Origin of the sequence: Chryseobacterium hagamense, from assembly GCF_007991455.1 — a bacterium.
GTDB lineage: Bacteria > Bacteroidota > Bacteroidia > Flavobacteriales > Weeksellaceae > Chryseobacterium > Chryseobacterium hagamense.
Genome location: NZ_BJYJ01000005.1, coordinates 173,014 through 230,684, shown reverse-complemented (window position 1 = coordinate 230,684; position 57,671 = coordinate 173,014). Strand labels below are relative to the sequence as shown.

52 protein-coding genes and 1 pseudogene (2 of these 53 only partly in view) are annotated in these 57,671 nt (G+C 42.1%); 29 read left to right on the top strand and 24 right to left on the bottom strand.

What is annotated here, in order from left to right:
* The 14 genes from bamA to CHA01nite_RS08245 all read right to left on the bottom strand — a co-directional run.
* Positions 1-2,109 carry the 5' portion of an outer membrane protein assembly factor BamA gene (gene bamA, locus CHA01nite_RS08310; RefSeq protein ID WP_146940849.1) on the bottom strand. It extends 429 nt beyond the left edge of the window, so 2,109 of the gene's 2,538 nt are visible here — the first part of the coding sequence; its start codon is at positions 2,107-2,109; its stop codon lies off the left edge, out of view.
* A 28-nt stretch (positions 2,110-2,137) separates the two neighbouring features.
* A complete protein-coding gene (uppS, locus tag CHA01nite_RS08305) occupies positions 2,138-2,887 on the bottom strand; it encodes an undecaprenyl pyrophosphate synthase (RefSeq protein WP_146940848.1) in 750 nt (249 codons plus the stop codon).
* A gap of 1 nt (position 2,888) precedes the next feature.
* Positions 2,889-3,782 carry a type IX secretion system protein PorG gene (porG, locus tag CHA01nite_RS08300; protein ID WP_146940847.1) on the bottom strand — a complete coding sequence of 298 codons (894 nt, stop codon included), beginning with the start codon at positions 3,780-3,782 and terminating at the stop codon, positions 2,889-2,891.
* A 212-nt stretch (positions 3,783-3,994) separates the two neighbouring features.
* Positions 3,995-6,490: an exopolysaccharide transport family protein gene (locus CHA01nite_RS08295; RefSeq protein WP_146940846.1), complete on the bottom strand. Its 2,496-nt coding sequence runs from the start codon at positions 6,488-6,490 to the stop codon at positions 3,995-3,997.
* 4 nt (positions 6,491-6,494) lie between these two features.
* Positions 6,495-7,361 carry a polysaccharide biosynthesis/export family protein gene (locus tag CHA01nite_RS08290; RefSeq protein ID WP_170234703.1) on the bottom strand — a complete coding sequence of 289 codons (867 nt, stop codon included), beginning with the start codon at positions 7,359-7,361 and terminating at the stop codon, positions 6,495-6,497.
* Between the two features lie 32 nt (positions 7,362-7,393).
* Positions 7,394-8,521: a glycosyltransferase family 4 protein gene (locus CHA01nite_RS08285; RefSeq protein WP_146940844.1), complete on the bottom strand. Its 1,128-nt coding sequence runs from the start codon at positions 8,519-8,521 to the stop codon at positions 7,394-7,396.
* Positions 8,522-8,630: 109 nt separating this feature from the next.
* On the bottom strand, positions 8,631-9,632 hold the full coding sequence (locus tag CHA01nite_RS08280) for a glycosyltransferase family 2 protein (protein ID WP_146940843.1): 1,002 nt from the start codon (positions 9,630-9,632) through the stop codon (positions 8,631-8,633).
* A 3-nt stretch (positions 9,633-9,635) separates the two neighbouring features.
* A complete protein-coding gene (locus CHA01nite_RS08275; protein WP_146940842.1) occupies positions 9,636-10,706 on the bottom strand; it encodes a formimidoylglutamase in 1,071 nt (356 codons plus the stop codon).
* Positions 10,707-10,821: 115 nt separating this feature from the next.
* The gene (gene topA, locus CHA01nite_RS08270) at positions 10,822-13,404 is read right to left on the bottom strand and encodes a type I DNA topoisomerase (protein ID WP_146940841.1); all 2,583 of its coding nucleotides are present in this window, start codon (positions 13,402-13,404) and stop codon (positions 10,822-10,824) included.
* A 50-nt stretch (positions 13,405-13,454) separates the two neighbouring features.
* Positions 13,455-14,603 carry a hypothetical protein gene (locus CHA01nite_RS08265; RefSeq protein ID WP_146940840.1) on the bottom strand — a complete coding sequence of 383 codons (1,149 nt, stop codon included), beginning with the start codon at positions 14,601-14,603 and terminating at the stop codon, positions 13,455-13,457.
* Between the two features lie 137 nt (positions 14,604-14,740).
* Complete coding sequence (locus CHA01nite_RS08260; RefSeq protein WP_146940839.1) at positions 14,741-18,253, bottom strand: T9SS type A sorting domain-containing protein; 3,513 nt, start codon at positions 18,251-18,253, stop codon at positions 14,741-14,743.
* Positions 18,254-18,654: 401 nt separating this feature from the next.
* Complete coding sequence (locus tag CHA01nite_RS08255; protein WP_146940838.1) at positions 18,655-19,704, bottom strand: acyltransferase family protein; 1,050 nt, start codon at positions 19,702-19,704, stop codon at positions 18,655-18,657.
* A gap of 10 nt (positions 19,705-19,714) precedes the next feature.
* Positions 19,715-20,854 carry an EpsG family protein gene (locus tag CHA01nite_RS08250; protein WP_146940837.1) on the bottom strand — a complete coding sequence of 380 codons (1,140 nt, stop codon included), beginning with the start codon at positions 20,852-20,854 and terminating at the stop codon, positions 19,715-19,717.
* A gap of 2 nt (positions 20,855-20,856) precedes the next feature.
* Positions 20,857-21,858, bottom strand: coding sequence for a hypothetical protein (locus tag CHA01nite_RS08245; RefSeq protein WP_146940836.1), 1,002 nt, complete (start codon positions 21,856-21,858; stop codon positions 20,857-20,859).
* Between the two features lie 190 nt (positions 21,859-22,048).
* Here CHA01nite_RS08245 and CHA01nite_RS08240 point away from each other — a divergent pair, with 190 nt between their 5' ends.
* The 27 genes and pseudogenes from CHA01nite_RS08240 to CHA01nite_RS08110 all read left to right on the top strand — a co-directional run bounded on the left by CHA01nite_RS08240 (position 22,049) and on the right by CHA01nite_RS08110 (position 43,985).
* The gene (locus CHA01nite_RS08240) at positions 22,049-25,702 is read left to right on the top strand and encodes an MMPL family transporter (protein WP_146940835.1); all 3,654 of its coding nucleotides are present in this window, start codon (positions 22,049-22,051) and stop codon (positions 25,700-25,702) included.
* A gap of 42 nt (positions 25,703-25,744) precedes the next feature.
* A complete protein-coding gene (locus CHA01nite_RS08235; RefSeq protein ID WP_146940834.1) occupies positions 25,745-26,659 on the top strand; it encodes a dialkylrecorsinol condensing enzyme DarA in 915 nt (304 codons plus the stop codon).
* A 1-nt stretch (position 26,660) separates the two neighbouring features.
* A complete protein-coding gene (gene darB, locus CHA01nite_RS08230; RefSeq protein ID WP_146940833.1) occupies positions 26,661-27,800 on the top strand; it encodes a dialkylresorcinol biosynthesis protein DarB in 1,140 nt (379 codons plus the stop codon).
* Positions 27,800-28,231, top strand: a complete 432-nt coding sequence (locus tag CHA01nite_RS08225; RefSeq protein WP_146940832.1) for a hotdog family protein — start codon at positions 27,800-27,802, stop codon at positions 28,229-28,231. The genes darB and CHA01nite_RS08225 overlap by 1 nt, the downstream gene beginning before the upstream one ends.
* 4 nt (positions 28,232-28,235) lie before the next feature.
* Complete coding sequence (locus CHA01nite_RS08220; protein WP_146940831.1) at positions 28,236-28,679, top strand: hotdog family protein; 444 nt, start codon at positions 28,236-28,238, stop codon at positions 28,677-28,679.
* A 105-nt stretch (positions 28,680-28,784) separates the two neighbouring features.
* Positions 28,785-29,354: a hypothetical protein gene (locus CHA01nite_RS08215; RefSeq protein WP_146940830.1), complete on the top strand. Its 570-nt coding sequence runs from the start codon at positions 28,785-28,787 to the stop codon at positions 29,352-29,354.
* Positions 29,342-29,539 carry a hypothetical protein gene (locus tag CHA01nite_RS08210; RefSeq protein WP_146940829.1) on the top strand — a complete coding sequence of 66 codons (198 nt, stop codon included), beginning with the start codon at positions 29,342-29,344 and terminating at the stop codon, positions 29,537-29,539. Before CHA01nite_RS08215 ends, CHA01nite_RS08210 begins: the two co-directional genes overlap by 13 nt.
* Before the next feature lie 135 nt (positions 29,540-29,674).
* Positions 29,675-30,079: a flexirubin biosynthesis protein DarG gene (gene DarG / locus CHA01nite_RS08205; RefSeq protein WP_146940828.1), complete on the top strand. Its 405-nt coding sequence runs from the start codon at positions 29,675-29,677 to the stop codon at positions 30,077-30,079.
* 36 nt (positions 30,080-30,115) lie between these two features.
* A complete protein-coding gene (gene darH / locus CHA01nite_RS08200; RefSeq protein ID WP_146940827.1) occupies positions 30,116-31,111 on the top strand; it encodes a BtrH-related acyltransferase DarH in 996 nt (331 codons plus the stop codon).
* 1 nt (position 31,112) lies between these two features.
* Positions 31,113-31,868, top strand: coding sequence for an ABC transporter ATP-binding protein (locus tag CHA01nite_RS08195; protein WP_146940826.1), 756 nt, complete (start codon positions 31,113-31,115; stop codon positions 31,866-31,868).
* Positions 31,855-33,123 (top strand): ABC transporter permease, encoded by a 1,269-nt coding sequence (locus tag CHA01nite_RS08190; RefSeq protein WP_146940825.1) that lies wholly within the window; start codon positions 31,855-31,857, stop codon positions 33,121-33,123. Before CHA01nite_RS08195 ends, CHA01nite_RS08190 begins: the two co-directional genes overlap by 14 nt.
* Before the next feature lie 151 nt (positions 33,124-33,274).
* Positions 33,275-33,598 (top strand): annotated as a pseudogene (locus CHA01nite_RS08185) (GxxExxY protein); the annotation flags it as partial.
* 65 nt (positions 33,599-33,663) lie between these two features.
* Positions 33,664-34,092 carry an acyl-CoA thioesterase gene (locus CHA01nite_RS08180; RefSeq protein ID WP_146940824.1) on the top strand — a complete coding sequence of 143 codons (429 nt, stop codon included), beginning with the start codon at positions 33,664-33,666 and terminating at the stop codon, positions 34,090-34,092.
* Positions 34,089-35,231, top strand: coding sequence for a beta-ketoacyl synthase N-terminal-like domain-containing protein (locus tag CHA01nite_RS08175; RefSeq protein WP_307725984.1), 1,143 nt, complete (start codon positions 34,089-34,091; stop codon positions 35,229-35,231). Before CHA01nite_RS08180 ends, CHA01nite_RS08175 begins: the two co-directional genes overlap by 4 nt.
* Before the next feature lie 37 nt (positions 35,232-35,268).
* The gene (locus tag CHA01nite_RS08170) at positions 35,269-35,508 is read left to right on the top strand and encodes an addiction module protein (RefSeq protein WP_146940822.1); all 240 of its coding nucleotides are present in this window, start codon (positions 35,269-35,271) and stop codon (positions 35,506-35,508) included.
* Entirely contained in the window at positions 35,505-35,792 is a 288-nt protein-coding gene (locus CHA01nite_RS08165; RefSeq protein ID WP_146940821.1) for a type II toxin-antitoxin system RelE/ParE family toxin, read from the top strand. Before CHA01nite_RS08170 ends, CHA01nite_RS08165 begins: the two co-directional genes overlap by 4 nt.
* A gap of 20 nt (positions 35,793-35,812) precedes the next feature.
* Entirely contained in the window at positions 35,813-36,352 is a 540-nt protein-coding gene (locus CHA01nite_RS08160) for a beta-ketoacyl-[acyl-carrier-protein] synthase family protein (protein ID WP_146940820.1), read from the top strand.
* A gap of 95 nt (positions 36,353-36,447) precedes the next feature.
* On the top strand, positions 36,448-36,705 hold the full coding sequence (locus CHA01nite_RS08155; protein WP_146940819.1) for a phosphopantetheine-binding protein: 258 nt from the start codon (positions 36,448-36,450) through the stop codon (positions 36,703-36,705).
* 82 nt (positions 36,706-36,787) lie between these two features.
* Positions 36,788-37,987, top strand: a complete 1,200-nt coding sequence (locus CHA01nite_RS08150) for a beta-ketoacyl-[acyl-carrier-protein] synthase family protein (RefSeq protein WP_146940818.1) — start codon at positions 36,788-36,790, stop codon at positions 37,985-37,987.
* Positions 37,984-39,045, top strand: a complete 1,062-nt coding sequence (locus tag CHA01nite_RS08145) for a beta-ketoacyl synthase N-terminal-like domain-containing protein (RefSeq protein WP_146940817.1) — start codon at positions 37,984-37,986, stop codon at positions 39,043-39,045. Before CHA01nite_RS08150 ends, CHA01nite_RS08145 begins: the two co-directional genes overlap by 4 nt.
* Before the next feature lie 150 nt (positions 39,046-39,195).
* Entirely contained in the window at positions 39,196-39,924 is a 729-nt protein-coding gene (locus CHA01nite_RS08140; protein WP_146940816.1) for a polysaccharide deacetylase family protein, read from the top strand.
* Between the two features lie 183 nt (positions 39,925-40,107).
* Positions 40,108-40,734, top strand: a complete 627-nt coding sequence (lolA2, locus tag CHA01nite_RS08135) for a flexirubin biosynthesis/transport protein LolA2 (protein WP_146940815.1) — start codon at positions 40,108-40,110, stop codon at positions 40,732-40,734.
* The gene (gene lolB2 / locus CHA01nite_RS08130) at positions 40,700-41,335 is read left to right on the top strand and encodes a flexirubin biosynthesis protein LolB2 (protein WP_146940814.1); all 636 of its coding nucleotides are present in this window, start codon (positions 40,700-40,702) and stop codon (positions 41,333-41,335) included. Before lolA2 ends, lolB2 begins: the two co-directional genes overlap by 35 nt.
* 6 nt (positions 41,336-41,341) lie before the next feature.
* A complete protein-coding gene (locus tag CHA01nite_RS08125; protein WP_146940813.1) occupies positions 41,342-41,944 on the top strand; it encodes a porin family protein in 603 nt (200 codons plus the stop codon).
* Between the two features lie 4 nt (positions 41,945-41,948).
* Complete coding sequence (locus CHA01nite_RS08120) at positions 41,949-42,329, top strand: ApeI family dehydratase (RefSeq protein WP_146940812.1); 381 nt, start codon at positions 41,949-41,951, stop codon at positions 42,327-42,329.
* The gene (locus tag CHA01nite_RS08115; RefSeq protein WP_146940811.1) at positions 42,326-42,802 is read left to right on the top strand and encodes a hypothetical protein; all 477 of its coding nucleotides are present in this window, start codon (positions 42,326-42,328) and stop codon (positions 42,800-42,802) included. The genes CHA01nite_RS08120 and CHA01nite_RS08115 overlap by 4 nt, the downstream gene beginning before the upstream one ends.
* Before the next feature lie 4 nt (positions 42,803-42,806).
* The gene (locus CHA01nite_RS08110; RefSeq protein WP_146940810.1) at positions 42,807-43,985 is read left to right on the top strand and encodes a DUF2062 domain-containing protein; all 1,179 of its coding nucleotides are present in this window, start codon (positions 42,807-42,809) and stop codon (positions 43,983-43,985) included.
* Between the two features lie 583 nt (positions 43,986-44,568).
* Here the strand turns inward: CHA01nite_RS08110 and CHA01nite_RS08105 are convergent.
* The 7 genes from CHA01nite_RS08105 to flxA all read right to left on the bottom strand — a co-directional run bounded on the left by CHA01nite_RS08105 (position 44,569) and on the right by flxA (position 52,898).
* A complete protein-coding gene (locus CHA01nite_RS08105; RefSeq protein WP_146940809.1) occupies positions 44,569-46,287 on the bottom strand; it encodes a C45 family autoproteolytic acyltransferase/hydrolase in 1,719 nt (572 codons plus the stop codon).
* Entirely contained in the window at positions 46,271-47,830 is a 1,560-nt protein-coding gene (locus CHA01nite_RS08100) for a phytoene desaturase family protein (RefSeq protein ID WP_228458369.1), read from the bottom strand. The genes CHA01nite_RS08105 and CHA01nite_RS08100 overlap by 17 nt, the downstream gene beginning before the upstream one ends.
* Positions 47,831-47,999: 169 nt before the next feature.
* Complete coding sequence (locus tag CHA01nite_RS08095; RefSeq protein WP_146940808.1) at positions 48,000-48,884, bottom strand: lysophospholipid acyltransferase family protein; 885 nt, start codon at positions 48,882-48,884, stop codon at positions 48,000-48,002.
* A gap of 104 nt (positions 48,885-48,988) precedes the next feature.
* Positions 48,989-49,243: an acyl carrier protein gene (locus CHA01nite_RS08090; protein WP_146940807.1), complete on the bottom strand. Its 255-nt coding sequence runs from the start codon at positions 49,241-49,243 to the stop codon at positions 48,989-48,991.
* Positions 49,244-49,247: 4 nt separating this feature from the next.
* Positions 49,248-50,468 carry a beta-ketoacyl-[acyl-carrier-protein] synthase family protein gene (locus CHA01nite_RS08085; protein ID WP_146940806.1) on the bottom strand — a complete coding sequence of 407 codons (1,221 nt, stop codon included), beginning with the start codon at positions 50,466-50,468 and terminating at the stop codon, positions 49,248-49,250.
* Between the two features lie 114 nt (positions 50,469-50,582).
* Positions 50,583-51,314, bottom strand: coding sequence for a flexirubin biosynthesis SDR family reductase FlxB (gene flxB, locus CHA01nite_RS08080; RefSeq protein ID WP_146940805.1), 732 nt, complete (start codon positions 51,312-51,314; stop codon positions 50,583-50,585).
* A 63-nt stretch (positions 51,315-51,377) separates the two neighbouring features.
* Positions 51,378-52,898: a flexirubin biosynthesis tyrosine ammonia-lyase FlxA gene (flxA, locus tag CHA01nite_RS08075; RefSeq protein ID WP_146940804.1), complete on the bottom strand. Its 1,521-nt coding sequence runs from the start codon at positions 52,896-52,898 to the stop codon at positions 51,378-51,380.
* Positions 52,899-52,996: 98 nt separating this feature from the next.
* On the opposite strand from flxA, the gene CHA01nite_RS08070 reads away from it, so the two are divergent.
* Positions 52,997-54,241, top strand: a complete 1,245-nt coding sequence (locus tag CHA01nite_RS08070) for an NAD(P)/FAD-dependent oxidoreductase (RefSeq protein WP_146940803.1) — start codon at positions 52,997-52,999, stop codon at positions 54,239-54,241.
* A gap of 46 nt (positions 54,242-54,287) precedes the next feature.
* Here the strand turns inward: CHA01nite_RS08070 and CHA01nite_RS08065 are convergent, their stop codons facing one another.
* From CHA01nite_RS08065 to flxY, 3 genes are read right to left on the bottom strand one after another with little or no spacing between them, the layout of a single operon-like run.
* The gene (locus CHA01nite_RS08065; RefSeq protein WP_146940802.1) at positions 54,288-54,530 is read right to left on the bottom strand and encodes a hypothetical protein; all 243 of its coding nucleotides are present in this window, start codon (positions 54,528-54,530) and stop codon (positions 54,288-54,290) included.
* Positions 54,531-54,551: 21 nt separating this feature from the next.
* Entirely contained in the window at positions 54,552-54,887 is a 336-nt protein-coding gene (locus tag CHA01nite_RS08060; protein ID WP_146940801.1) for a hypothetical protein, read from the bottom strand.
* A gap of 24 nt (positions 54,888-54,911) precedes the next feature.
* Positions 54,912-56,207: a flexirubin biosynthesis putative acyl-CoA ligase FlxY gene (gene flxY / locus CHA01nite_RS08055; protein WP_146940800.1), complete on the bottom strand. Its 1,296-nt coding sequence runs from the start codon at positions 56,205-56,207 to the stop codon at positions 54,912-54,914.
* Between the two features lie 258 nt (positions 56,208-56,465).
* Here flxY and CHA01nite_RS08050 point away from each other — a divergent pair, with 258 nt between their 5' ends.
* Positions 56,466-57,671, top strand: partial view of a hypothetical protein gene (locus CHA01nite_RS08050; RefSeq protein WP_146940799.1) — the 5' portion only. It continues 1,428 nt past the right edge of the window; only the first 1,206 of its 2,634 coding nucleotides appear in the window; its start codon is at positions 56,466-56,468; its stop codon lies beyond the right edge, outside the window.

The window sequence follows — 57,671 nt, the reverse complement described above, 5'->3', positions numbered from 1 at the left end:
TCCGAGCTTGGAGTTGTACCCGTCCATAAAGCCCATTTCGGCAGAAGATCTCAGGACCAGCTTGCCAATGATCTCGTTATAAACATCAGCCTTGAACTTTACTTTATAGAATTCCATCCACTTGTATTTTTCCGTAGGACTCAGTGTGGAATAATCTTTGTTGTTGAACGCAGAGTAAGGCAGCGTGAATTTAAGCGAAAGGTCTAAGTTAGATCCTGACGTCGGGAAAATAGGGTCGATCCCGGCCGAGTTTCTGCTCAGTCCCAAATTGATGCTTAAGTTGTTGGCAGAGCCATAATATTCGGTTGTATTACCAAACTGGAACGGATAATTCTGGAAGTCATACTTCTGGTACTGTAGCCCTGTGTATAACGAGAAATAATCATCCGGCCATCTTAATAATCTGTTTAAACCTACCGAAGCGGAGAAGATGTTCAATTTCTGGGAATTCCCGGAAATATCGGAATATTTTACTCTTGAATTATTTAAACTTACTGAAAGCGCAGTCGGCTTTGTTCCAAACAACCACGGTTCCGTGAATGAAACACCGTAGTTCTGGAAATATTGTCCGGCCTGTGCCTGAAGCGATAAGGTCTGCCCGTCCCCCTGAGGAACCGGCTTGAAGTCTTTAAACTTCAGGAAGTTTTTCAGTGAGAAGTTGTTGAAGGTAAGTCCCAGGGTTCCGATGAAGCTGTTTCCTCCGTAACCTGCCTGCAACTGTACCTGTGAAGATCCTTTTTCTACCAGTTTCCAATTGATGTCCACCGTGTTATCCTGCTGGTTAGGCTGGATGTCCTGACCTACCTGCTGCGGATCGAAGAACTGCATTCCTGCCAGGTCAAAGTAAGTTCTTTTAATATCGCTCTTTGCAAAGAGATTACCCGGCTTCGTTCTTAAAGCTCTTAAAATTACATGGTCATGGGTGGTGGTATTCCCTTGCCATGTTACTTTATTCCAGGTTGCCTTTTCACCTTCATTGATTCTGATTTCAAGATTGATCCGGTCTCCGTCCACCGATTTTTCAACAGGGGTGACATTGGAGAAGAGATAACCGTTGTTCATATAAGCGGACTTGATATCGGAATCATCTTCCTTACCGCCATCTTCCCCAACCTTCTTGTTGAATCCTACGGCATCGTAAATATCCCCTTTCTTATAGCCCAGCAGCCTTTGCAGATAATCTGTAGAATACACGGTATTCCCGGTAAAGGTAACATCACCGATATAGTATTGTTTACCTTCATTCAGCTTAACATTGATTTCGTAATTGTTTCTTTTGTTTCTCCATACGGAATCTGAAACAATAGTCGCATCCCTGTACCCCAAAGAATTATAGTAGTTGATCAGGTTCTGCTTGTCTTCCTGATATTTGTCTTCGATAAATTTCGAAGATTTTAAAATACCACCGATCCCGAATCTTTTCTGCTTCGTTTCTTTGAAAGCTTTTTTTCTAAGCTTCCGATCGGTCACCATTTTATTTCCTTCAAATTCGATATGATCGATTTTGATTCTCTTGCCTTTGTCTACATTAATGGTCCAGTCTACCAGATTAGGATCTCCGGCATTTACTTTTTCCTGAATGGTGATTTTGGCATCGGCATATCCTTTTTTTACAAAGTCTTTAGGGACATTTGTTTTAAGGCTGGAAATGAGATTCTGCGTAATTTTAGTACCCGGCTTCAGATTGTTGTCTTTAGCCATTTTTTCGTTTTTGGATTTTCCGATCCCTTTTCCGGTGAACTTTACTTCTCCGAGATCTTTCAAGTCCTGGAGGTGAAACCTCAGGATGATCGTTTCGCCTTCAACACTCTCCACGTACACTTCAACCTCAGAAAAAGATTGGGTATCCCAGAGCTTTTTTACAGCGTTACTGATTTTCTGCCCCGGAATGTCTACGGTTTCCCCTTTTGACAAACCTGTAAATCTCAGGATCTGAGCCGGCGTATATTTTTTAACCCCATCTACAACGATGTCTTTCAATGTGTATGTTCCTGCCTGGTTTTCTGCATGCACCGCATTATTTACTCCGGTGCTGTCTTGTGGCGTAACCTGTCCATAAAAATGTGCAGAAGCAACAAACATAATGATGGGTAATAGTCTAAACTTCATTTTATCGTAGTCTTTCTTTTCTTAATTTTTACTGAATTTTTATCTGTTCGCCGGTCATCCCGAATCTTCTTTCTTTGTTTTGATAATTTACAATACACTGAAAGAAAATGTCTTTTGTAAAGTCCGGCCAGAGAACATCTAAAAACTGCAGCTCTGCATAAGCGATCTGCCAAAGGAGGAAATTACTGATTCTGATTTCGCCGCTAGTCCGGATCAGGAGATCCACCGGCGGAAGATCTTTTGTATACAGGTAGCTTTCAAAAAGCTTTTCATCGATATTTCCGGCATCGATTTTTCCTTCTTTCACCTCGTTGCTGATGCTTTTTACGGCATTGAGGATTTCATGCTGCGATCCATAGCTGATCGCCAGTACCAAATTGCCCTTTGTGTTTTCTTTTGTAAGCTCCACCACACGCAAAAGCTGATCTTTCACAAGCGGAGGAAGTTTTTCCAGATTCCCGATTACATGCATCTTCAGCCCTTTACTGAAAATTTCCTCTGCTTCCAGCAACAGGGTTTCCACCAGTAAATTCATCAGTGTATTTACTTCTTCTGCAGGCCGGTTCCAGTTTTCCGAGGAAAAGGTATAAAGGGTTAGATACGGAATATGTATTTCATTACATGCATTAATGGCATTCCTTACTGCATCAATGGCATTTCTGTGGCCGAAGGTTCTTTCCTCACCACGGGTTTTTGCCCACCTTCCATTACCATCCATAATGATTGCCACATGTTGCGGCAAATTTTCAGGATCTATTTTATCTTTTATCAATGACATATTAATCACAATAACATGGAGGTCTCCCGAACGAATAAGTAAGTCCTAAACTCACGGTATTCATCCAATCTTTGGATCGGGTATCTCCAATATTTCTTTGTCCAATAAGGGCAGCCTCTCTTTCTTTAGATACAACGTAATAAGCATCGGTCTGAAGAAGGGACCCTCCTGTAACAGGGCTCAGGATATCTCCGTTATACGTAGCTACGACATCTTTGTTCAAGATTTTATTGTAATCCAGCTGATCCGTAAGCGTATATCTGAAGGTAGCTTCTGCAAAAATAGCCCAGTTATAATTAAATTTATATTTCAAACCCACTCCGAAAGGGAGGTGTGCCGTTGTCTTTTTACCGGTAGAATACGTAGCCGTGGTAGTAAAATCAAGTTCATTGATCGGTGCCTGCGCCACTCCATCAGCATCTCTTCTGAAGTCATTGACAACCGTAGCTTTGGGAGCATCGAACATCAAGGCCCCGATTCCACCGAAAATATAAGGACTCACCATCCCTTTCTGCTCGTTGTTCACCGGGAAGAAATTGTATTCGAAAACCAGACTCGCTTCATAGACATCATTTTTCCCGAACGAATTTCTATTTCTCCTGTAGTCTTCTTTTGCCACCTTATCATTGAACTGAATCTGGTTATATCCAAGATCCAGTCGTACAGTCTGATAAGGATTAAAATTAAATCTGTATAAAATCCCACCATAAAACGGAACTCCCCAATCCGATGCTCTGCTTAAATCCAATGGCTTTTGTAAAAGATAATTCGATCTCCCTATATCCCCAACTAGGTTACTCATACCTAGACGAACTCCCAGTTCGTTTCTTTGTGCTTTAACACTTACCACAGTTCCTAGAGCGGCAAGGAAGCTAAACAATAATTTTCTATTCATAAAAGAATATGGATTTATGGTTATTTTAAAATTTAATTTTTGCAAATATAAAACATTTTTATATTAATGATAATCTTAATGTTTAGTTAAAAATAAACAAAAAAACATAATTTGTTATAAAGTAAACGACAAACTCGCTAAATTATTCTTTTTTTAATAGAATCAAAATTATCAGCTACAGTAAACCCCCATTAAATGAGGGCTTAAATGTATTATTTTTTATTGAATATAGACTGTACTTTGTTCCTAATTCTTATCAGTAACGGTTCTTTATAGTTTTTATCTTCATCGAAATATCCATATCCGTAGCCATACCCGTAGCCATACCCGTAGCCGTAACCGTACCCCTGTTTGGTATTGTAATCATTGTAGACAAGTCCCAAGTGATCGATTTCGCCGTTATGATACCTTTCCGTGATCATTTTCAGCATATATTTTTCAGTATACTCGTGACGTACCACGTAGATATTGGCATCGGAGTGTTTCATCAGTTCATAAGAATCGGCCACCAGACCTACCGGCGGAGAATCTATAATAATGAAGTCGTATAGATTTTTAAGATCCTCGATAAACTGGATATTCCTTTCGCTCATCAGAAGCTCTGACGGATTAGGAGGAATAGGTCCTGAAGTTGCCACATCAAGATTTGGAATTCTTGTTTTGTTGATGATCTGATCCATTCCCACTTCGCCGGTAAGGTAATTGGAAATCCCGTATTTGTTATCGATCTGGAAATCCCCGAAAATCTTCGGTTTTCTTAAATCCATTCCCAGAAGGATGGTCTTCTTATCACTCAGTCCGAGCACCGAGGCCAGATTGATTGAGACGTATGTTTTTCCTTCCCCCCCGATGGAAGAAGTTATCAGGATTACTTTACTGCCGTTGTTTTCACCGGAAAGGAATCTTACATTCGCCCTGATTCCGCGGAATGCTTCAGAAACGGAAGATTTCGGCTGATCCATAACGGTAAGCATATTATCATTGCTGTTGTTCCCGATAACTCCCAGTAACGGAATCTTGGTAGCACTCAGCAACTCTCTGATATTTCTGATTTTGCTGTCCAGTAATTCCCCGATAAGAATAAACAGGAGCGGCAATACCAGAAACCCGCCGATGACCGCCGCTTTTGTAGCTTTCACATTCGGTCCTATCGGTGGCTGTCCTACATTTTTAGCCGGGTCAATAACTGTAATATCAGATTGGTTGGCAGCCATTCTCATCTGGGTTTCATTCTGTCTTCCCAGCAGGCTGTTGTACGTCGCTTCAATCATGTTATACCCTCTTTCCGCATCCAGGTACCTTCTCTGCTTTTCAGGATAAGTAGAAAGGTCAGAATTGGCCTGGGCAACTTTCTGATTAATTTTACCGATTTCATTATAATAACCGGAGTAATAATTTCTCAGAGCTGTATTGGATGTCATTTTAGCATCATCAATAAGCCGGTTGATCTCCTTCATGGGTTCGGAACCCGGCTTATAAATCAGTGCCAGTTCGCGTCTTTTCAGGTAAAGGGCTTTCAGCTCGGCTACAGAGGCACTGAAGAGGCCGTCCTGAAAGCCTGCTGCCGTCGTACTGATCATCTTTTCAAAATTCTGAGCATCAAGGCTTCTTTTAATTTCATTGAGAGAGGCAATCTTACTGTCGATGTCCGCTTTCCTGGCCTCAAGCTCTTTAATGGCACCCAATGACTTTTCATCCCTGTCTTTAATGTCATAGAGTTTTTCTGTAGTTTTCATGTAATTCAGGACATTGGCACTTGAATCCAGTTTTTTCCTGATATTGGCGAGATTTTCCTGCAGATAGACATCGGTGTTCTTATCAACCGTTATTTTATCGGCCAGCCTTTTCTTTTGCAGCTGATTCACCGACATATTAAGAAAATTTACGGTGCTGTTGAGATTAAAACCTGTTTTGGTAATGATCATAATGCTGTTGATTTCCTTATCGAAATCGATACCGATGGTAGAAACAATCCCGTTTACGGATTGATTGACTGTACTCAGCTCAACAATAATCTTTTCCAGTTTTATCTTAGGAACTACAGGATTACGGACCAGCCTGAACCTTAAATTCGGGGACGTGTACCATTCGCCTATTTTTATGGTTTTATTCGCCGGCCTCTCATAAGGATTAATGGCTGAATAACCTTCCGACTCATAGCTGTACAGACTTGTGGACTGCCCTTCCTCCGGAAGAACAACTTCGTAAGTATTTATTCCTTTGGGCACCAGTGTCACCGGATAGCCCATCTGCTGCAGGTGTTTCTTATCGACCTGAAAAATCACCGGACAGTCGTCTTTATCCAGATAGGTGGATTTGATAAGCCCCTTTGTAGAATAATTGACAAAAAGGTCCAGCTCCTTTACCAAAAACTCATTGTGGGTCCTGGATAAAAGCATTTTCTTCAGATATACTCCGTCCTGGTTTCCTCCTTGTCCCCAAATGAAATTGATAGACTGGTTAGGCGTAAAATAACTGGACGTATTGTTTGAAACACTCAGTGATAGATTGGAAGCATAAATATTCTGCGCATAGTATTTGCTGTAGACCCATGCGATGCTGTATCCTATCAGCAGCATTAAAACAAACCAGTACCAGTTTTTCAGTACTCTTCTTAAAAAATGTTCGATGTCGAACAGGGCAAAGGAACCGTGCTTTTCCTTCTGGGCCTCCACCTTATCTACCGTGGCGTCTTTTCCTGGAATCATGATATTAAAGGTTTTTTAGAAGTAGATAAATGGATAATGCCGTTGTAATTACCGATACTCCTGTCGTTAACGTCTGGATCGGATCCTTTCCAAGACCATTCAAACTTTTCGATCTCGTATTTAGATAGATTTCATCGCCGTTCTGTACATAATAATAGGGAGAATTCATTACATCTTCCCGGGTAAGGTCGATGCGTGCGGTCTTAATTCCTTCAGGCAATTTTCTGTGGATCATAATATTTCTCCGGTCAACCGTCCGGTTCAGGCCGCCGCTCATAGCGAGAGCTTCGGTAATTGTGAGTGTATTTTTATGGACTACCTTTTCACCGGTAACTCCCGTTGTTTCGATATCTCCTAAAACGTAAAAAGTAATTCCATTGGTATTCAGACGTACCTCTGATTTTCCTTCCTGGAAATTTTCGTTTACTTTATCCTGAATCTCTTTACTGACTTCTTCAATAGTCCGTCCTTCAACTTTGATGAATCCAATGCCGAAAACATTAATATCCCCGTTGGCATCTACTTTTAACCCGTTAAAATAAAAATTCGCATTTCCTCCTCCGGAAGCTGCTCCTGACCCTACACCGCCGATGGCCATATTTGACATGCCAGTACTGCCTCCGGATCCGCCGGAAGTGTTGAGCGCAGAGTAAAACTGTGCGGCATCCCCTTTGGGTGTCGTAACAATATTCAATGTTAAAATATCATTTTTAGTAATCCTATAAACCGGAACATTGTAAGGAACAAGACCTTCTTCATTAATGACAAGGCTTTCGCTGGGCTGCATATACTGTACATCTTTCGTTGTGATGCAGGATGTCATTATCAAAAGCGGTAATGTTAAAAGTAATATATATTTACAATTCTTCATCATATTTTTCAATTGTTTGCAAAAGTAAAGATTTAATTGATAGCCTTCTTATTATTCTTTAAAAGATAGATAATATCCGGCAAATAAGCTCCCAGAAAGCCCAGGAAAAGTATAATGAGTAACAAAAGGTTAATATCAATATGCCTGTAATAATAGGCCACTGAAACAATAAAGAGGTAATAGACAATAATATAAAAACTGGATCTCCTGTGGGTGAGATTAAGTTTCAGCAGTTTATGATGGATATGGTTTTTATCAGCATCGAAAGGGGATTTTTTATTAATGATCCTGATAATAATCACATTCATCGTATCGACAATCGGAAGGATAAGGATGGCGACAGCCACCACCGGTGCCGACTGCAGATGGTATCTCGGAACCCCTGCAATTTCACGATCGATAAAAATATCAATAAAGCAGATAGACGTGAAGGCAAGCAAAAATCCAAGAAGCATCGAACCGGTATCTCCCATAAAGATCTTATTGGTTCTGTAGTTGGACAGATTGTAATACAGAAAGGCCAGAACGGCACCGATAATAATTACCGAAAGGACTACCAGCGGATAATTATACTCTCCCAGTCTGTAATAACTTACTCCGAAAAGAGCACTGCAGATCACGGAATACCCTCCGGCGAGACCATCAATCCCGTCAATCAGGTTAAATGCATTGATAAGAATGATAAAAGTAAGGACACTAAAAATAACACTGATAAAATAGCTCATTTCATAAATTCCGAAAATCCCGAAAAGACTCCGGATCCGGATGTCCGATCCTATAACGATCAATCCGGACACCATGATCTGAGCGACCAGTTTTTTGTAGGCCCTCATCACCACAATATCATCCATTACCCCTACATAGAGAAGAATAATAAGCGATGCAAAAAGAAATTTGTAAAGATCGAAAAGTTCATACGCAAAGATCGAGGTACAGATTCCTATGGAATAAAAAATGGCAATACCTCCGAGATTGGGAATTTTCCTGAGATGGGAACTTCTTACTCCAGGTTCATCCATCAAATTTTTTCTTCTGGAAATTTTTATGATGGTAGGAACAGAGTAATACGTAATAAGAAACGAGAACAAAAAACCCAGCCCTATCTTTATATAGAAAATAGGAACGCCGGACTGAGACAAGAACAATTCAAAATTCTCCATTTTTTTCCTGATCTGGCACTTGATTTCTTTCAATAAAAAAGAAAAGTTTCAACGACTTTAAAAAACTATTAACCAGATTTTTACCGAAACTCAAGCACTTACATTTGTGTTAAATTAATTTTCTTATCAGTTTTTTCTGACCTGCAAAAAACAACAGATAAAATATCTTTTTTTTCAGGGGCAAAGATAACAGATAATTTTGATCAAAACGACTATACCTCAATATATCTTTTAATTTTATTTTCCGGTGGTTCATAAAATGCTCTAGTTGCTGGGCCATCATTGTGAAAGTTTCTGCATTTTTTACAAAAGCCAGGTAAGCCAGATAGGAATATACCCCCTCAAAGATCTGAAAGTTTTTCAGTTCATCCAGCCGGTCTGCATACTCTGATTTCTTAAAAACTTCCTCTACATCTTCTATTGCTTTCAGAATATCCAGCCCTCTTTCCGTATGGGTTTTCGTAATGGAATCGGTACGTTCGAGATACTGATAATGAAAATTCTGGGTCTGGGCAATAGATTTACATTCCAGCAAAAGCTGCGGAATCAATTGAATATCTTCAAAGTGAGCTTGCTTTTTAAAGCGTTTTTCCTGAAAAAGCTCTTTTTTAAACAATTTATTGCAGGCAAAATAACTCAGATCCGAAAAGACAGAGAAGTTTTTCTCAAGATCAATTTTTTCAGGCATATTGGGAATCTGCGTCAGTTTCTGAACCACTCTGCCATACTGATCTACTTTCTGGATATTGCAGATTACCATTTTTACCTGATGTTTTTCTGCCAGGCCTGCCAGTTCCTCAAACATAGAAGGATCTACATAATCATCACTGTCTACAAAGCCCAGATAATCCCCTGTAGCCCTGTCGATTCCAAAATTACGGGCATCACTCAGTCCACCGTTCTTTTTGCTGAAAGGTTTGATTTTACCCGGATATTTCCGGGCATATTTCCGGATAATCTCTTCCGAACCATCCGTACTCCCGTCATTTACAACAAGGATCTCAATCTCCTGATGCGTCTGATGTATTAACGAATCGAGACATTGGGCAAGATACTTTTCAACATTGTATACCGGGACAATTACGGAAACTTTCGGGAGCACGTCTGCCATATCTTATATTTTCGTCAGCCGGGCATTCAGCCAGCCTTTTTTAGCTTCATCGAAATCCCTTCTGGAACACGGAATGCAGTTCTCTATATTTTCGTCGTCCCCGAAGTACCAGAGGTTGCTGAAAGTATCCCGTTTGAAAGCATACTCCCGGTCGTCCACCAGTACGTAAAATACTTCGTACTGCCTTTCTTTGGGATGGGACCGCTGAATGTTGATTCCTTCGATAAGATACCAGAGCATCTGGGCAAGAAGCTGATGGTTCAGCTGATTTTCAGCATAAATATTATAATTGAAAATGCCGACGGATTTCAGGTTTTCGCTTAACCCGATTTCTTTCATATAAGCACAGACTTCCCTCCTGTTCAGGCCGTTAACCTGCGGATTTATAGAAAACGGTTCGCCGAAGCTTTCAATGGCATCACAGTTTACCGTTACCAGATCGGCTTTCCGGAAAAAAGGCTCCGTCTTTTCCGTAGCGTTCATCATCTCTGCGAGGCGGATGATATCAAACTCCACTTCCTTGATCAGCCTTACGGAATCCGCCTCATTCAGATGCTTCTGATAGCCTAAATGATGGTAATTTTTAATGGAAAAATCCTTCGCTCCGAAAATTTTGCTCAAAAAAGTGAATTCATTAATGGCCTCACCCTGCTTTAATGAAATGATATTGCTGATCTGGGTATAATTGATGCTTTTCGTAAATAAGTTCAATGCTGAAAAAAGCGAAAACGAAAAATCATTGGATCCGCCTACGATGACCGGAATCGATCTTTTATGATGACAGGCCGATAAGACTTCCTGAAGAACATAATGTGAATCCTGAACCGACTTTCCTGAGACCAGGTCACCAAGATCGATAACCGGAATTTCAAAATCCAGCTGCGATAACTTATAAAATTCATTCCTGATTCCTGTAAAATCCTGTACTTCTGCATCACCGTTCGCCCCTCTGTAATCCGAAACGAAAAGAAGGACAATGCTGTCTTCCTTAATTTCCTTGGTGATCCCGGCACCCATCTGCCAGCTTTCCGTCCTGAAATTCCTCGGGGGTATGATAAAGTCTTCAAAATTCATGTATGCTTCGCGTTATTTCCGCAAACTTACAAAAAGTTATTAAATGCAGTCTCTTTTACGCTAAAGTAAAAGCACAAACCTCAGTTTGTGCTTTTTTTATTTAATTTATAAAAACTTATTTTTTCTTTACAGCAGTCACCTTTTTAGTCGTAGTTGTTTTCTTGGCAGCAACGGCTTTTTTAGGAGCAGCCGCTTTCTTGGCGGCCGGCTTTTTCTTTTCGGCAAATGCTTTCGGGTCCTGGTCGGTGATCCATTTTTTTACTTCTTCCAGGGAAACTTCCCTCAGTTCGTCGGCTTCATATTTGTTTTCATCCGCTTTTCTCGGAATTTTAAACATAGCTTTCCCGAATTTTACGAAGGGACCCCATCTCCCGTTTTCGATGGAAATTTTTTCCTTTTCCCACTGCTGGATATAGCGGTTGGCTTCTTTCTCCAGCTTGGCATCAATCAGTTCGTTGATGTCGCTTTGGGAAAGATTTTCAAAGTCATACCGCTTCGGTACATTAATGAAAATATCTTTGTATTTGATGAACGGTCCGAATCTTCCGCTTCCTTTGGTTACAGGCTCTCCTTTGTAAGTGGCAATCGGTGCATCGGCAATTTTCTTTTCATTGATGATCTCTTCCGCACGCTTCTGGTCTACCGAAAGCGGATCTTCTCCTTTCGGAATACTGATGAAAGTCTCTCCCCATTTTACATAAGGACCGAATCTTCCGACCCCTACAGAAACCGGCTGGCCGTCCACCTCTTTCAGATCAAAAGGAAGCCTGAACAACTCCATCGCTTCTTCAAAAGTAATGGTCGCAATATTCTGGCCCGTCATCAAAGAAGCGAAAATAGGCTTTTCTTCATCTTCCGTCTCACCGATCTGGATCATGGCTCCGAATCTTCCGATTCTGGCATGAACATTTTTTCCGGTTTTCGGATCCACCCCTAATAGACGGTCCCCGGTCGCGCGGTCCGCATTCTCTTCCACATCTTCAATCCTAGGATGGAATTTGGAGTAGAAATCCGTCATCATCTGTTTCCACTTCTGGTCTCCGTTGGCAATTTCGTCAAAGCTTTCTTCCACTCTTGCCGTAAAACCGTAATCCAGGATTTCCTTAAAATTATCAGTCAGGAAGTCACTTACCACCTCACCGGTGTCCGTAGGAACAAATTTATTTTTATCCCCTCCGAACTTCTCTTCCAGGATTTCCTTTTTAATCGTGTCTTTGGCCAGGGAAATTTTCACCACTTCTCTCGTCTGCGGTTCGATTTCTCTTTTATCAACATATTCACGGTTCTGGATCGTCTGGATGGTCGGGGCATACGTAGAAGGACGCCCGATGCCCAGTTCTTCCAGCTTTTTTACCAGTCCGGCTTCCGTGTATCTCGCACTCGGCCTCGTGAATTTTTCGGTTGCCGTGATCTTCTTATAATCCAGGATTTCTCCGACTTTTACTTTCGGAAGCAGTTTTTCGTTATTTTCGTCATCTTCGTCTTCAGCTTTTACAATACCGTATGCTTTCAGGAAGCCATCGAAGATAATGACTTCTCCCTGTGCTTCAAAATGCTGGACGAGCTTCGGATTTCCGATTTCAATAACGGTTTTTTCTATTTTGGCATTGGCCATCTGTGAAGCTAATGTTCTTCTGTAGATTAACTGGTACAACCTGTTCAGCTGGGCATCACCGATACTTTTTACGGCAAAATCCGTTGGACGGATGGCTTCGTGGGCCTCCTGAGCAGATGCAGATTTCGTTGTATAATTTCTCGGAGCTGAATATTCTGCGCCATATTCTGAAACGATCTGTTTTTTTGCCCCTTCAATAGCTTCCTGGGATAGGTTTACCGAGTCGGTCCTCATATAAGTAATGTATCCTTCTTCATACAGCCTCTGGGCAAGACGCATGGTATTGGTTACGTTATATCCTAATCTGGAAGAAGCTTCCTGCTGTAAGGTGGAAGTGGTAAACGGCGCAGATGCCGAACGGGTTCCCGGTCTGGTATCAACATTTAAAACTTTGAATTCGGCAGTTCTGGACTGTTCCAGGAATTTCTCAGCTTCTTCTTCCTTATTGAAATCTTTCTTCAGCTTTGCAGAAATTTCCTGTCCGGCTTTGTTTAAGAAGATACCGTCGAGTTTGAAACTGGCTTTCGGCACAAACTCCCGGATTTCCTTTTCCCTTTCAACAATTAACCGTACGGCTACCGATTGTACCCTGCCCGCAGATAACCCCGGCTTTACTTTTTTCCAGAGCACCGGAGACATTTCGAAACCTACGATGCGGTCCAGCACCCTCCTCGCCTGTTGGGCATTCACCAGGTTCTGATCAATATCCCTTGGGTTTTCTATTGATTTTAGAATGGCATTTTTGGTAATCTCATGGAATACAATTCTTTTTCTGTTTTCCGGCTTGAGTTTCAGTTCCTCCGCAAGATGCCAGGCAATGGCTTCTCCTTCACGGTCTTCATCGGAAGCCAGCCATACCATATCGGCCTTTTTTACAGCAGCTTTCAGCTCTGTCACCAGCTTCTTTTTGTCGGCAGAAACCTCGTAATCCGGATTAAAGTTCGACAGATCAATCCCCATTCCTTTTTTAGGCAGATCCCGGATATGACCGAAGCTGGATTTCACATCGAAATCCTTCCCTAAATACTTCTGAATAGTTTTTGCTTTTGCCGGTGACTCAACGATTACTAAATTTTTCGACATTCTGAAATTTTTGCAAAAGTAAAGTTTTTTTATCAGATAGCTTTTTCGAATCACATTTTATTTAGCAATTCTACCGGGGCAACAAAGACCCTGTAGAGAATTCCCTCGAAAGTAAAGCCCTTTCCCGACATTTCCACTCTGTACAACAAAGAGAAAATAATGATGAGTGAAGCAATATAGAATTTCCGGTTTACCGTGATTTTTGCAAAGCTAAGAACCGACTGCCCGTTCCTTATTGGAAGGGCGAATAGCACGATCATGAGCATCATGTGGATGTACATCCAGCGGCCCCAGTCGATAGCCAGATAAAACAGCGGCAGGGAAAATAAAAAGGCACCGGCCAACATTATAGATAAAACCTTTCTGTTATTTAGAAATTTTAAATAATAAGCTATATGGAGGATACTAATCGCCAGACTGATCAAATAGAGGATATATTCGCGGCTATGTTGCCTTATATAATCCCGTTCATTGATATTCCAGTAAAAAATTCCGTAAACCGGATGAACGCCCCGTTTTGCCAGGATCTGCAGCGACATCCCTTCATTCACATTTTTTCCGAATAACAGGATCAGAGCGGTAGGAATACCTACTGCAATAAAATATTTAATATACCTCTTGTATTCCAGTACACCGGTTTTCAGATACAGCGCGATCGCGAAATACGGGATATAAAACAAAACGACTTCATGAAGAAAAGTGGTAATAAAAAGCGCCAGACAAAAAAGATATTCCTTTTTCTCTGAAAGCTTATCCTGATCTAAAAGATACGCAAACCCGGTAAAAAGCAGAAAGACGATAAATTCTTTTTTACCTACATAGGTTACGGTGTTAAGTAATCCGACAAAACCAATGGCTGATAAAAGAAGAGACAGGTAAAGAAGATCCGTTATCTTATATCGGATCAGCCGGCTGTAAAGCCAGAAAAAACCGGAAATAACGGCAAACTGGACACTGTATACCAGATAATTCAGCCGGAGCCCGGTAAGATCCTGCGCGAGAAAGAAAAAGCTTCCGGATAAGCCGCGCCGTTTGAACCCGCCGTCCTGGTAATTGATCAGCCAGTCGGCAAGGATATATCCGTCATCTTTAAAATTGTAGTAATAAGTGAAAGCAAGCGTATAAACAGCCGTTACTGCAATTAAAAAATAAATAAGAATTTTAATGTTAAAATACTGCAGAACGTTATTTAGTCTCATAATGTGTTTTGAAAATTGGAACAAAAAAAAAGAGAAACAAAACAGCTTTTGTCTTGGTCATCATTTTTAAGATTCAAAAATAATGAATTTAACTTAATGCTGTTTTATTTCTCTTCAGAGATCTTTTGATTTTTTACCTATTCTTTGATAATTTTTACAATTTCTTTCGAATCATTAATTCTTAAAAGATAGGCTCCGGCGGTTAAACCGGAAAGGTCTGTCTTTTTGTTTTCAAATTTTCCTGATTTCACCAGCTGTCCGGACATATTATATACCTGATAATAATACCCTTCGCGATTGTCAGGCGTCTGGATATACAGTTCACTTTTTACCGGATTCGGAAAAAAAGAAATCTTATCCTTTTTAATAACCTGGATATCCTCCGGCTTTAAACGTGCTACCGGTGCAGTCGCCGGCAGAGCGGTAATCTGAAGTCTTGGGATTACCCCTTCCTCATTACCGTCGGCATCATACTTAATTTTCACACAACGGCAGTTCATCCCGAAATACGGGTCATTGTTGTCGTGGAATGCAATCATCCGGTTGGCTGAAGCCGCAGCATCAAATAGAACATTGATCGGTCTTCCGATGTAATTTGAATTAAGCGCAGCCGTCCAGATTGCCGGGTACTGATAGTTGATGAGGTTGTAAGTGCCCGCTGCCGACTGATTGGTCGTTACACTTCTTGACCCCCGGGATCCAGAATTCGGGTAATTCCCGATAGGGTATGAAGAATTACTGAAGGTATAACCGATGGTATAGCTTGCAGAAGAGCTCCTTCTTACCCGTACTCCTGAATAATCACTGATAACACTGTATGCAGTGGTTACCACTTTATCTTTTTTATACCATGGCGTAAATCCGAAATCCTGTCCGCCCGGTGCCACCCCCGTAAGATCAGGAATTCTCCAGCCTGCAGGACAGGGATCAAACGGCGATTTTTTACCGCCTCTTCCCCAACGGTCGGGTGCCAGGTTAGGCTCGTTGGCCAGCCAGTCGGTTCCGTTTGTATAAACGGGTGTGGTGCTGTTATACGGTGCAAAGGTGCTTGGAACCATATACACCAGAGGATTCTGTACGGAATACGACAGAACTTTTGCTACCTTATCCGAAACTTTATCTGAAGATGAAACATTGGCATTTGCAGCATTGGTGTATGTATCATAAGGCACAATGTAACTTCCGGATAAATTGTTGTAAGCCGCATTGGTAAGGGTGGTATAGCTTAATGTTCCGGCTGCTGTAGCCACTCCTAAATAAACGGAATAAGCGGCACGGTCATCTGCATACTGGAAAACCGGAAGCGGATCTTTCCGGCCCCATTGATAATGAAGCCCGGTGGAAGCCTTTATTTTTGCAAGCTCTGCAACAGTAGGCGTCAACGGATCGGCAACAACGGGAAAAGCATCTGTGGCGCCCAGGTTACGGTCCATAAATTCAGTTTGAAAGACATTATCTCCTTTCGGAATATAGTTGACGTAATTCGTTACAGAAGATACCGGCAGTTCTGTGGTATAATTATAAGATCCTACGGCAGTATCCGTAACCCATAGATGCCAAGACCAGTAAACCGGGTTTGAAATACTTCCGTTATGGAGGGTAACTACTGCATTCCCGCTCTGATTGGGGTTAACCGTTACAAAGATTTTTGATGCTGCAAGGGCATCCAGTGAGCCCGGGGAAGGATTAACAACGGTCACATTATTGACAAGGTCTGCATTGGTAGTCCACAGGACATTGGCTTTAAGATCATTAAAGCTGGCTGTGTTCAGGATATCTTTGTTGTTTAAAAGCTGGCTTTGCACTGAAAATGCCTTGCTTACAGGAATTTCTACCGTAAATTCAGCCGTATTTTTTACTACCTGATACGTATTCGGATTATCCAGCCCAACGGTATAATTTGTTTCAGAAACCATATATTCTGTCGGGAAATCATAGCTGTTTACCACGTAGAGCGGATCTTTGATACACCGGCAGGCGTTGGCATTCGAAGTATTCGCTGTAGCCAAAGGAAAATACCAATACCTCCCTTTAACGTTGGGTTGGTTCGGATCCGGGACATCATTCTGCTGACGATCAGGAATCATAAAAAGGGATCTGGCACTGATGGCAGGAGTGGCATCGAAAAACTTCGGCATCGTAGCCGTCCACAGCGCCACCTGATGCTGATCGCTGTACTGTCCCTGATGTGCCAGGAGAGATATCCCTCCTGTTCCGGGGAACATTCCCATGTTTTGTCCTCCCGCGTTGGAAAGGTCAAAGCCAAAGTTCGGATACAGTTTAAAATTCGTCATAAAAGACGGCACGCCAGAATCCGTAGGCTTTATAATATGGTAGGTATTTGATTCAAAAACATTTTTAGGGGTATTCGTGCGTACGCCGAACGGTGAATAATCAACGCGTATATCATCCACATAACCTCCGGAAGCCAGATTGGCGACCAGAACCGAAGGAATCCTCCATCCGTTCGGACACGGGTCATAAGCAGATTTATTGCGGTAAGGGGCCGCTGCTGCATCGGTATTATAATTCGTGCTGATTCTTCCCTGAGCATTGTCGGACCATAAATTAAGTTCAGTTAATTTACTGTCACTCAGACCCGGCATCTTTCCAAACCAATTGACCATCAGATTGGCGTTATTGTTATAATAAGCCGGTCCGGAATTGTCATCTTTATTTACGTAGATCAAGCTCAACGGATTTCTTACGGAAAGCTGGATGTTGTTGGCGATGGTGGCATTTGAAAGCAGAACGTACCTTCTGAGGTTATCAAAACTGGTGGCCCCGGTAAAGTTCTTGGCACCCCGGTGACGGACCCGCCCAACGGAACCGGAAACCTCATAAAAATCATTTCCCCGGTACACGAGCGGCGGAATAGGATCCTTTCTCCCCCACTGATAAAGCAGACCTCCGTTTCTGTTCCAGTCGTCGGCAGTGATGGACGCGCTTACGGCGCCAAGATTACGGTCCATCCACCCCCAGTCTGAATCCGGAATGGTTTCAACGGTTCCGTCAGCACGCTGCCGCTTTACGTTGGGATAGCTTTTGTAGGCAGATCCGTTGGAAGGATCTTCCGTTACCCAGATATGCCACGACCAGTAAATCTGGCCATCCACCCGGAAAACAACTACGGCATTTCCTTTTTTAGCTTTGTTAACCGGAATTTTAATTTTAGCATTCTGGCCGGTATCCACGACTTCCAGGGTATATTCTGCACCGGATCTTATCAATCCGTGAACATCTTCCCATAAAACATCAGCGGTAAGTTTTCCGTTGGGAATTGCCGATCCGCTGATCAGCTTATCCTGTTCCCACATTGCATAAGCCTTTCTTACGGGAATATAAAGGCCGTCAGCATTCCGGGTAGGATCGAAAATATAGCTGTTGGGCGCTTTGGTCCAGTCTACAACCGCTTTTGCAGCATCGGTAATAAATTTCGATTCATTAGAAACAATAGATTTTTTTCCACCATCAATTTGTTTTTTTTCTGAAATTAAAGGTTTAAGTAGTGAATCCGTTTTTTTGAAATACATGCTTCGCGACGTTTCAAAACAGCCGGATTTTTTTTCTCCTACGCCTCCCTTTGCGTAGATGCCATGCGTTGCCAGGCAGCATAAAATTGCTGCCACACTTTTAATTGATTTCTCCATTTCTTTAAACTTTGTGTGTGTCTGTATGTTAATACAACATTTAAACCCTTGTCAAAAAAAATCAATTTATTTTATAAATAATTAATACATAAAGCCATTAGAACATTAGGCGCATCAAAAGTATTCAATTATCAATGAAGAAATTATTTTTTTAACTCAAGCATTACGAAAATACATCATTTTTCAATATGATTTTGAATTACCAAAAATATTTTACGAAATATTAATACCGTAAAATCAATAGACACCGTGAATACCAATCAATAATACAATACCTTTAAATACATCCGGATATCACTCCACAAGGAATAACATGCTGATAATTACGGACAATCAATCATCCATACGCTTTAAATACCGGATCTGAAATTTCAAATCCGGGGACAAGATCCGGTAAAATGCTAAATAATTTTTTTTAATATTTTCTGGGAAGCAGGCTCCAGAACATAGGCAACCACACTTGCGAGCCCGCCGATAAGAATAAATGAAATAACAGGCAGCAACAGATAAGGAATCTGGGAAAAGGTATGGTGAATCTTAATAATCAGGGCAACCAGCATATTCTCATGCAGTAAATACAGCGGATAGCTTATAAAACCGACAAATTTAAAAAAACGGGTTGAAAAAACAGCTCCGAAGCTTTTCAGAAAAAGTGCTGAATAAAAAATAAGGCACAGTACAACCAGATACACCAGCATAACCGGATCCTGGAATTTAAGAACATACAGAAGAGCGCAGAGCATGGTGAAAATAAGCATCCACAGGTATTTCTTTTCCCTTTGATAAAAATAAATATATGCCACCGCACCGGCTGCAAACCACCCGAAATGAATAAAAGAACCGATGTAAATTTTCATCCATGATGTTTCATGCAGAATACCTCCCAAGACCAGGAGCTGCAGGGCCAGTGCCGAAAGATAAATTAAAAAAATCCCGCCCAATGCAATATTCCTGTTGAATAAAAAATAAAGTGCCCCGAAAATAATATAAAATTTCACCTCGACAAACAACGACCAGAAAGACAGTTCCAGTACGGGGAAATCGGTACCGAAAGCCTTTTCCAGAACACTGTTGTTGATAAAGGTAATCCCGGGAAGAATCGATTTCAACGGAGGTATCCCAAACGGTCTTTCATGGAAAAAATGCGCGGTTGCGTAGATAATCAGGCTACAGATCAACATGCTCGGAAAAAGCCGGACCCATCTGTTTTTAAGGAATTTCAGGTAGCGGTCCGTTCTCTCTACCGACATTAAAATCACAAAACCTGAGATCAAGAAAAATAGCTGAACGCCAAGACTTCCATATTTAAACAGAATATTATCACCATAAAGCTTTTTATAAGGATAATAATCGGACCAGATATAGTACCCGTGAAAAAGCAGGACCAGCAGGATAGCCAGCCCTCTCAGACCGTCCAGTACCAGAATCCGCTCTTTCTTTGGTGCATTCATAAGTTAATGGTTAAGGCAATAAGTGGTTTTTATACTGTTCAGCGGTAAATCTTCCTGACGTAATATTCCTGAAACTTGAAAAGACGATGAAGTTGAATATGACGAAAGAAAAGATAAAGAGGTAAATCATCCGCCGGGTATTTTCGGAAACCACGTACATGGTATTCGGAATAATGATATACCCGAATCCTACAAACGTCCCGGCAAGGCGGGAAGCGAAAATCGGGTTGTTCCTGAAAATGAAAAAGAAGCATATTCCGATAACTGCATAGATCCTGTGATACTCATAATAGGGATATTTTTCCACCATCTTGGTATCAAAGGCAAACAGGAAAAACGTAAGAATCGCCATCAATGCTTCGGGAATACCGAATCCACCGTTCAGCCGCTCCACACTTTCATCTACATAACCATTAAAACCTACGGAGATGGCATTATCTGCCGAAATATTACTCAGGAATCCGCCGAAGGACCGGTACACCTCAAAAGGTGATAAAAATATCGAAGTGATAATCAGAATCAGCATCAGCGTTTTGTTCATCGGGAAGCGTACCAGCCAATACATAGGTAAAAACAGATAACATACCGTATGGATACCTCCGGCCAGGTAAATACACAGCAGATAGGCCCATAATTTTCTTTCTTTAATATACCGAATGGCAAAATATACGATGAAAGATCCCAGGTTCTGCCGGATCTGCCCGCTTTCCCCGATAAAGAACCCCGGAATGAAGAGCATCGCCATTACAGTAAACGGATAGAATGAATTATCATCGATGTATTTTATTTTAAAAAAGACAGCAATAGCAGCCACAACAAGCGTCAGCATATAAAACGGAGCATCGAAAACATTAAGCAGAATTTTATTGATGAGTACGAACAGCCACTCGACCTCCATCGGTTGGGGAGGCTCCAGGTGAAGCGCCGTAAATACAAAAGTGATGTAATCTTTGGTATCCGAATAAATATAGATTCCCTTGTAGCTTCCGTAGTCCGGCCCCACATTGTCACGGAGTCCTGCAATGACAATCAGGTATACTCCCAGAAACCAAAGCATTCTTTTATCGACCTTGCCACGGAAAACTTCCTGATAGCTGAAAACCAGCATGATGACAAGGGCAATAATGTAATATGGATGTAATAAATGCATTCCTAGATATAATGTTTTTTAAACTGATAAGATGCTGCCACGAATCCTGTAACAGTCAATGGCATAAACAACCTTGTTTCCCAGAAAAGCCCTACAAAAGTAATCATGATAAGGTAGGGTGAGGAAAAAAACAGGTATTTCCTGATGATTGCCCTTCCGTCGTCTCCTGAAAAGCTATAGCCACAATAGAGGCTTATTATTCCGAACAGGAGCCCTGCCAGGTTATAGGGACTGATAAAATTCTTAATCACATATATTCCTTCTACAAAAGAAGCATTCTGCTGAATGATCAATCTTAATCCCATATAAGGCAGAACGAAAGCAACGGCCAGCAACAGGCACGCTCTCACGGAAACAAAATTTCCCTTTTTAAGCTCCCCCGGCTGAATAAAAACGGCTGCAAAAAAGGCAATGTTCAGGCAGGCCGTCTCTCTGACCAAGGTAGAAATAAAAATAATACCGCTCAGTAAGATAAGATCGGCCGGTTTTCGGTTTTCAGAATATTTCAGGGTGAAAAATAACCCAAGGACATAAAAAAACAGGGCGATACAATCGCAGTTGGTCGGTACATACTGCATGATCACAATAAAAAAGACGGCGATCAGGTGTACCATGTGCCTTACCTTATCATTTAAAAGAAGCCCGGCGGGCCGCATCCGTAAAATTTTGTGCAGCACCAAAGAGGTGAGCAGGAAAAAGAAAACGTTGATCAGGAAAGTACTGTGATAAAAAAAGGATCCCTGTTTAAGGATAAAGGCCTTTGCAGAAGAAAAATTGTTGTTTACGGCATAAGCCAGAGCCTCTGTTACATGCACGCTCAGGTAATTCGGAATAACGCGGTATGCATATACTGATGAAAACATGAAATCAGGTACTTTTTCCCAGGATTTGATGCCTGCCACATAAGAAGTCTCAAATCCGTAATAGGATATGAAAAACAGCAGGAAAGGAAGAACGATTGTAAATAAAAAACCGTTTATTTTTTCATCAAATATTTTAAACATATTAAATCTAAGCTTATTACTTAGCTATTTTGTCTTAAAATGTATTTCATCAGTCGGGAACTTTTGCAAAAGTAGATTTTTTTTTCATTTCGACTAAATATTTTATTGATTTTCAAGCAAAACTTATTGTTAAAACATTTTGAACTAATCGTGAAAAAATTAAATTTGCAAACTTGATTTTTACAATGCCATGCATCGGTTTTTTATCTTTTTATATTATCTGATCTCCAGAAACAGGTTTTTATCCGTGCTTTTTGCCGTCGGAATTGCCGTTGTGTGCGGATTTTTCGCTTCAAAAATTAATTTTGAAGAAGACATCAACCAGATTATTCCCAAAAGTGAAAAGTCGGATCTTACCGCAAAAGTCCTGAAGCAGCTTAACTTTTCAGACAAGATCATCGTTATCATCGAAAACAGATCCAAAGAAGAAGATTTCCAGCTTTCGGAAACGGCAGACGTTTTCTTGAAAGATATCGAACCTTTACATAAATACATCGGCTCCGTTCAGGGAAAAGTAAACGACAGCGAAATTTCGGAAACTTTTGATTTTGTCAATCAGAACCTCCCTCTATTTTTAAATGAAAGCGATTACCGCGAAATTGAAAGGAAAATTCAAAAAGACAGCATTGCCCGGCAGGTGGAAAATAATTATGTCTCCCTGGCCTCCCCCACCAGCCTGGTGACGAAAGAATTCATCAAAAAAGATCCGCTCGGCATTACTTTTTTAGGAATCAAAAAACTGAATGCCTTAAACATCAGCAAAGATTTCAGGCTGGAAGACAACTACATCGTTACCAAAGACGGCAAAAACCTGCTCCTGTTTATCGATCCAAAAAACAAAAGCAACGACACCAAAAACAATGAAAACTTTATCAATCAGCTTAATGAAATAAAGGATCACCTCAACACCCGGTTGCAAGGGAAAACGGAAATCAGCTATTTCGGCTCACCGGTAATTGCCGTGGCCAATGCACAGCAGATCAAAAAAGACATCCGGAATACGGTGATGATTTCCATGACGGTGCTCCTGGTCCTGCTCATGTATTACTTCAGGAATTTCTTCACCCCGATCATCGTATTTCTGCCGACGGTTTTTTCGGTACTCCTGGCATTGCTGATCCTGTATTTTATCAAGGATAAGCTTTCAGCCATTTCATTAAGTGTGGGAGCCATCCTGATCGGGATTACCATTGATTATGCCCTGCATATTCTCACCCATTACAAGCATAATAATAATATCGAAGAACTTTATAAGGAAATTACACAGCCGATCATTTTAAGCAGCGCCACCACAGCCGTTTCCTTTCTGTGCCTGATCTTTGTACGTTCGGAAGCCCTGAAGGACCTGGGGCTCTTTGCTGCACTTACCGTTATTCTCTCTTCGGTTACCGCCCTGATAATTGTTCCCCAGCTTTATAAGCCGAAGGAAAAAGGCGGACACGTTAATACCAATTTTATCGACAGGATCGGATCTTATCCCTACGAGAAAAATAAACCTCTTATTATTATCTGTTCCGTTATCATCATTGCCTGTATTTTCGGTTTCAGGAAAGTAGGTTTCAATGAAGATATCGGCGACCTCAATTATATTCCGAAAGACCTGAAGATCAGTGAAGCTAAGCTCCAGAAACTATCGGATATCACTTCAAAATCCATCTACACCATTTCTTACGGGAATTCCGAAAACGAAGCCCTGACCAGAAATTCCGGGCTGAACCGGTTTCTGGAAAAAGAAAAAAAAGAAGGCAAGATCCTCAGCTACAATTCCATCGGAAACGTAGTCCTCTCGGAGCAGGACCAGCAGAAAAGGATTATCGCCTGGAAGGAATTCTGGACGCCGGATAAAAAAAAGCAGACGGTTTCGGAACTGGTGAGAAACGGAAACGGGTTTGGGTTCAACAGCTCCGCATTCGATCAGTTTAATGAAAATTTAAATAAAAATTACACCACCCTCAGTTTAAAAGATTACGAAAGGGTCAAAGCTTTGCAGCTCCCGGAATTCCTGAGCCAGGAAAATGGGTTCTACACCGTTTCCAACGTGGTAAAGGTGGATGAAGATAAAAGAAACGCCTTCATTAAGGATATTGAAAAGAAACATGAGGCCCTGGCTATTGACCGGCAGCAGATGAATGAAAACTTTCTGGGGCTGTTGAAAAGAGACTTCAATACCCTGATCAATTATTCCCTTTTAGCAATCATCTTAACGATCATTGTCTTTTTCAGGAATTTTGAACTGACGGTACTTACCATGTTCCCGATTGTTTTAACGGGAGTCGTAACCGCCGGAATCCTTTATTTCCTGGGATTGGAATTAAATATTTTCAGCACGGTGGTCTGTACCCTCGTTTTCGGAGTCGGTGACGATTTCAGCATCTTCCTTACCCAGGCCATGCAGAAGGAACACACCACCGGAAAAAATGAGCTGCCTACCTACAGGACATCCATTATCCTGGCTGTCTTTACGACCATCCTTTCTATCGGTTCCCTGATTTTCGCAAAACATCCGGCCCTGCATTCGCTGGCACTGGTCGCTCTGATCGGGATGTTTTCCGTAATTATCATCACCTCTACCTTATATCCTTTCTGGTTCCGGCTGCTTATTACGAACCGGACGAAAAAAGGACTTTCCCCGATTACCTTCAGGCTGTTTCTGAATTCCGTTCTTTCGTTTATTTATTACGGATTGGGCGGATTGTTTTTTTCCCTTATCGGAAGCATTTTTGTGAAGAGGTCCAAAGGCCGGAAATTAAATTTAATCAAATTAATCATCGCCCGCTTTTTAACTTCTGTCCTTTATACGAATCCATTTGTAAAGAAGAAGTTCATTAAAAATCCGGATGAGGATTTCGGCAGGCCTGCGGTACTGATTGCCAATCACACGTCTTTCCTGGATACCCTGACGATGGCGATGACCACGCACAAGATTATTTTCCTGGTGAACGACTGGGTTTACAACTCCCCTGTTTTCGGAAAAATCGTGAGGGCATTGGGCTTTTATCCGGTTTCCCAGGGTATCGAAAACGGGATACAACAGCTGAAGGAGAAAGTTGGCCAGGGCTATTCACTGGTGGTATTTCCTGAAGCGGAACGCTCTTATACCAATGATATCAAAAGGTTTCATAAAGGCGCCTTCTATCTCGCAGAACAATTGGGGCTGGATATCGTTCCGGTATATATCCACGGGAATTCCGAAGTGCAGCCGAAAGGAGATTTCATTATCTACGACGGGGCTATTACCGTAAAGGTGGGTGACCGGATTCGTAAGGAAGATGAAAGCTTCGGGAAAAGTTACTCCGAAAGAACGAAGAAGATCAATGCTTTTTTCAGGGAACGGTTTGCTGAGTTAAGAAATGAGCTGGAAGATGAAAACTATTTTAGGAAAAAATTATTTTTAGCCTATTTGTACAAAGACAATGAGGTAGTACAGGCCGTAAAACAGGATTTTAACCGGAACAAATCCGTTTATTATGAGTTGAACAAACACATCCCGAAAGATGCCAACATTTTACACCTGGCAGATGATTTCGGACAGAAAGATATCCTGCTGGCCCTACAACAGGCCGGCCGTAGAATTTTCAGCTTGATAGAGGATGAAGAAAAAAGGAGAATTGCAGAACAGACCTATCTGGTAAAAAGAAGAAAGATCCATTACCTGAAAAGCATCGAAGACATCAATAAAAAAATTGACGTCCTTTTGATTTCCGATAAGGACTTTGACCTCAGCACCCTGCCGGAGCTTCCGGAAACAATTATCTGTATGAATGGAAAAAACAATACATTTAGCACCGCAAATTACAGCCTAAAGTTTGGTTCTGAGACATTACAGGTCTTTAGATCTCAATAATAAACAGGAAAAGCATATTTTTGTAACCTGAAAAATAGAATTATGAAGAAAAATATACTCGTTATTTATTACACTCAGTCGGGACAGCTGGAGGATATCATGAAAAACGTCGCCCGTCCGTTTGAAGATAAGAACGAAGAATATGAAGTAACCTATTACCATATACAACTGAAGAAGGACTTCCCTTTTCCGTGGAGCAGTGATGTATTTTTCAATACGTTTCCGGAGTCTTATCTTCAGATCCCCAGCGAAATCCTTCCCCCGCCGGAAGAAGTGCTGAATAAAAAATACGACCTGGTGCTTTTCGGATATCAGGTATGGTATCTAACCCCCTCCATCCCGGTAATTTCGTTCCTTAAAAGCGGATATGCCGAAGGCCTCCTGAAAAACACTCCGGTAGTCACTATTTCAGGCACAAGGAATATGTGGATGCTTTCCCAGGAAAAGCTGAAAGTTTATCTGAAGAAGCTGGATGCTAAACTGGTCGGGAACATTGCCCTGGTAGACCGTCACGATAATTACACCAGCGTCCTCACGATTCTCCGCTGGATGACCACCGGAAAGAAAGAAAAGTCGGGAATACTCCCGGCAGCCGGCGTATCGGATCAGGAAATCAAAGGTGCCGGAAAATACGGAACCATTATCGAAAAACATTTTTCGGAAAACACCATGGAAACCCTGCAGCCCGACCTGGTGAAAAACGGGGCCGTGGAAATCCGGGCATTCCTGGTACGGGTGGAAAAAGTGGGAAACAAAATTTTCACCGTCTGGTCGAACCTTATCATCAGGAAAAAAGAAAAACGACCATTGCTCATTAAATTCTTTAAGGTATATTTGATGGCTGCAATATGGATTATTTCACCTGTTGTGTTGGTTTTGCATTTGCTGACGACCCCCATCTTCTGGTTCAAAAGAAAAAAACAAAGAGAATATTTACAAGGAATTAATTTAAAATAGAATGAACGACGTATTTATAACAAAAGCATTTACCTATCTACCTAATGAACCGGTTTCTAATGATGAAATGGAAACGTATCTCGGTTATATAAACGGCGCTCCTTCCAAAGCTAAGGCAATTATCCTGAGAAACAACAAGATCACAACAAGATATTATGCTTTGGACAAAGAAGGAAATCCTACCCATACCAATGCGCAGATTGCAGCAAATGCGGTAAAGGGCCTTTTTGATGATAAATTCAGGAAAGAGGATATGGAGCTGCTTTCAGTAGGAACTTCTTCTCCCGACCAGATCCAGCCTTCCCATGCTTCCATGATTCACGGGGAACTTGACATGAACAAATCTTTAGCCATCAACACGGCATCCGGCCTCTGCAACTCCGGAATGAATGCCCTGAACTACGGTTTTCTTTCCGTAAAGGCAGGCGTTCATAAAAATGCAGTCTGTGTAGGTTCGGAGCGAATGTCTGCGTGGATGACAGCCGATAAATTCAATCATGAGGCAGAAAACCTGGCTCTACTGGAAGAAAGACCGATCATCGCATTCAAAAGAGAATTCTTAAGATGGATGCTTTCGGACGGTGCCGGCGCTTTCCTTCTGGAGGGGCAGCCGAGAGAAGATGAGGTGTCTCTGAAAGTAGAATTTATTGATTTCTATTCTTATGCCCATGAAATCGAAGCCTGCATGTATGCAGGAACCGAAAAGCAGGAAGACGGAAGCCTGAAATCCTGGGCAGACTATCCTTCCGACGAATGGCTGAAACAATCGATCTTCGCATTAAAGCAGGATACTAAGATTTTAGATAAATATATTCTGGTAAAAGGGGCGGAAAGCTTAAGGACCTCTTTCGACAAGCACAACCTGGATCCAGATACCGTAGACCATGTACTGGCCCATGTTTCTTCCGGCTACTTCAAAGAAGGCCTGAAAGAAGAATTTGCCAATGTAGGCCTGGATTTCCCCTGGGAAAAATGGTTCTATAACCTTTCTGAAGTCGGCAACATCGGGGCAGGATCTATTTTCATCGCCCTTGAACAGCTGATGAACTCCGGACGATTGAAAAAGGGGGAAAAAGTATTGCTTTGTGTACCGGAAAGCGGAAGATTCTCTTATTCCTGTGCCCTGTTAACGGTTTGCTAATGGAAAACAGACTGCCTACCTCCGATCCGCAATTCGTTGAAAGCTTAATCCCTCAGCGCTTCCCTTTCGTTATGGTAAGCAGCATTGCCGAATATTCTGAATCCCATCTGGTATCCGGTTTCGAAATCAGGGAAGAAAACCTTTTTGTCGTGGACGGAATTTTTCAGGCTTCAGGCCTGGTAGAGCACCAGGCACAGAGTGTCGCCCTGCATACCGGCTATAAATTTTACCTGCTTGGCAAGGAAGCTCCCACGGGATACATCGGGGCTATCAAAACATTTGAAGCTTTCGCATTGCCGAAAACCGGCGACCGGCTGAAATCCGAAATATCCATTATCAATGAAATGATGGGTGTAACGCTGGTGGACGTGGTAACAACAATTAATGATAAGGTGATCGCAAGGTCCCAGATGAAAACAGTTATTATGTAAAATTATGGAAACAAAGGAAGAAAACATCATCAACATCCACAATTTCCTGCCGCACCGCAAGCCGATGCTGATGACGGATTATATCCTGGAACTTACCAAAGAAAAGGTAATTACTTCCTTTGAAATAAAAGAAGATAATATTTTTGTGGATCAAGGGCTGTTCGTGGAAGCCGGACTGATCGAGAATTCGGCCCAGACCTGTTCTTCCATTTTAGGACAGAGCTTTTTTGAAAACCCTAAAGCCGATACCAAAGTAATCGGTTTTATCACCAACATCAAAAAAATAGAAATCTTCTCTCTGCCGAAAGTGGGAAGCACGATTATTTCCAAAGCCTCGCTGATTTCACAGTTTGAAAACATCTGCCAGATTTTCTGCGAAACTTTTCTGGAAGACGAGCTGCTGATCCGATCGGAAATCAACCTTTTTATTCAGGAAGTAACGCCATAAAAATTAAATACAGAAAGCCGCTTTTTACGAAGCGGCTTTTTTTACGGACTTTAGTTACCTCACCGATACCACACGGAGGAACGGCAGCACTTTATTTGATGTACCGTGAAAACACACAACCACAAAAACAAATATACGGCTCAGATTACTAATTTCGACAAAACAGATTTTGTCCCCGAAAAGAAAACTTCTTCCATTATCAATCATTCCCTTTCGATGTATAAAGGCGTAGCCCTGTATGGCATTATTGCCATGCTTATTTATATTGCCGGATCTTACCTGATCCAGAGACTAATCGGTTTCGATTCTGTAGAAATGCTGGACGAAATAAAAAATAATGGGATGGATTATTATAATTTCAATTACTTTACCCTCCCCGGGTTTTCAACGTACCTTTCTTTATCAGGACTTTTCGGATTGCTGGCATCACCGTTATACGCAGGACTGCTTTATATTGCCGATAAATACAGAAGAAGGGAACCCGCTCGGTTTTCCGATCTGTTTACCGGCTACCGGCAGAATTTTATCAACATTATTATTTTCACCCTTATTTCAGGAATCATCTCCGGGCTGGCTCTGTTTTTCTGTGTCATCCCGTTTTTCTTTGTCTATCCTTTCCTGATGCTGGGCTACCGGTCCTTCTTTTTCAGAATGCATCGGCTATGGAAGCCCTGAAAAAATCGGTGAACCTCGGAAAGGAAAATTACGGAACCCTGCTGGCTACAGGATTTACAGGCATGCTTCTTTCCTGGATCGGGATTATCCTCTGCGGAATCGGATTCGTTGCAACGGCGCCGTTTTTTGCAGTCGTTATGTATTCCGCTTACTGCGCCTGCGTTGGCAGGCCCGTACAACGATAACGGATAAGTGAGGCTCTAAGGTCTCACTTTTTTTATGCTTTTAATTCTTGTGCCCTGAAATCGGGATGGTACTATGTTCTGCATTTTTATTATCTTAGCGAATTGATTTAAACCATAATCTAACGCAATTTTTGAGTGAAAAAGCAAGATCTTCCACAGGACGAAAGCAATTTAAAATCCGCAAACATGACCGAGGTCCTGTATGTAACGGATGAAAACAACAATTACACGACGGCTAACAGCATCGGCTGGGAGGCCAAAAAAGCGGCTCTGGATGAATCTTTGGCTTTAATCAACGAAAGAATTGAGGAAGCCCGGCAAAACGTAGCCAACCAAACGGCAAGCCCCATTGTTTATTTTATGGAACTGAATAAAATGGACCTTCAGGTGCTGGCCGCCTATGTAGGCATGTGGCAGTGGCGCGTAAAAAGACACGGCAAACCCAGAATATTTAAAACACTAAGCGACTCTGTACTGAAAAAATATGCCGATGCTTTCGGGATTTCAGTAGACGAACTGAAAAATTTCAACGGAAAATAAAAGGAACTTTCCGGGTTCCGTAAAACCAAGCTAAGAATGAAACTTAATTTCGAACACCATCAGACTGCGCATTGCGAGAACGGTGTTGCCTCCAATTTATTATTAAACAAAGGGTTGAAACTCAGCGAACCCATGATCTTCGGAATCGGCTCCGGGTTATTTTTTGTGTATCTTCCTTTCTTAAAAGTAAATTTTGCACCCGGATTCAGCTACCGTCCGATGCCCGGCGCTATTTTCAGCAAAGCGGCCAAAAGGCTGGGAATTAAAATCAAAAGGCTGAAGTTTTCCAATCCGGAAGAAGCCCGCAAAGCACTTGAAAAAAACCTGGAAAACAACATCCCGACAGGATTGCAGGTAGGGGTTTTCAACTTAACCTATTTCCCTGAAGAATATAAATTCCATTTCAATGCCCACAACCTGGTGGTCTATGGCAAAGAAGACGGAAAATTCCTCATCAGTGATCCGGTGATGGATTACACCACTACCCTTACCGAAGCGGAACTGGAAAAGGTGCGATATGCCAAAGGCGCCCTTCCACCGAAAGGCCACATGTACTACCCTACTTATATTCCGGAACGCGTTAACCTGGAAGAAGCGATTAAGAAAGGCATCAGCGATACCTGCAAAAATATGCTGGCCCCCGTTCCGATTATCGGCGTAAAAGCTATGAGATGGGTCGCGAAAAGCATCCCGAAATGGGCGGCGAAAAAGGGAACGAAAACCACGAACCATTATTTGGGCCAGCTGATCCGGATGCAGGAAGAAATCGGTACCGGCGGCGGCGGATTCAGGTTTATCTACGGAGCATTCCTGCAGGAAGCAGCCGTTATCCTTAAAAACGATCAGCTCCAAGAGTTATCCAAAGAGATCACCATGATCGGTGACCTCTGGAGAGATTTTGCCGTAGATATCGCCCGGGTTTATAAAAACAGGAATTCCAAAAGCGATATCTACAACCAGCTTTCGAAAACCATGCTTCACATTGCCGATCTGGAAGAAGCTTTTTACAAAAAACTGAAAAAAGCGATCTGACGTGGAGTATTTTATAGAAATTAAAAACCTGTACAAGAAATACAAAAATGCGGAAGATTTTTCCGTTAATGATATTTCTTTAACCATCGATAAAAATGAGATCTACGGAATCCTCGGTCCCAACGGTGCCGGAAAAACAACGCTGATTTCCATGCTGTCAGGACTGATAAAACCCACTTCGGGACAGTTTAAAATCGACGGACTGTCTCACCACAGGCACGGTTTCAGACTCAGACAGATCATGGGAATCGTTCCGCAGGAATATGCATTGTATCCTACTCTGACGGCCAGGGAAAACCTGATGTTCTTCGGAAGCCTTTACGGTTTAAGCCATAAAAAATTAAAAACATCCATCGAGGAATCCCTGGAAATCATGGGACTGTCGAAATTCGCCGATAAAAAGGTAGACCAGTTTTCAGGAGGGATGAAGCGGAGATGCAACCTGATTGCAGGAACCCTTCACAATCCGAAGGTACTGTTTCTGGATGAGCCGACCGTTGGAGTCGACGTCCAGTCTAAAAAAGCCATCATCGATCATCTCCTGGACCTGAATAAAAAGGGGACCTGCATTATTTATACTTCCCACCACCTTTCCGAAGCGGAAGAGTTCTGTACGCGGATTGCCATTATCGACCATGGAAAAATTCATGCTTCAGGAACCCCGCAGGAACTTATCGGCAAGGTGACCCATGCACAAAATTTAGAAGATGTTTTTATTTCATTAACCGGAAAAGAATTAAGAGATGTTGTTGTATAAATTGTGGAGAAGCTTTATTAAAGAAGTTCTTCTGCTGAAAAGAGACATCGGGGGGATTGTCATCATTTTCGTGATGCCTTTGCTGCTGATCATTACGATTACCCTGATCCAGGATTCCACGTTTAAAAACCTGGAAGGCTCTAAAATCCCGATTGTTTTCGTGGATAACGATCAGTCTGAGGTTTCGAAAAGCATCAAACAGGAGCTTGAGCGCAGCAAAAGCTTTGAACTGCTGACCAATTTCAATGAATCAGCGGCACAGAAAGCGGTTTTTTCAGGAGATTACCAGATGGCCATCGTAATTCCTGAACATTTGACGAAAGACATCAATTCCAATATCGATTCCAAAGTGCAGGCGATTGTAAGCTCATTCGGTCTCGAAACGGATTCTGCCAAAGTAAAGAAAGAAATTCCGAAATCGAAGGAAATCCATCTGTATTTTGATCCGGCCACCAATATCGGATTTAAAAATAATGTGATGAATTCCATCAACAAGATGGTTTTCGAAATCGAAAATAAAAAAATCTATAAAGCCTTCCAGGATCAGCTGGGAACAACGGAAGACCTCTCCAAAAACAAAAGCCTGATCGGGTTTAAAGAGATTACGCCCAAAAAAGGAAAAACGGATGTTTTGCCGAATTCCGTTCAGCACAATGTTCCGGCATGGGCCCTTTTTGCGATCTTCTTCATCGTTGTCCCGTTATCGATTAATCTGGTTAAGGAAAAAAGCCAGGGCACCAGTGTGAGGGCAAGGATCAGTCCGACCCCTTATTTCATTCATATTTTAGGAAAAACATTTACTTACCTCATCATCTGCGTCATCCAGTTTTTACTGATGGTAGCCGTTGGGATTTACCTCTTCCCGTATATGGATTTGCCGCAGTTTGATGTGACCGGAAAAATGTTCCAGATGATCGTGGTGACTATTTTTGCAGGCCTGGCCGCCATCGGCTTCGGCGTATTGCTGGGAACCGTTGCCGACACCCAGGAACAGTCGGCCCCATTCGGAGCGACTTCCGTAGTGGTCCTCGCGGCAATCGGAGGCATCTGGGTTCCCGTATTCCTGATGCCTGAATTTATGCAGACCATTGCCGGATTCTCCCCGATGAACTGGGGACTGAATGCCTATTACGACATTATTTTGAGAAACAGCGGGATCGCCGGTATTGCCAAAGAAATCATTTTTTTATTTTTATTCTATGTAGCCATGGTGGGAATCTCATTATTTTACGAGAGAAAACAAAATGCAGTTTAAGATTAACCACTAAGAGCTCAAGCATTTATCTTGCGTCCTTTGTGGAGCCTATTATTATTTTTGTGGTAGAAATAATTATAAAACACAAAATGATATGAATGAAAATGAGATTTCAAAAGTTATCTTTAATGCATGATTAAAAGTTCATCGCCAACTTGGAGCTGGACTTTTAGAAAGCGCATACGAAGAATGTTTGTACTATGAGTTACAGACATCCGGATTACTAATAGAAAAACAGAAACCAATGCCATTAATTTATGATGATATAAAACTTGACATTGGCTATAGGATTGACTAATTGATTGAAAGGAAAGTTGTTATTGAAATAAAATCCGTAGAATCATTAAATGAAATTCATATTGCTCAAGTTTTAACATATTTAAAATTAAGCAATTGGAAATTGGGCTTATTGATTAATTTTAACTCAGTTTTATTTAAAAATGGTGTTAAAAGATTAATCAACGGGACGATATAAAATTTAGAATAACCATTGTGAACATTGTATATAACTTTGTGAACCTTGTGGTAAAACGAAACAAAATGCAGTCTAAAGAACATTCATTAACGTGTACCGAAGAAGTACGGGTACGGTTCAACGAAACCGATCCGCTGGGAATCGTATGGCACGGTCATTATATCGTCTATTTTGAAGACGGAAGGGAAGCTTTCGGAAGGCAGCACGGCCTTACCTATCTTGATATCCAGCAGGCGGGATTTGTGACACCCATCGTAAAAAGCACCTGCGAACATTTTTTACCTTTAAAATACGGCGAAACCTTCAGGATCGTTACGACTTTTGTAAATTCGGTTTCGGCCAAACTGATTTACCGGTACGAACTTTTTAACCAGAAGGATCAATTGGTCTGTTCCGGAGAAACCATTCAGGTGTTCCTGGATGCCGATAACAATTTATGCCTGTATAATCCTGAATTTTTTCAGGCGTGGAAAGATAAAATGGGATTATTATGAAGGCAGTTTACATCACCGGTTATCAATGCATTACTCCCTTAGGCTTTGATGTTTCCTCCAACTGGAATGCCCTTCTGGAAGGAAAATCCGGCGTACGCTTACATCAGATCATTGAAAACCAGCCTGCTTTTTATGCTTCGATGATCGATACCGAAATGCTGAATGAAGAATTCGACAAAAATTTCTGCGGAGATCAGAGAGACAGGGATTTCACAAGGCTCGAAAAAATGTTTATTTTATGCCTTAAACCTTTGATCGAAAAGCATCCGGTTTCAGAGAATACAGCTTTCATTTTATCCACAACGAAAGGGAACGTTACTTTGCTGAAAAACCAACAGGCTTTACCGCAGGGAGCTTATCTTTCGGCATTAGCTCAAAAGATCGCTGATTTTTTCGGATTAAAAGCCAAACCTGTTGTGGTTTCCAATGCCTGCGTTTCCGGAGTGATGGCAATGGCCGTGGCGAAAAACCTGATCCAGTCCGGAAAATACAGAGACGCCTTTGTGGTGGCCGGAGACGAAATTTCGGAATTTGTAATTTCGGGATTCAAATCATTTCAGGCCATCGGTACGGAAATCTGCAAACCGTATGACAAAAGCAGGGATGGCATCAACCTGGGTGAAGGAGCCGCTGCTGTTTTCATCACTTCAGAACCGGAGAAGAACGAGAAGTTTAGTTTTAAAATAATCGGAGACTCAGCCATTAACGACGCCAATCATATTTCCGGACCTTCCAGAACGGGAGACGGTTTATTCGCCAGCATCCGCAATGCAATGGCCGAGGCTCAGGTTACGGCAGAGAACATCGATTTTATCTCTGCCCACGGCACGGCGACTCTTTATAATGACGAAATGGAAGCCATTGCTTTCAACCGGATGGAACTACAGGATGCCCCCCTGAACAGCCTGAAAGCCTATTACGGTCACAGCCTGGGAGCAGCAGGTTTGCTGGAAAGCATTATTTCCATGGAAAGCGCATTGAAAAGCACCTTGATTGCGTCTAAAAATTATAAGGAACCGGGAATCTCCCAATCTCTGAATATCATTAAAGAAAATCAGGCTGCAGACATCAGGTATATTCTGAAAACCGCTTCCGGATTCGGAGGGTGTAATGCGGCTGTTGTTCTGGAGAAAATGTAAATAATAATTTTGTATTTTTATAGACTAAGTTTAAAAAATGGAATCTACTTTAGAAATCAGAAAAAGAATTCACGAATTCATTGATACGGCAGACGACAGGATGCTGCGGATTTTCAATGGGATTATTGATGCTGAAGAGCAGGAAGAGGATCAGCCGTCTGTCCCTGAATGGTTTTATGAAGAGCTTGATAAGAGAAAAGAAAAGTACATCAGTGGAGAATCAAAATCATTTACCTGGGAGGAAGTAAAAACAAAGGCAAAAGCTTCTTTAAAATGATTTATAAATTGATAGTACAGGAAGAAGCCGGTCTTGAAATTCTTGAGAATTACATTAATTACGAAAGTATACAAACGGGCCTCGGTGAAAAATTCCTGTTGCAGGTTGAAAAATATTTTCTTCAGATAAAAGATAATCCCAGGCATTTCCAAATCAAAAAAAATAAATATAGAGAAGCTTATCTTCGTAAGTTTCCCTATATTATCATTTTCGATATGGTGGATGACAGAGTAATTGTTCTGTCTGTTTTCAATACCCGTCAAAACCCGGAGTACAAATCTTAATCCTTTTTTTAAACGTATTCATGAAGAAAACAGAAATCTGCCTTATCGAAAATTCAAAAATTATCCTGAACAACAAAACTGTTTTTGAATCCCCTGCCGGAAATTTTTCAGATTTTGCCAAAGATGCCTATAAAAGCATGGACCTTGGTTATCCTAAATTCCATAAAATGGATAACCTGAGCAAACTGGCTTTCCTGGCCTCTGAAATGATTCTGAAAGATGAAGATCACCGCCGCACTGCTGTGGTGTTATCCAACCGGTCATCAAGCCTGGATACCGATTTTAAATATCAGGAGAGCATCAATTCACAGGAAAATTATTTTCCGAGCCCTGCCGTCTTTGTATATACTTTGCCTAATATCTGCGTGGGTGAAATCAGCATCCGGCACAAAATGCAGACCGAAAATGCTTTTTTTGTACTGGATGAATTCGACGAAGAATTTTTAAATGACTATGCCCGACAGCTTCTGCAGTCGGGAAAGGCTGATAAAGTATTGTGCGGCTGGACCGAACTATATCAGGAAAGTTATAAAGCTTTTGTATATTTGCTGACTGCGTAATGTAACAATATAACAGTATAACAATGTAACAATCATATTCGGTACTATCCTATTGGTAAACTGGTAGATTGATACGTTGGTAAATTTTAAAAAATATGGAAAACTTAAGAGAAGAATTAAAACACAAAATCATCGAAGTTCTTAATTTAGAAGATGTTGCGGTAGAAGAAATCAAAGATACGGACCCGTTATTCGGCGGAGGTCTAGGATTGGATTCGATCGACGCTCTTGAACTGATCGTTCTCATGGACAAAGAATACGGAATCAAATTATCCGATCCTAAAAAAGGAAAGGAAATTTTCTCTTCTATCGAAACCATGGCAAAATTCATCGAAGAAAACAGAACAAAATAATTCAATCTAACAATGTATCGATCTGACAGTGTCACAATATTGGTAAACTGCTAGACTGGTACATTGTTACATTATAAAAAAAATGGGTCAAAAAATTGCCATCACGGGAATGGGCATCATTTCTTCCATCGGAAACAACGTGGAAGAAAACCTGAATTCGTTACAATCCGGAAAACATGGGATCTCAGACATCCAATTGTTTGAAACGCGCCATGCAGGACATATCAAAATCGGTGAAATCAAACTGTCTAATGAATTACTAATTGAAAAACTGGAGCTGAAAGATGCAAAAAATGCGACCCGAACCGCTTTATTGGGCATGGTCGCGGCAAAAGAGGCTATCGAAAGCGCCGGAATTTCGGATATCAATGAATATAAAACAGGGCTGATTTCCTCAACCAGCGTTGGCGGAATGGATGTCACTGAAAACTATTTCTACACCTACGAAGAATTCCCCGATAAGCAAAAATATATTGACTCCCATGATGCGGGTAACTCCTCCCTGCTGATTGCCGATTATCTGGGATTAAAAGGCATGGTTTCCACCATCAGCACCGCCTGCTCGTCTGCAGCCAATGCCATCATGATGGGTGCCAGGCTCATTAAAAACGGAGTGCTGGACCGCGTTATTGTAGGCGGAACCGATGCGCTTTCCAAATTTACCCTGAACGGATTCAATACCCTGATGATCCTCACGGATTCTTACAATACCCCTTTCGATAATGACCGCAAAGGGCTGAACCTCGGCGAAGCCGCTGCCTTCATCGTCCTGGAATCGGAGGAAATCGTAAAAAAAGAAAACAAAAAGATCTTGGGCTATCTTTCAGGCTACGGGAATGCCAACGATGCGCACCATCAGACCGCCTCTTCGGAAAACGGACAGGGCGCTTACCTGGCCATGCAAAAAGCACTGAAAGTTTCCGGCCTGGCCAAAGAAAAAATCGACTACATTAACGTTCACGGTACCGCCACCCCGAATAACGATCTATCGGAAGGTATTGCGATGATCCGGATTTTCGGAGAGGGAAAAGTTCCTGAATTCAGTTCTACCAAAGCATTTACCGGCCATACGCTGGCCGCAGCGGCAGGAATTGAAGCGGTGTATTCATTATTGGCCCTTCAAAACAATATTATTTTTCCGAATCTTAATTTTAAAACCCAAATGGCTGAATTTGATCTGACGCCGGTAACGGAGCTTAAGGAAAAAAGCATTAACCACGTCCTTTCCAATTCTTTCGGCTTCGGAGGAAATTGTTCAACCTTAATTTTCTCGAAATCATGACTGCCGTTTACATCAACAGTGCCGCCTGCATTTCTGTACAGGACACTTTAAATGAAAATTTCTTTGAGAATCTTCAGCCTGCCGGTGCGGGGCAGGTGCTGAAAGCCATTGAACCGGTGTATAAAGAATTCATTCCTCCGGCGATGATCCGACGGATGTCCAAGACCGTAAAAATGAGTTCCGTAGCCTCTTCATATGCTTTGAAAGAAGCCGGAGTTGAAAATCCGGATGCCATTATCGTAGGAACCGGAATGGGCTGTTCACAGGATTCTGAAAAGTTTCTCAAGAATGTACTGGACAATAACGAAGAGTTTCTTACGCCCACTTATTTTATCCAGTCGACCCACAATACGGTAGCCGGGCAGATTGCCTTAGGCCTGCAATGTCATGCCTATAATTTCACTTACGTCAATTCCTCTTCCTCCCTTGAATTTTCGATGCTGGATGCCAAGCTTCAGGTCACCGACGGTGAAGCAGAACATGTTCTGGTAGGTTCCACGGATGAACAGACCGAGAGAACCATGGGGCTTTATGAATTGAACAAAACCATCAAAAAGCAGGAAGACCTGCCTGTGGATTACCTGAGTTCCACCACAAATGGCGTTGTCTGGGGAGAAGGTGCCAGCTTCTTTGTTTTAAGCAAAGAGAAAAAAGACAGCTCTTATGCACGCCTGAAGGACATTAAAATCACCAACCGCCTGGATCTGGAAGAAACCCAATCGTTTATTGAAGATTTTTTAGCTGAAAACAACCTGACTTTCAATGAAGTTGATGCCGTCATCTTAGGTTTCAGCGGCGATGCAGAATCTGATGTTTATTATACAAAAGCCATGGACCGGTTTACGGATTCCGTATTGCTGTATTACAAGCATTTAAGCGGAGAATTCAATACTGCCAGCGGTTTTTCGACTTTCATGGCGTGCCGGATCCTGAAAAAACAGGAAATCCCGGAAGTCATGAGGATTAATGAAGTGAAAAAAGAAGGGGTAAAAAATATTTTACTGTACAACCATCTTGGCGGGAATGACCATAGTCTGGCTTTGCTGGAAAGAGTCTAGCCTAACTGCCGAATTATTTTTAACGCAAAGAACACAAAGCTTTTTTTTAAAGTTTGACAATATTTTCCGTTCGCAAAGGCGTTTCACTCAGGAAAGCACATTACAGATATAAGTTGTTGCTATTTTTAACCTCATATTCAAAAAATAAAGATGAAACATTACTTCTTTATCCTGTTCTACCTCTTCTGCAACGTTTTTATCTATACGTTTCACGGGACGTTCTGGGTATACCTCTTTTGTTTTCTGATGTTTTCCGCAACAGTGGTATGGGGTTCCTTTGATATCGGGCTCGGCTATTTTGTCAACAGCATCACGCACAGAAGAACAAAAATCAAGGAGGTTGCCCTCACTTTCGATGACGGTCCGACGGAATTTACCCCGAAATTTTTGGATATCCTGAAGGAAAACAATGTAAAAGCAACGTTTTTCTGTATCGGGAAACAGATTGAAAAATATCCCGAAACCTTTCGGCGGATTATTGCGGAAGGCCATACGATCGGCAACCACACCTATTCCCATTCCAGTCAAACCGGGTTTTTATCCACATCAAAAATGGTTGAGGAAATTGAAAAGGGTGACGAAATGATGTTGAAGGCTGGAAATTTAAAGACCGATCTTTACCGTCCGCCTTTTGGGGTGACCAATCCGAATATTGCCAAAGCGATTAAGCAAACCGGAAAAAAAAGCATCGGCTGGAACGTCCGCTCACTGGATACGGTTACTGAAGACGAAAACAGAATTTACCGTAGAGTCACCAAAGGACTGAAGCCGGGAAGCATTATTCTCCTTCATGACACTTCGGAAAAAACGTATCATGTTTTGGTAAATTTATTAGTATTTTTGGAGCGTGAAAAGTATTCGACATTTACCATCGAATAATTTACGCAGAAGTTATTTTGAAACACAAAAGTCACAAAAGATTTTGTCCTGCTCATAGAAGTTTATAATAGAGCAACTTTAATAAGAGCATATAAGCTAAAAAATCAAAGATTTTTAATTAAACGATTCAAAACTTTGCAATTTTAAGGTCAGACAGGATTTGTTCACTTGAAAAATAAAGCAATGATTAAAAATATTTTCATCACCATAGGATTATGCGTTTCTGGCTTTTTCTTTGCCCAGAACACCGCCATGTCAGGAGCAGAAGCCAAAGCATTCGTTGCCAGAGTCTCCTCTGAAACCAAAGAAATCAAAACTTTGCAAAGCGATTTTACCCAGACCAAGAAAATGGATTTCCTGGATAAAAACATTGTTACCTACGGGAGAATGTCTTTAAAAACCCCGAATATGCTGAGCTGGAAGTATACCAAACCGTATCAGTACAGCATCGTTTTCAGGGAAAATAAAATTTTCATCAACGATCAGGGTAAAAAGTCTGCCGTGGATGCCAGGAGCAAAACGTTCGAGAAAATCAATAAATTAATTGTCGGCAGTTCCAACGGACAGATGTTCAACGATCCGGAATTTTCCGTAGCCTATCTGAAAAACGGCAGTTCCAACATTGCCCGGTTTACGCCGAAATCCGCCCAGCTGCTGAAATACATCAAGCAGATTGAATTGTATTTCCCGAAAAACCAGTCGACGGTTTCACAGGTGAATATGACGGAAGCCTCGGGAGACACCACCAATATCGTTTTTAAAAATACCAGGATCAATGCGCCGGTTGCTGCTTCGGAATTCAGTTTATAGCCTCGTTTTCATTCTGTTCGCCTCCTGTAAAAGCTATAAGCTTGCAGATGCGAAACCAGTTCTGAACACGGACAAGACGGTGGAAAATCTCTATTTTTCGTCCAAGGAAGATTATGTATATAAATGCCAGATGGACATCTACAAAAACCACGTCAGCGGAATCCTGATATTAAAAAAGATTAATGAAACGACCCACCGGGTGGTGCTGACTTCGGACTTCGGAAATAAATTAATCGATTTCGAAATTTCGGAAACTGATTTTAAGCTCAATTATGTACTTCCCGATATGGATAAGAAGATTGTCATCAACTTCCTGAAAAACGACTTCAGGGAACTCCTGAGACAGCAATATCCTGTTACGGAAACCTTTGAAAACGGGAATTCCAATATTTACCTTTCAAAAATTGATCAGAAGGAATATTATTTATTCTTTAACAAAGAGAATAAACTGCTGAAACAGATCGTTTACACGAAAAACAGTAAAGAAAAAATCGATTTTACTTTTGATGCAAAAAAACATATCTTCGCGGACAGTTTAAACCTTCAGCACAAAGATTATAAGATCAATATCAAACTATTTCAGATAACCGAAAACGAATAACTTCACATGAAAAAAATTATTTCTTTATTTACCTTAATCATTTCAGCCTTCGCTTTTTCACAGGTCACTTTTAATCCGGGAATCCGGGCAGGTGCCAATTTTTCACATTTTACCAATAAGGCACAATGGTATTCTTACATGGATTACGATTATTATGGCAATGCTGACCCCAATATGGAATTTAAGACAAAAGCCGACTTCTATCTGGGGCTTTTCGGCAATATCCGCTTTGCGAAATTCTATGCTTTACAGCCCGAGATCAACTATTCAAGACAGGGGGCAAAACTGGACACGAACATCAACAACTGGAACGGACAAACGCTGACAGCTTCTTATGTAAGCCTTCAGCTGGTTAACAAGTTTTATTTCAATAAATTCAACATTCATTTCGGCCCGACGCTGGAATTTCTGGTAGAGCAGAAAAACTTCGATGCCGCAAATGAAATCGACCTGGGAATTACAGCAGGGGCAGGATTCGACATCACGGAGCATTTCGGGGTGGAAGCCAGGGTAAAGAAAGGCTTTATCCCGGTATATTCTTTCTATAACGACCATTCGAACATTACCTTCCAGGCCGGCGTTTATTATACCTTTAACATGAAAAAATAATTGTATGCAGACCATCCTTAACGATTTTTACACCTTGCAATCCTACGAACAGGCAGAAAACGGAAGCTATACGGCCTACATCTCCCTGAATAAAGACCATGAGATTTTCAAAGGGCATTTTCCCGGAAATCCTGTAACACCCGGGGTATGCATGATGCAGATCGTAAAAGAACTTTCCGAGGAAATTACCGGTCTGCCTCTGTTTCTGAAGACGGCTTCCAACATCAAATTCATGGCAATCATCAACCCTTTCGAAACGCCGGACCTGAAGCTGCAGTTAGATATTACCCAGACCGACGGAGACGTGAAGGTAAAAAATACCACCTTTTTTGGCGGGACTATTGCATTAAAGATGTCTGTTAACTACCAAAAATTGACTTCATGAAACTGATATTTTCACTGATTACCGCTTTCGTTTTTTTCTTCCAGTCGAACCTCGAATCGTTGAGGGAAAGCTACGCAAAAGCCAATGCTTCCAATGCCAATACCGAATCTTTTATTAATCTGGCAGAAAAAGCATCAGGCTCGGATGCGGCAATCCAGGGATATAAGGCAGCAGCACAGATCATGGAAGCTAAGATTACCAAATCCAATAGAAAAAATTTGGTAAAGTCCGGAGCCACCAGCCTTGAGGCAGTTATTAAAAACAATCCCAATAATGCGGAACTAAGGATCATCCGGATGAGCGTTCAGGAAAACATTCCGAAAATCGTAGGGTACAGAGGAAGCCTGAAAGACGATAAAGCTTTCCTGCTGAATAATTACAGCAGGCAGAACACGGCCCTGAAAAATTACATTAAAAGGTTTGCGGCACAATCCAAGACCATCACGCCTGCTGAAAGAGCAACCCTAAAATAAAACCATGACCCTTCCCGAAGTACAGAATGCCATTTCCGCAAAGAAAATCTGTGTTTTAATACCGACTTACAACAACGGGAAAACCCTGAAACGGGTGATTGACGGGGTACTCGATTATACACGGGACCTCATAGTGATCAACGACGGCTCTACCGACTCCACCGGAGAAATCTTAGCGCAGTACCCTCAGCTTCAGGTCATCCATTTGCCGGAAAACAAAGGAAAGGGAAACGGCCTGAAAACCGGCTTCAGGAAAGCGAAAGAGTTGGGTTACCATTACGCTATTACCATCGATTCCGACGGACAGCATTATCCTGATGACATTCCTGTTTTCGTAGAAGCTCTGCTATCCGAAAAAGAAGATGTTCTGCTCATCGGAAACCGCAACATGGCCCAGGACGGCATCCCGAAGAAAAGCAGCTTCGGAAACCGGTTTTCCAACTTCTGGTTCTGGTTCGAGACGGGAATCAAGCTGGAAGATACCCAGTCCGGCTACCGGCTGTATCCGCTGCATAAAATTCCGAAAAAATACTTTACGCCGAAATTTGAATTTGAGATCGAAATCATCGTACGGACTGCCTGGAGGCATGTGCCGGTAAAAAACGTGCCGGTAAAAGTGCTGTATGATCCGGCGGAACGGGTATCGCACTTCAGGCCGTTTAAGGATTTTACCCGCATCAGCATCCTCAATACGATTCTGGTGACAATTACTTTACTGTACATCATCCCGCGGAATTTCATCAATAATTTCAGAAAAAAAAGCATCAGGAGATTTATTAAGGAAGATGTGCTGGAAAGCGACGGGACCAACCGGACGAAAGCATTTTCCCTTGCATTGGGGGTCTTTGTAGGCTTTTCCCCTTTCTGGGGTTTCCATACGCTGATCGTTATTTCACTGGCAGTCCTTTTCAAGCTCAACAAAGTTCTGGCCTTCTTTGCCTCCAACGTGAGCCTGCCGCCATTCATCCCGTTTATTATCGCCGCTTCCCTGTTTCTGGGAGCGCCCTTTGTAGACGGCAACAGCAACCTCCTCAGCCAGGAACTGAATTTCGACCTGGTAAAAAACAACCTCCTCCAATATGTCATTGGCAGTATGATTCTGGCCGTCTCGGCATCTGCATTGACCTGGATTGTCATCTACTTTTTACTGAACAAAGTAAGCCCGGACAAAACCGATTTCTAGAAGCTTTATCCCGCTATCCACTTCTACTCCTCGCGCCAAAGCTTTTCCTGACGCCTGCTGCGGGGTAACCGTTCCTATCGGGGCTAGGGCAGCAGTCTTTTATTTTTATACTAGTCTGGTATCAATAGTGAATCCCGCTTTGCCGGTGAATGGTGAATTTCGAAACTTAGTGATGAGATATGAATCTAATATTGGCTGCTCATCTTTAGTTTTAAAAAATTAACTATTAACCATTCATTTGCGAAGCAAAATTCATCATTTTAAAACCACCCCGTCAAAAATTCTTTTAGAATTTTCGCCACCCCTCCGGATCGGAGGGGAATTTTTACAGCATTGATAATTAATCCATTACACAGATAATTGAGATATAAAAGAATGGTGTCTTCTATTTATTAATACACAGAAAACTTTCCGGTCACCAATGATTTATAAAGCAAAATTTACCATCCCTTTATTCATGGCTATCATTTGCTGAACGAAGTGCCTTAGCGAACGAAAAATATACGCTCTGCCTTTTAGAAAACCTTGCGGACTTGGCGTTTTGAAAGTCAGCAGTATTAAAAAATGATTCACCATTCACTTCTCACCTCAGTTTCTTCTCCGTCTTTTTCAGATATTTTTCGACATTCTCACGATCAGAAACGGTCGTTATTTCCTTTGACAAGGCTTTTTCGAATTCGGGTTTTGCCCTGGAATAGTCTTTTCGGTTGAAATAATATTTTCCGGCCTCATAATACACCAGCCAGAAGTCCGGGTTCAGCGATTGGTAATGCGGAATAAATCCGTCAGTGAGTTCTATGGTTTTATCGTTTACTGCATCACTGATTTCAGCATTGGCAAATTTGTATTCTTCATAATTTTTAAATTCCCGGGAATCCAAAAAAAGATCTTTGGGAATCGTAAGTTCAGGGCTTGCCAATGTTCCGTCGACCGGTTGTCTACCGGAAAAAATCTCATTCAGATCATAGCAGACAAATGCTCCCAGCTGATACGGATTGGCAGAAACCCAAACCAGTTTCTTTTGAGGCGAAAAGATCACCGCGTGATGCGCCAGAAGCTGGTTGATTGCCTTTTCATTACCGTAGCCGATCTTCTCCCCTTTCAGCCCCGATTTGTCCCGTAAAATGGCTGCCATCTTTTCGGGATTCAGCTTTTTGTTTTCCTGCAGAAGTTCCTGCAGCTTTTCGTAGCGGTATTCGGAATGGCTTTCTGCGATCTGCTTCCGGTTTCTCCTATCGTTTTTGTAAGCCTCCGACTGGAAATGGTTGGTACAGAAAACTTTATTTGTATTCTCTACTTTATAAACGCCGAAATTATCCGGCGAAACTTCGATAATCACTGCATTTTTATCATTCGCGCTGCCTACCATAATGGATTCCGATACAAAGACCTTTCTCTTTTTCGCAATGGCAATCGCTTCGTCAATAGTTTTCGCATACTGCAATATCTCCCTTGTTACCAGAGAAATCGGGGTTTTGGCCGTCAGCGGAATCTTCGACCTTCCGGCATTGATCGTTACGGTAATTCCTTCCTTATTCATTCCGGATACCACCCCGATCATTCCGGGCCAGCTTACAGACAGGTAAGGAATCCCCTCCTCCGGTTCCACAAGTTCGATCAGTTTATTTTTAGCGAAATCATCACCCACGTAGAAATCGAAATTCCGGCCGATCAGCAGGTTGCCGTCTTCCGTGTTTTCATTCCATACGGCAAGCGATGTACAGCCAATCATCATCAGGTCCTGCATCGCATGGCCGATGTCATGGGCACCGTGCAGGTACATGCTCCTGAGGAATTTAGAGGCTATAAAATCATATCGGTCCGATGAATAGCGGGATAATCCGTACAATTCCGCCTGGTAATCTTCCCGGATGTTCAGGTACATCTTCCGATTGTACCATTTCAGAAAGCCTCTTAAAAGATTTTGTTTGAATTTTGACGGCACAAGGCCTTCCACTTTGGAGAAAAATACCTCTTCCTGTTTCTGCATCAGGTTCTGCGTCAGGGCACCGTTGTTATAGCCCAGCTGCAAAGGGTTTCCCTTGACACGCAATTCCCAGAGCTGCTGCCTGTTTTTTGTTAAAGAATTTTCATTAAAACTGAAAGTGGAATCATTAATCTTATCGACCTTCGGAATTTCAAGGGAATAATGCTTGATATCGGGAACGTGGTTCACCGATTTTCGTACCCCGCAGGAAATAAGGCTGAGATTCAGGATCAGGCTGAAGCAGAGAAATGCAAACTTTTGCCGCTTTGAAAGATATCTTTCGATCAGGCCGCAAATCCTAATTTTCTTCACCATTATTTTTATTAATCAGTTGGATCAGACGTTCATCAACCACTTCTTTGCCAAGGATTTCCCCGCAGGTATTGAAAGCCCCGATGGTACAGCCTAAAATCCCGTGCATGTTCACCGATTGCCCCGTTAAAAAGAGGTTGTCGATCTTTGTTTTCGGAGAGACCATGGTTTTAAGGGGATTTTCCGAGCTTTTCATATAGCCGTACATATTCCCGTTAAAACTTCCGATATAATCCCTGTACGACAAAGGCGACGAGGTGTATATTCTTTTAACTGACTTTCTTAGATCCGGGATTTTCTTTTCCACGGCAGCAATCATCTTTTCCGCTTTTTCGAGCTTGAATTTTTCATAACCTTCCCCACGGTCCTGCTCTTCCACCACGGTGTTGAACGTATTTTTCCAGGCTTCCACTTCGTCAAAATCCATATAGGAAATAACCGTCAGGCTTTCGGCAAAATCCGGGTGGCGTTTAGACCGCGTTGAAGACAGCATATAGTTCTCCGGCCAGGCATTTTTTTGATACCGGTGTGCATTCCACACCGATTCCTCATTGGAAAAATGGTAAATATTGTAATTGAATTCCGGAATGGCCTGTGGCTTCAGCACCAGGTAAACGCTGAAACAGGAGGATACCGGTTCCCAGCTCTTGATCCGGTTCAGGAAAGATTTCTTTAAGCGGTCCTCTCCGATCAGGTTGATGGCAGAACGGATTTCTATATTGGAAATAAAATTTTTTGCACGGTATTCTTTACCTGCCGAAGTTTTCACACCCGTCAGGACCTGATTTTCATTGAAGATGAATTCTGAAACTTCGGAATGTTTATGAACTTCTGCGCCGTGTTCACGAAGCCTCCGGATCAGCAGCTTCGAAATCTGGCTTCCTCCCTGTGTACATTTATAGGCACTCTGGATATACGAGTTTACGGTTAAGGCGTGTACATAAAAGGGTACATTTTCAGAATCTCCGGCGTATAAGAAATTCGAGCCCAGTAAAACCGACTGAAGGGTCCTGTTAGGGGTGATGGATTCTATAAACCTTCTGGTATTGAGATGTAGGATTTCTTCGTTGTAGTTTTCTTTTCCTACCAGGTTATATCTGGGAAACTGGCTGCAGACCCTCTGGATTTCTTCACAGTAATTCTGCAGGTTTTCCCGTTCTTCAGGGAAATGCTGAGCCAGTTGCTCCACAAAATTGTCATAGCCCTGGGCATGCGGATATTCGGTCTGATGATCGCCGAAAGTTATTCTGTCATAACCGTCGTCAGCCATCTGCTCAAGCTGCAGATCGTCCATGATCCCGAGATAGGAGAAATACTGATGCAGGTTCTGCCCTTTGGACAGCCCGCCCAGATAATGGACACCGGTATCGAAAATCAGCTTGTCACGGGAAAAGGTCTGAAGGTTGCCGCCATACTGGTTATTTTTCTCCAGGACGCAGACTTTCAGGCCTTCTTTGGCGAGTACAAGCGCCGAAACAAGACCTCCCAATCCGCTGCCGATTACCAGTATGTCGAATTCTTTGTTCAAGGAAAAAGTGTTAGCCATGATTATGAATGAAGTAAAGCCTGCAAGAAGTTGAGCAACAATGAATATGTACATTCACAAAGCAATAAATATCCGGCAGGGGCCTGCAGTAACTGCAGTTTACAGATCAATTCATAACCGTTAATGGTAAGTTAAATATTAGTTTTTATTTTGGGTAAAAGTAGGAAAATTAATCAATATCATCCCAAAAATCGAAATAATTGAACCATTGAAGGGGATATTTCCTGATCATGGATTCCAGATTTTGGATATAGGAATTGAGAAGCCCCTGGGCATCGCGCTTTTTAACGTTTTGGGCTACCCTTGCATACAAATGGTAATGAAGGTTCTTTTCTTTCATTACATATACATACACCACCGGAACCCCCAGCCTTGAAGCAATCAGGAAAGGCCCGGCCGGGAATTTTGCCGTTTTTCCGAGCAGTTCACCTTCCAGGAACTTGGAACCCTCAAAATAACGGTCGCCGGTAAAACAGATCAGCTCATTTTTCGATAACGCTTCGTTGATCTCGAAAATATGGGACATATCCTCTTTTACATAGATGAATTTTATATTGCTTCCCTTTACGGAAACACTTTCCAGGTATTCTTTAATGACGGTAACCTCCTGATCGGTCGTCACCAGATTGATCTGGCATTCGAAATCGATATCGGCAAAGAAATGTTCCGCAATTTCAAAATTCCCGATGTGGGCACTGATGAGCACGCCGCCTTTTTTTTCGGCCAGAAGATTCCTGAGATTTTCGATTCCGTCGAATTCATAAGTGTATTTATCGCGTAATCCGGCCGAAATCGCCGTTTTATCGATCAATACCGTTCCGAAGGTAAAGTAATTTTTAAATAAGGATAATTTGGTTTTCCAGTATCTGTATTTCAGCCTCTGGCTGAAATAATAGCGGTAATAGGTATTGCTCTTTTTCTCGAACAGGAAATAGTAGAAAGCGACAAAGTACAGGACGGCATATGAACTCCGGATACCCATGTTTCTGATGCACCAGACAAAAATCCTGTATCCCAGGATGGTTCCTCTGGACTTACCTTTCCATTTGTTCATAGTATTAGTTTTAATAATGTAGCAATATACCGATGTAACAGTTTAACAATTATTCAATGAAGCATTGGTAAATTGTTATATTATTACAATGTTACATTCATATATTATTTATTTTTTTCTGTGATCTTATTTTCAATCGTGGTATAGAAATCATCAAACGTCACCATCTTTTTGAAGTCGGCTTCGCCAAGCTTTACACCGAAATTGGATTCGATAACCACCACCATATCAATATAATCCAGGCTGTCCAGCCCAAGTGTTGTTTTCAGGTTGGCCTCGTTGCTGATCTCATCACCGTCCACCTCAAATTCATTCACTAAAAAATCATTAACGATCGCGATAATTTTCTCCCTTTCCATGTTTTTAATTATATTTTTTTACGATTAATGCGGAGTTGGTTCCCCCAAATCCGAAAGAATTCGACAAAAATACGTCAATTTTTTGACTTTTTGTTTCGGCCACCAGATTTATCCTTTGGGCTTCATCATCAGGATGTTCCAGGTTGATGTTGGGGGCGATAAAATCATTCTGCATCATCAGGATCGAGTAGATTACTTCACTGGCACCGGCCATCCAGCATTCATGCCCGGTCATGGATTTTGTGGAACTTACCGGAACTTCACCGCCGAAGATTTCGTAAATTGCTTTGGCCTCGTTGGCATCGCCGATCGGGGTAGAAGTGGCGTGGGCATTGATGTAATCGATGTCCTGAGCGCTTAAGCCCGACTGTTGCAGAGCTCTTCCCATCGCCAGGGCCGGCCCGTCTACATTCGGGGTCGAAATATGTCCGCCGTTTGAAGAAAAACCGTACCCTACGATTTCTGCGAGGATATTCGCCCCTCTTTTCTGTGCCGATTCCAGGCTCTCAACAATCAGCGTTGCACCGCCGCCGCTCGGGATCAATCCGTCCCTTCCGGAATCAAAAGGCCTGGAAGCTTTCGTCGGTTCGTCTTCCCGTACGGAGAAAACACCCAGACCGTCGAAGCTCGCCATCGAATATTTATTGGTTTCCTGTGCGCCTCCGCACACGATCATGTCCTGGAAGCCGTTTTTAATCATCATAAAAGCCAGCCCCAGAGCATGAGACCCGCTGGCACATGCCGCACTGATGGTGAGATTAATTCCCCTTAATTTAAAAATCGTTGAAAGATTCATCGTCACTGTAGAGTTCATCGATTTGAAAATCGCTCCCGAACCCATCAGGGTCGTATCTTTTTTCTCTCTGGCAATGTCTATCGATTCTACAACAGCCTTGGAGACACTGTCGTTTCCATATAAAATTCCTACCTCGTTATGATCTAAAAAGTTCTGATCTATCCCTGCCTGCTTCAGGGCATCTAAAGTGGCAATATAGGCATACTCGCTTTCTTCGCCCATGCTCACCCGTTGCCTGCGGTTCAGGAGATTCTTCAGATCCGGCTTGGGAACAACGCCCGTAAGCCCCGACCTGAAGCCGAACTCCTTTCTTTCGTCTACTAAAAAGATACCGGATTTTCCCTGATATAGAGATTCCTTCACCTCTTCCAAAGAAGTTCCGATACAGGAATAAATTCCCATTCCGGTAATGACAACCCTGTTTTCCATTTATTAAATGTAACAATTTATCGGTGTAACCGTGTAACAATTTTTGACCGATCTGCTTCTATTGGCAAACCGATATATGGGTATATTGTCACATTGGTACATTGGTATATTATTTTATGAGTAGATTCCTCCGTTAATATTAATGACTTCGCCGGTGATGTACGATGATTTTTTCGAGGCTAAAAAGGCCACCAGATCCGCTACCTCTTCCGCTTCACCGAACCGGTTGGCCGGGATCATGGCTTTCAGTTCATCTTCATTGAATTCCTGCGTCATATCCGTTTTGATGAACCCGGGGGCTACCGCATTGACGGTAATATTTCTTTTTGCCACTTCCTGCGCTAAGGCTTTTGTGGCCCCTACCAGGGCCCCTTTGGCCGCAGAATAATTCGTCTGCCCGGCCGTCCCTTTTACGCCGGAAACAGAAACCATATTGATGATCCTTCCGTATTTGTTGCGCAGCAGCTTCTGGATAAAGAAGTTGGTTACATTAAAAAACCCGTTCAGGCTGGTGTTGATTACGGCATTCCAGTCCTCGCTCGGCATCCACATGAAAAGTCCGTCCCGGGTAATTCCGGCATTGTTTACAATCACCTCAACGAGTGCTTCCGGATTGTTTTCCTGCCATTGGGTTAAAATACTTTGTGTTTCTCCGGCATTGCCGACATCGAATTTCAGGATCTCTCCTGTAGCACCCAGTTCTTCAACTTTAGCCAGCGTTTCTTTTGCCGCCGCTTCGTTGGAGGTATAATTGATCAGCAGGTGGTAATTTTTCTCTTCTGCCAGTTTGATACAGATTGCTCTTCCGATTCCCCTGGAGCCGCCTGTGATGATTGCACATTTCATGTGTTGCGTATGTAAGTTTTAGTTTTTGTATCTATTTTTATGACCACTTCTTTAAGCCGGAAGTTACAAGCCCTTCAGATAATTTTTCACCTCTTCCTGGTACGGATACATCACCATATCCTTTGAAAACGCGGGAATAATCTTTCTTATTTTGTCATACAGTTCTTTTGTAGCCGATGAGATTTGATCCTGAAAGCCAAGATATTCGATTGCCTGAACGATGGTGATGGCTTCAATCGTCAATACTTCAAAAGCATTTTCGATCACTTTCCGGCAGATGACCGCCGCATTGGTTCCCATGCTTACGATATCCTGATTGTCATTGTTATTCGGGATACTGTGAACATACATCGGGTTGGAGAGCATCTGGCTTTCCGCCGTAGTGGAAGTAGCCGTAAACTGCACGCCCTGCATTCCGAAATTGAAGCCTAATTTTCCGAGATTCACAAACGGAGGCAGAATCTCGTTGATTTTAGAGTTTAAAAGATAATTCAGCTGTCTTTCTGCGAGCATCGTCAGTTTTGTAACTACGATTTTCAGCTTGTCCATTTCCAGTGAAATATAATCGCCATGGAAATTTCCGCCGTGGTAAACGTGCTGGTCCTCCACATTGATGATCGGATTATCATTGGCAGAATTGATCTCGTTTTCCAGTACGGCTTCGGTATATTCCAGCGTATCAAGCACAGGACCCAGAATCTGAGGCACACACCGCAAAGAGTAATATTCCTGAACCTTTTCTTTAAAGACTTTTTCCTGTTCTTCAAAATGCGTATATAAATGGTCGGCTCTTTTCCGGATCAGCTTGCTGTCGGACAGATGGGTCCGCATTTTCGCAGCCACTTTCTGCTGGCCGGCATGAAGCTTGGTTCCGTTCAGCACTTCCGATAAATGGTCGTCGTAAGCCTGGACAATCTCATTAATCGCACAGGATAATTTTAAAGAAATATCAGTTAACTGATTCGCTTTATGTGCATTCACCACACCAATCCCGGACATCACGGAAGTTCCGTTCATCAGGGCCAGCCCTTCACGGATTTCCACCCGGATCGGCTCCAGTCCTTCCGCTTCAAATATTTCTTTCGTCGGTTTTCTTTCTCCCTTGTAAAAGACTTCCCCTTCTCCGATCAGTACCAGAGCCAGGTGGGCCAGCTGCACCAAATCACCGCTTGCGCCTACTCCGCCGTGTTCAAAGATCAACGGTGTAATATCCTTGTTTATTAATTCTTTAAGAAGATTAACTACCGACTGATGGACACCGGACTTTCCGAGAGACAGCGTATTCAGCCTCGCCAGCATACAGGCCTTTGCTTCATCGGCAGGAAGCGGGTTTCCCATTCCGGAAGAATGGCTCCGGATCAGGTTGTACTGAAGCTGATGCGTATCTTCGTCGCTTATTTTGAACTGGGCCATCGGTCCGAAGCCCGTATTCACTCCGTATATTACTTTATTTTTTGAAAATTCTTTCAGAAACAGGAAACTTTCATCCACTCTGGAAAGAAGCGTTTCATCCAGTTCTATTTTTTCATTCTCCATGATGACTTTTTTAAAGTCGCTCAGTGTTAAAAAGTTATTTATTTTCATTAATTAAAAAGTAATAAGAAGATAATTTTGTAATTATTAATTAATTGTCATTAATTTTGCGGCAAAGATAGAAGTTATTATTAAAATAAAAAATCAAGATGAGCAAAGAATTTGTTGACGTTCTTGTAATCGGCGCCGGGCCTTCCGGGTGCGTATCTTCTTCATACTTAAAGAAGAACAACGTCAGCGTAAAAGTTGTTGAAAAAACGAAGTTTCCCAGACTGGTGGTCGGGGAAAGCCTTATTCCGCGGGTAATGGACCATTTTGATGAAGCCGGCCTGTTCCCGGCCCTGGATAAAATGGGCTTCGAGAAAAAACTGGGCGCCCGTTTTTTAAGAGGCAACGAAGTGTGCATTTTTGATTTCAGCAATAAATTCGGGGAAGGCTGGGACTGGACCTGGCAGGTTCCGAGAGCGGATTTTGATAATGTTCTGGCTCAGGAAGTGATCAACAAGGGCGTTGACCTGGAATTTGAAACCGAAGTCACCGGTATTGAATTCAACGGAACAGATTCTGTAACGACTGTAAAAACGAAAGACGGCGAAACAAAAGAAATTCATGCTAAATTCGTTATTGATTCCAGCGGCTACGGAAGGGTACTGCCCAGGCTGCTGGATCTTGAAAAGCCGTCGAAGCTATCGCCCCACTCTGCGATCTTCTCTCATGTAAAGGATATCAACCGGGAAGAGGGCACTGAAGGAACCCTGATTTCATTTGATATCATCGAAACCGAAGTGTGGCTTTGGGTAATCCCTTTCTCCAACGGAAATACCAGTGTCGGCATTGTCGGACCTACCGAATATATCGACAGATTATCCGAAAACGGCGATGCGGCGGAAGCTTTAAGAAAAGCCATTTCTTTGTCGGATTATTACGTAAAGCGCTTTGGGGATGTGGAATTCCTTTTTGAGCCGAAGCATCTGAAAGATTATTCCTGCTCGGTAAAAACATTATTCGGCGACGGGTTTGCCCTGACAGGTAATGCTTCCGAATTTCTGGATCCCGTTTTCTCTTCGGGGATGGCTTTTGCCACGGAATCCGGGATGCTGGCCGCCAAATTAGCCTTACGCCAGCTGAACGGTGAAACCATCGACTGGCAGAAAGAATATTCGGATTATATTTTGTACGGTGTAAATGTTTTCACGACTTATGTAAAGGAGTGGTATACCGGAAATCTCCAGGAGCTGTTTTTCCACCAGCCGGAAAACCCGGATGTGAAGAGGAAAATCTGCGCCGTGCTGGCCGGCTACGTCTGGAACAAAAAGAATACTTTCGTAAGAATACATAATACGGCGATAAAAAATTTGGCCGAGTTTATAAAAACGGAAAAGCAACAGGCATAAAAAATACGCTTCCATCACCGGAAGCGTATTTTTTTATCTGATTTTTCTACCTGATCTTCTTTTCGATCATATGGGCCAATGTCTTTGCTGTTTTGGCATATCCTTCCGAAATCCGGTCGTTGTTATTCGGCAATCCTACAAAATTATCGCCGGGCGCATTTTTGCTGTCAATTTCCAGTAAGACATGGGAAGGGTCTGCGGTTTCAACAAATTTCAGAAGCGTACTCAGCTTCGACGGCTGGTTCATGACGACTGCGAACCAACCCGGATAAATCCATACCGTTTCCACGATCAGGGTATACTTTGCTGATTAATTGTTTACTGATGTTTTAATATCCGTGTTTTTATTCATCGATGCCAGAAATTTATCGACAAACTGAGTGGTCTTGGAATATTCCCAGTCTTTTTTCCACTTTTCGAATTCATCCGGGCTTTTTCCGGCTTTCCGGATATCATTTTCCTGTTTGGCAAGATAGGCCGTTTCATCCATATTTTCTTTATAAAAGGTCATGTGGCTGTAATCCATCTGGAGGTTCAGCTCGGTCTGTCCTTTTAAGAAATCGAAATTCCCGGAAGTTACTTTCATCTTTTGCGCACAGACCATGCCCATTAAGAAAACAAAAAAGGCGAATGCTAATTTTTTCATGAGTTATTAATTGATGTATTGTTTTTAGTTTCTTAGATCGGTAAAGGTAATCGGCTTCCTGCTATTCGGATGGAACACGGTTTTGGACAATACTTCGAAATCCAGGATTTCAATTTTCGGGCTTACCCGTAATTTGGCCCTGAAATGGTCCCGCACTTCATTCACAAACGTTTCGGAATCGCTGTCGGTACTGATCCTGATGATGATTTCATCCAACCCTATTTCATTCGACTGGATCACGATCTGGTAACACAGGATATTGCTGAAATCATTCAGGATATCATTCATTGCCGGCGGATAGAGCGTGGTTCCTTTGTATTTGATCATCTGCTGTTTCCTTCCGAGCACCGGTCCCAGCCGCATCGTATTTCTTCCGCATGGGCACGGCTCGTAATGTGCCTTTACGATATCGCCGGTCTTAAACCGTAATAGAGGCAGGGCTTCAACTCCTAAAGTAGTAATGGTCAGCTCTCCGCTCTCTCCTTCTTTTACCGGGTTTCCATCATCATTCAGGATTTCGGTAATAATCAATTCCGGGTGATGATGTCCGCCGATCTGCTGATCACACTCCGTAAAAGCGGTACTCATTTCGGTGGAAGCATAGGTAGAGAAAAGCCTGATATTCCATTTCTCTTTAATCTTCTTCGATAAAATATTATCCGTAAAATCCTGATTTTTGATGCTCTCTCCTATACAAACCGCTCCATACACGCTGGAATTCTGATAATCGATTCCGTGCTTTTCGGCATAATCGATCATTTTCAGCAGGAAAGAAGGAACGGTAATCAGATATTTTGGTTTGTACCGGAAGATAGAATCCCACTGCAGTTCCGGAATCCCCGGCCCCATACGGATAACGCTGGCTCCCATTTTCCGTAGTCCTAAAAAATAAGCCAGCCCGGCCATGAAGCGTTTGTCGATGGTCGTAATCATCTGCACCACATCGCCTCTTTGGATTCCCGCACAGGCGAAGGAAATTGCTTCATTGTATGCCAGCCGTTCCAGGTCATTATCGGACAAACCGAACGTTACCGGATCGCCCAAAGTCCCGGAAGTGGTGCTGTAGTCCACAATCTTATCCGGGGTGATGCAGAAAAAGTCGTCATTGTTCTGCTGGATATCGTTTTTCGTTGTCGTGGGGATTTTCTGCAGATCTTCCAGCGTACGGATATCGGCAACCTGAATATTGTTTTCCCTGAATACCCTTTGATAAAAAGGCGAATGCATGTCAAGATACGCCAGCAGTTCCTGAAGTTTCTGCTCCTGCACTTTTTGTATCTCCTGGACGGATGCTTTTTCGATGGATGGATGAAATTCCAAGGCTTCTTATTTTTTAGAGGACAAATTTATTTAAAATTAAAAGACTATCGAGCAATGAACCCTAAAAATAAAGCCCGGCAGCTTGCAGAAAATGTTTTTTTAAAAATTTCAAAAATTATTTTTTAGACGTCAAGTTTTGTCGCTACCGGCATTGATCTTTGCATCAGAGAGGTTGAGATGATGCCATAAGATCAATCTCTATTTATCTAAAACATAGTATAAACCAAAATACAATATTAATCATGAAAAAACCTGAATATGAATTTTAAAAACACTTTAAAAGGAATGGACGATTTTGATAAGATCGCCCGGGAGATATGGGCCGATATGAGAGGAGAAAAAGTTGCCACCAATTCCATAGAACCCTTTTTTACCAACCTTTGGGTGGATGAAAGGAAGATTTTCTCATTACTTGCTTCGTCAACCGATTTTAATACCTACCTGTTTGATGCAGAGAAAAACTTTATCAATTATTCTCAGGAAGTAGAAAAAGTAAATCTGAAAGACATACCTCCGGCAAAGATCGATAATGTAAGAGTAAAGGCTAAAATGATTGAGAAATTAATGATCCAAGAGCCTGAATTGGATGAAAAACAATTTCAAAACTCATTTCTGGAACGCCTTGATAAAAAGGTCTGGGTGAATATAAGCCCGGGATATATTGACCCCCGAAAATATACCCATCATACGGCGATTGGAATCCGGGAGCGAAAAATAGAATGTACGATCAATATCCCTTATCGTAATTACCACCGGGAAGCCACAAAAACCGTAATAAATGAGACGGAAGCCACTGCCCATTATTCTTCAGAATCTCCTGATGCCATACAGATCAGGCTGAGTGATGCCGAAGACTACATGGCTGCTATTACTTACCTTTTTCCGTACCATCGACAGGAGGCGCAGGTTGCGCTTATAACTCATTTTGAAGAGGCAGGAAACGGTCTTACTTCTATTGATGACCTGATGTTCTTCTATAATCAGCTTCCAAATTTTGCCCTGACCGGGGTGGATTATAAAGGAAAAGCAAAGAAGCTTTCAGACGAGCTGTTATGGGATCATTTTTTACAGTTTTTGAATTTTGATTCCCAGCTAATCCGCGATGTAGATTCAATAGGGAAAGCTGCTGCTCTGGCAGCAGAGCCGTTCAGAGACAAGAGCCGTTATGCGATCCGTATCCTTACGGCAATATCCGGAGAATTTGTTTACCGAAAGATTAAAAACGACCCTAAGCTCATTCTGCATATTTATCATTCTCTGGATGGAGAAAGCGTATACATGGGAAAAGGCATTATTTCAGATACGAATCAGGCTGCCCATGGTCAGTTGTTTGAAAACAGGGAACTTTTTGTCATCTATGTAACCGCTTTCATGCAGGCTCAGCATGCAACGGATGATGCCCACCAACCTTTACAAAGAGGTTCTCTTTTCGCACTGGGCGTCAGCAGGGATTCTGATACGATA

Coding starts and splice junctions, on each gene's coding strand:
- CHA01nite_RS08095 (WP_146940808.1), bottom strand. CDS start 48,884: ATGAACAAATGGAAAGGTAAGTCCAGAGGAACCATCCTGGGATACAGG.
- CHA01nite_RS08225 (WP_146940832.1), top strand. CDS start 27,800: ATGGAAAACAGACTGCCTACCTCCGATCCGCAATTCGTTGAAAGCTTA.
- CHA01nite_RS08255 (WP_146940838.1), bottom strand. CDS start 19,704: ATGAATGCACCAAAGAAAGAGCGGATTCTGGTACTGGACGGTCTGAGA.
- CHA01nite_RS08290 (WP_170234703.1), bottom strand. CDS start 7,361: ATGAAGAATTGTAAATATATATTACTTTTAACATTACCGCTTTTGATA.
- CHA01nite_RS08070 (WP_146940803.1), top strand. CDS start 52,997: ATGAGCAAAGAATTTGTTGACGTTCTTGTAATCGGCGCCGGGCCTTCC.
- CHA01nite_RS08145 (WP_146940817.1), top strand. CDS start 37,984: ATGACTGCCGTTTACATCAACAGTGCCGCCTGCATTTCTGTACAGGAC.
- CHA01nite_RS08085 (WP_146940806.1), bottom strand. CDS start 50,468: ATGGAAAACAGGGTTGTCATTACCGGAATGGGAATTTATTCCTGTATC.
- CHA01nite_RS08090 (WP_146940807.1), bottom strand. CDS start 49,243: ATGGAAAGGGAGAAAATTATCGCGATCGTTAATGATTTTTTAGTGAAT.
- CHA01nite_RS08170 (WP_146940822.1), top strand. CDS start 35,269: ATGGAATCTACTTTAGAAATCAGAAAAAGAATTCACGAATTCATTGAT.
- CHA01nite_RS08240 (WP_146940835.1), top strand. CDS start 22,049: ATGCATCGGTTTTTTATCTTTTTATATTATCTGATCTCCAGAAACAGG.
- topA (WP_146940841.1), bottom strand. CDS start 13,404: ATGTCGAAAAATTTAGTAATCGTTGAGTCACCGGCAAAAGCAAAAACT.
- CHA01nite_RS08155 (WP_146940819.1), top strand. CDS start 36,448: ATGGAAAACTTAAGAGAAGAATTAAAACACAAAATCATCGAAGTTCTT.
- lolB2 (WP_146940814.1), top strand. CDS start 40,700: ATGCGCCGGTTGCTGCTTCGGAATTCAGTTTATAGCCTCGTTTTCATT.
- CHA01nite_RS08105 (WP_146940809.1), bottom strand. CDS start 46,287: ATGGTGAAGAAAATTAGGATTTGCGGCCTGATCGAAAGATATCTTTCA.
- darH (WP_146940827.1), top strand. CDS start 30,116: ATGAAACTTAATTTCGAACACCATCAGACTGCGCATTGCGAGAACGGT.
- uppS (WP_146940848.1), bottom strand. CDS start 2,887: ATGTCATTGATAAAAGATAAAATAGATCCTGAAAATTTGCCGCAACAT.
- CHA01nite_RS08210 (WP_146940829.1), top strand. CDS start 29,342: ATGGAAGCCCTGAAAAAATCGGTGAACCTCGGAAAGGAAAATTACGGA.
- CHA01nite_RS08250 (WP_146940837.1), bottom strand. CDS start 20,854: ATGCATTTATTACATCCATATTACATTATTGCCCTTGTCATCATGCTG.
- CHA01nite_RS08280 (WP_146940843.1), bottom strand. CDS start 9,632: ATGGCAGACGTGCTCCCGAAAGTTTCCGTAATTGTCCCGGTATACAAT.
- CHA01nite_RS08100 (WP_228458369.1), bottom strand. CDS start 47,830: ATGGCTAACACTTTTTCCTTGAACAAAGAATTCGACATACTGGTAATC.
- CHA01nite_RS08175 (WP_307725984.1), top strand. CDS start 34,089: ATGAAGGCAGTTTACATCACCGGTTATCAATGCATTACTCCCTTAGGC.
- CHA01nite_RS08115 (WP_146940811.1), top strand. CDS start 42,326: ATGAAACTGATATTTTCACTGATTACCGCTTTCGTTTTTTTCTTCCAG.
- CHA01nite_RS08265 (WP_146940840.1), bottom strand. CDS start 14,603: ATGAGACTAAATAACGTTCTGCAGTATTTTAACATTAAAATTCTTATT.
- CHA01nite_RS08245 (WP_146940836.1), bottom strand. CDS start 21,858: ATGTTTAAAATATTTGATGAAAAAATAAACGGTTTTTTATTTACAATC.
- lolA2 (WP_146940815.1), top strand. CDS start 40,108: ATGATTAAAAATATTTTCATCACCATAGGATTATGCGTTTCTGGCTTT.
- darB (WP_146940833.1), top strand. CDS start 26,661: ATGAACGACGTATTTATAACAAAAGCATTTACCTATCTACCTAATGAA.
- CHA01nite_RS08220 (WP_146940831.1), top strand. CDS start 28,236: ATGGAAACAAAGGAAGAAAACATCATCAACATCCACAATTTCCTGCCG.
- CHA01nite_RS08165 (WP_146940821.1), top strand. CDS start 35,505: ATGATTTATAAATTGATAGTACAGGAAGAAGCCGGTCTTGAAATTCTT.
- CHA01nite_RS08140 (WP_146940816.1), top strand. CDS start 39,196: ATGAAACATTACTTCTTTATCCTGTTCTACCTCTTCTGCAACGTTTTT.
- CHA01nite_RS08260 (WP_146940839.1), bottom strand. CDS start 18,253: ATGGAGAAATCAATTAAAAGTGTGGCAGCAATTTTATGCTGCCTGGCA.
- flxA (WP_146940804.1), bottom strand. CDS start 52,898: ATGAAAATAAATAACTTTTTAACACTGAGCGACTTTAAAAAAGTCATC.
- CHA01nite_RS08110 (WP_146940810.1), top strand. CDS start 42,807: ATGACCCTTCCCGAAGTACAGAATGCCATTTCCGCAAAGAAAATCTGT.
- CHA01nite_RS08060 (WP_146940801.1), bottom strand. CDS start 54,887: ATGAAAAAATTAGCATTCGCCTTTTTTGTTTTCTTAATGGGCATGGTC.
- CHA01nite_RS08180 (WP_146940824.1), top strand. CDS start 33,664: ATGCAGTCTAAAGAACATTCATTAACGTGTACCGAAGAAGTACGGGTA.
- CHA01nite_RS08190 (WP_146940825.1), top strand. CDS start 31,855: ATGTTGTTGTATAAATTGTGGAGAAGCTTTATTAAAGAAGTTCTTCTG.
- CHA01nite_RS08285 (WP_146940844.1), bottom strand. CDS start 8,521: ATGGAGAATTTTGAATTGTTCTTGTCTCAGTCCGGCGTTCCTATTTTC.
- flxB (WP_146940805.1), bottom strand. CDS start 51,314: ATGAAATGTGCAATCATCACAGGCGGCTCCAGGGGAATCGGAAGAGCA.
- CHA01nite_RS08125 (WP_146940813.1), top strand. CDS start 41,342: ATGAAAAAAATTATTTCTTTATTTACCTTAATCATTTCAGCCTTCGCT.
- CHA01nite_RS08160 (WP_146940820.1), top strand. CDS start 35,813: ATGAAGAAAACAGAAATCTGCCTTATCGAAAATTCAAAAATTATCCTG.
- CHA01nite_RS08150 (WP_146940818.1), top strand. CDS start 36,788: ATGGGTCAAAAAATTGCCATCACGGGAATGGGCATCATTTCTTCCATC.
- CHA01nite_RS08235 (WP_146940834.1), top strand. CDS start 25,745: ATGAAGAAAAATATACTCGTTATTTATTACACTCAGTCGGGACAGCTG.
- CHA01nite_RS08275 (WP_146940842.1), bottom strand. CDS start 10,706: ATGAATTTTGAAGACTTTATCATACCCCCGAGGAATTTCAGGACGGAA.
- CHA01nite_RS08295 (WP_146940846.1), bottom strand. CDS start 6,490: ATGATTCCAGGAAAAGACGCCACGGTAGATAAGGTGGAGGCCCAGAAG.
- CHA01nite_RS08120 (WP_146940812.1), top strand. CDS start 41,949: ATGCAGACCATCCTTAACGATTTTTACACCTTGCAATCCTACGAACAG.
- porG (WP_146940847.1), bottom strand. CDS start 3,782: ATGAATAGAAAATTATTGTTTAGCTTCCTTGCCGCTCTAGGAACTGTG.